The 55,112-nt window shown below is 71.3% G+C and carries 55 protein-coding genes and 1 pseudogene (1 of these 56 cut by a window edge); 32 read left to right on the forward strand and 24 right to left on the reverse strand.

The features are described from left to right. Positions 1-618, reverse strand: partial view of an AMP-binding protein gene (locus ACGFY5_RS34910; protein ID WP_392726986.1) — the 5' portion only. The gene continues 1,023 nt to the left of window position 1, outside the view; the window shows 618 of its 1,641 coding nt (coding positions 1-618); it begins with the start codon at positions 616-618; the stop codon falls past the left edge of the window. A 342-nt stretch (positions 619-960) separates the two neighbouring features. Here ACGFY5_RS34910 and ACGFY5_RS34915 point away from each other — a divergent pair, with 342 nt between their 5' ends. After that, complete coding sequence (locus tag ACGFY5_RS34915; RefSeq protein ID WP_392726989.1) at positions 961-1,638, forward strand: TetR/AcrR family transcriptional regulator; 678 nt, start codon at positions 961-963, stop codon at positions 1,636-1,638. A 141-nt stretch (positions 1,639-1,779) separates the two neighbouring features. Next, positions 1,780-2,643, forward strand: a complete 864-nt coding sequence (locus tag ACGFY5_RS34920; protein ID WP_392726992.1) for a hypothetical protein — start codon at positions 1,780-1,782, stop codon at positions 2,641-2,643. Here the strand turns inward: ACGFY5_RS34920 and ACGFY5_RS34925 are convergent. Continuing rightward, the gene (locus ACGFY5_RS34925) at positions 2,640-3,080 is read right to left on the reverse strand and encodes a MarR family winged helix-turn-helix transcriptional regulator (protein ID WP_392726995.1); all 441 of its coding nucleotides are present in this window, start codon (positions 3,078-3,080) and stop codon (positions 2,640-2,642) included. The genes ACGFY5_RS34920 and ACGFY5_RS34925 overlap by 4 nt on opposite strands. A gap of 62 nt (positions 3,081-3,142) precedes the next feature. On the opposite strand from ACGFY5_RS34925, the gene ACGFY5_RS34930 reads away from it, so the two are divergent. Then, positions 3,143-3,313 carry a hypothetical protein gene (locus tag ACGFY5_RS34930; RefSeq protein WP_392726998.1) on the forward strand — a complete coding sequence of 57 codons (171 nt, stop codon included), beginning with the start codon at positions 3,143-3,145 and terminating at the stop codon, positions 3,311-3,313. Between the two features lie 12 nt (positions 3,314-3,325). On the opposite strand, the gene ACGFY5_RS34935 is transcribed toward ACGFY5_RS34930, so the two are convergent. Continuing rightward, positions 3,326-4,678: an MFS transporter gene (locus ACGFY5_RS34935; RefSeq protein WP_392727841.1), complete on the reverse strand. Its 1,353-nt coding sequence runs from the start codon at positions 4,676-4,678 to the stop codon at positions 3,326-3,328. A gap of 97 nt (positions 4,679-4,775) precedes the next feature. On the opposite strand from ACGFY5_RS34935, the gene ACGFY5_RS34940 reads away from it, so the two are divergent. The 7 genes from ACGFY5_RS34940 (at position 4,776) to ACGFY5_RS34970 (ending at position 11,321) form a co-directional block, all read left to right on the forward strand. Then, positions 4,776-5,300: a winged helix-turn-helix transcriptional regulator gene (locus tag ACGFY5_RS34940; protein ID WP_392727000.1), complete on the forward strand. Its 525-nt coding sequence runs from the start codon at positions 4,776-4,778 to the stop codon at positions 5,298-5,300. 55 nt (positions 5,301-5,355) lie between these two features. Continuing rightward, on the forward strand, positions 5,356-6,153 hold the full coding sequence (locus ACGFY5_RS34945; protein WP_392727003.1) for an HpcH/HpaI aldolase/citrate lyase family protein: 798 nt from the start codon (positions 5,356-5,358) through the stop codon (positions 6,151-6,153). Positions 6,154-6,394: 241 nt separating this feature from the next. Further along, on the forward strand, positions 6,395-7,420 hold the full coding sequence (locus tag ACGFY5_RS34950; RefSeq protein ID WP_392727006.1) for a diguanylate cyclase domain-containing protein: 1,026 nt from the start codon (positions 6,395-6,397) through the stop codon (positions 7,418-7,420). A 39-nt stretch (positions 7,421-7,459) separates the two neighbouring features. Then, positions 7,460-8,182 carry an SDR family oxidoreductase gene (locus ACGFY5_RS34955; protein WP_392727009.1) on the forward strand — a complete coding sequence of 241 codons (723 nt, stop codon included), beginning with the start codon at positions 7,460-7,462 and terminating at the stop codon, positions 8,180-8,182. A 48-nt stretch (positions 8,183-8,230) separates the two neighbouring features. Next, positions 8,231-8,857 (forward strand): TetR/AcrR family transcriptional regulator, encoded by a 627-nt coding sequence (locus tag ACGFY5_RS34960; RefSeq protein ID WP_392727011.1) that lies wholly within the window; start codon positions 8,231-8,233, stop codon positions 8,855-8,857. 11 nt (positions 8,858-8,868) lie between these two features. After that, positions 8,869-9,750, forward strand: a complete 882-nt coding sequence (locus ACGFY5_RS34965; RefSeq protein WP_392727012.1) for an ATP-binding cassette domain-containing protein — start codon at positions 8,869-8,871, stop codon at positions 9,748-9,750. Continuing rightward, positions 9,750-11,321 carry an ABC transporter permease gene (locus ACGFY5_RS34970; RefSeq protein WP_392727015.1) on the forward strand — a complete coding sequence of 524 codons (1,572 nt, stop codon included), beginning with the start codon at positions 9,750-9,752 and terminating at the stop codon, positions 11,319-11,321. The genes ACGFY5_RS34965 and ACGFY5_RS34970 overlap by 1 nt, the downstream gene beginning before the upstream one ends. Positions 11,322-11,391: 70 nt before the next feature. Here the strand turns inward: ACGFY5_RS34970 and ACGFY5_RS34975 are convergent, their stop codons facing one another. Together ACGFY5_RS34975 and ACGFY5_RS34980 are read right to left on the reverse strand one after the other, a co-directional pair. Next, positions 11,392-13,116, reverse strand: a complete 1,725-nt coding sequence (locus ACGFY5_RS34975; RefSeq protein WP_392727016.1) for an ABC transporter substrate-binding protein — start codon at positions 13,114-13,116, stop codon at positions 11,392-11,394. A 118-nt stretch (positions 13,117-13,234) separates the two neighbouring features. Continuing rightward, entirely contained in the window at positions 13,235-13,567 is a 333-nt protein-coding gene (locus ACGFY5_RS34980) for a hypothetical protein (protein WP_392727019.1), read from the reverse strand. A 213-nt stretch (positions 13,568-13,780) separates the two neighbouring features. Between ACGFY5_RS34980 and ACGFY5_RS34985 the strand changes: the two are divergent. The 3 genes and pseudogenes from ACGFY5_RS34985 to ACGFY5_RS34995 form a co-directional block, all read left to right on the forward strand. Beyond that, positions 13,781-13,985 (forward strand): annotated as a pseudogene (locus ACGFY5_RS34985) (methyl-accepting chemotaxis protein); the annotation flags it as partial. A 216-nt stretch (positions 13,986-14,201) separates the two neighbouring features. After that, positions 14,202-15,764 carry a diguanylate cyclase gene (locus ACGFY5_RS34990; protein WP_392727021.1) on the forward strand — a complete coding sequence of 521 codons (1,563 nt, stop codon included), beginning with the start codon at positions 14,202-14,204 and terminating at the stop codon, positions 15,762-15,764. 117 nt (positions 15,765-15,881) lie between these two features. Beyond that, positions 15,882-16,256 (forward strand): hypothetical protein, encoded by a 375-nt coding sequence (locus ACGFY5_RS34995; protein WP_392727024.1) that lies wholly within the window; start codon positions 15,882-15,884, stop codon positions 16,254-16,256. 30 nt (positions 16,257-16,286) lie between these two features. Here ACGFY5_RS34995 and ACGFY5_RS35000 read toward each other — a convergent pair whose 3' ends face one another. Beyond that, a complete protein-coding gene (locus ACGFY5_RS35000) occupies positions 16,287-19,934 on the reverse strand; it encodes a BTAD domain-containing putative transcriptional regulator (protein WP_392727025.1) in 3,648 nt (1,215 codons plus the stop codon). 63 nt (positions 19,935-19,997) lie between these two features. On the opposite strand from ACGFY5_RS35000, the gene ACGFY5_RS35005 reads away from it, so the two are divergent. Then, positions 19,998-20,858 (forward strand): alpha/beta fold hydrolase, encoded by an 861-nt coding sequence (locus ACGFY5_RS35005; protein WP_392727028.1) that lies wholly within the window; start codon positions 19,998-20,000, stop codon positions 20,856-20,858. Here ACGFY5_RS35005 and ACGFY5_RS35010 read toward each other — a convergent pair. Continuing rightward, on the reverse strand, positions 20,827-21,426 hold the full coding sequence (locus tag ACGFY5_RS35010; protein WP_392727030.1) for a TetR/AcrR family transcriptional regulator: 600 nt from the start codon (positions 21,424-21,426) through the stop codon (positions 20,827-20,829). The genes ACGFY5_RS35005 and ACGFY5_RS35010 overlap by 32 nt on opposite strands. Positions 21,427-21,492: 66 nt before the next feature. Here ACGFY5_RS35010 and ACGFY5_RS35015 point away from each other — a divergent pair, with 66 nt between their 5' ends. Beyond that, positions 21,493-22,632 carry an acyl-CoA dehydrogenase family protein gene (locus ACGFY5_RS35015; protein ID WP_392727032.1) on the forward strand — a complete coding sequence of 380 codons (1,140 nt, stop codon included), beginning with the start codon at positions 21,493-21,495 and terminating at the stop codon, positions 22,630-22,632. Here ACGFY5_RS35015 and ACGFY5_RS35020 read toward each other — a convergent pair. The 9 genes from ACGFY5_RS35020 to ACGFY5_RS35060 form a co-directional block, all read right to left on the reverse strand. Then, entirely contained in the window at positions 22,612-22,890 is a 279-nt protein-coding gene (locus ACGFY5_RS35020; protein ID WP_392727034.1) for a DUF2277 domain-containing protein, read from the reverse strand. The two genes, ACGFY5_RS35015 and ACGFY5_RS35020, sit on opposite strands and share 21 nt — an antisense overlap. A gap of 15 nt (positions 22,891-22,905) precedes the next feature. Next, positions 22,906-23,523, reverse strand: a complete 618-nt coding sequence (locus tag ACGFY5_RS35025) for a response regulator (protein ID WP_392727037.1) — start codon at positions 23,521-23,523, stop codon at positions 22,906-22,908. Continuing rightward, positions 23,520-24,842 (reverse strand): sensor histidine kinase, encoded by a 1,323-nt coding sequence (locus tag ACGFY5_RS35030; RefSeq protein ID WP_392727040.1) that lies wholly within the window; start codon positions 24,840-24,842, stop codon positions 23,520-23,522. Before ACGFY5_RS35030 ends, ACGFY5_RS35025 begins: the two co-directional genes overlap by 4 nt. Beyond that, complete coding sequence (locus tag ACGFY5_RS35035) at positions 24,839-25,660, reverse strand: ABC transporter permease (RefSeq protein WP_392727043.1); 822 nt, start codon at positions 25,658-25,660, stop codon at positions 24,839-24,841. The genes ACGFY5_RS35030 and ACGFY5_RS35035 overlap by 4 nt, the downstream gene beginning before the upstream one ends. Then, complete coding sequence (locus ACGFY5_RS35040) at positions 25,657-26,478, reverse strand: ABC transporter ATP-binding protein (protein WP_392727046.1); 822 nt, start codon at positions 26,476-26,478, stop codon at positions 25,657-25,659. The genes ACGFY5_RS35035 and ACGFY5_RS35040 overlap by 4 nt, the downstream gene beginning before the upstream one ends. An 82-nt stretch (positions 26,479-26,560) precedes the next feature. Continuing rightward, the gene (locus tag ACGFY5_RS35045) at positions 26,561-26,818 is read right to left on the reverse strand and encodes a hypothetical protein (protein ID WP_392727049.1); all 258 of its coding nucleotides are present in this window, start codon (positions 26,816-26,818) and stop codon (positions 26,561-26,563) included. A gap of 32 nt (positions 26,819-26,850) precedes the next feature. Then, positions 26,851-27,084 (reverse strand): hypothetical protein, encoded by a 234-nt coding sequence (locus tag ACGFY5_RS35050; RefSeq protein ID WP_392727052.1) that lies wholly within the window; start codon positions 27,082-27,084, stop codon positions 26,851-26,853. A 53-nt stretch (positions 27,085-27,137) separates the two neighbouring features. After that, positions 27,138-28,136 carry a DnaJ C-terminal domain-containing protein gene (locus ACGFY5_RS35055; RefSeq protein ID WP_392727054.1) on the reverse strand — a complete coding sequence of 333 codons (999 nt, stop codon included), beginning with the start codon at positions 28,134-28,136 and terminating at the stop codon, positions 27,138-27,140. An 86-nt stretch (positions 28,137-28,222) separates the two neighbouring features. Continuing rightward, positions 28,223-29,437, reverse strand: coding sequence for an MFS transporter (locus ACGFY5_RS35060; RefSeq protein ID WP_392727057.1), 1,215 nt, complete (start codon positions 29,435-29,437; stop codon positions 28,223-28,225). Between the two features lie 35 nt (positions 29,438-29,472). On the opposite strand from ACGFY5_RS35060, the gene ACGFY5_RS35065 reads away from it, so the two are divergent. The 14 genes from ACGFY5_RS35065 (at position 29,473) to ACGFY5_RS35130 (ending at position 44,466) form a co-directional block, all read left to right on the forward strand. After that, complete coding sequence (locus ACGFY5_RS35065) at positions 29,473-30,120, forward strand: TetR/AcrR family transcriptional regulator (RefSeq protein WP_392727060.1); 648 nt, start codon at positions 29,473-29,475, stop codon at positions 30,118-30,120. A gap of 229 nt (positions 30,121-30,349) precedes the next feature. Continuing rightward, positions 30,350-32,008 carry a carbamoyltransferase gene (locus tag ACGFY5_RS35070; protein WP_392727062.1) on the forward strand — a complete coding sequence of 553 codons (1,659 nt, stop codon included), beginning with the start codon at positions 30,350-30,352 and terminating at the stop codon, positions 32,006-32,008. Next, a complete protein-coding gene (locus tag ACGFY5_RS35075) occupies positions 32,005-33,204 on the forward strand; it encodes a glycosyltransferase family 2 protein (protein WP_392727064.1) in 1,200 nt (399 codons plus the stop codon). The genes ACGFY5_RS35070 and ACGFY5_RS35075 overlap by 4 nt, the downstream gene beginning before the upstream one ends. Further along, on the forward strand, positions 33,201-33,824 hold the full coding sequence (locus ACGFY5_RS35080) for a D-glycero-alpha-D-manno-heptose-1,7-bisphosphate 7-phosphatase (RefSeq protein ID WP_392727065.1): 624 nt from the start codon (positions 33,201-33,203) through the stop codon (positions 33,822-33,824). The genes ACGFY5_RS35075 and ACGFY5_RS35080 overlap by 4 nt, the downstream gene beginning before the upstream one ends. Then, positions 33,821-34,870 carry a glycosyltransferase family 9 protein gene (locus ACGFY5_RS35085; RefSeq protein WP_392727068.1) on the forward strand — a complete coding sequence of 350 codons (1,050 nt, stop codon included), beginning with the start codon at positions 33,821-33,823 and terminating at the stop codon, positions 34,868-34,870. Before ACGFY5_RS35080 ends, ACGFY5_RS35085 begins: the two co-directional genes overlap by 4 nt. Beyond that, entirely contained in the window at positions 34,867-35,814 is a 948-nt protein-coding gene (locus ACGFY5_RS35090; protein ID WP_392727071.1) for a glycosyltransferase, read from the forward strand. The genes ACGFY5_RS35085 and ACGFY5_RS35090 overlap by 4 nt, the downstream gene beginning before the upstream one ends. Beyond that, positions 35,811-37,208, forward strand: a complete 1,398-nt coding sequence (locus ACGFY5_RS35095) for a glycosyltransferase (RefSeq protein WP_392727073.1) — start codon at positions 35,811-35,813, stop codon at positions 37,206-37,208. The genes ACGFY5_RS35090 and ACGFY5_RS35095 overlap by 4 nt, the downstream gene beginning before the upstream one ends. Further along, positions 37,205-37,822, forward strand: coding sequence for an SIS domain-containing protein (locus ACGFY5_RS35100; RefSeq protein ID WP_392727076.1), 618 nt, complete (start codon positions 37,205-37,207; stop codon positions 37,820-37,822). Before ACGFY5_RS35095 ends, ACGFY5_RS35100 begins: the two co-directional genes overlap by 4 nt. Positions 37,823-38,087: 265 nt before the next feature. Then, positions 38,088-39,569: a D-glycero-beta-D-manno-heptose 1-phosphate adenylyltransferase gene (rfaE2, locus tag ACGFY5_RS35105; RefSeq protein WP_392727078.1), complete on the forward strand. Its 1,482-nt coding sequence runs from the start codon at positions 38,088-38,090 to the stop codon at positions 39,567-39,569. Further along, positions 39,566-40,711 carry a glycosyltransferase family 9 protein gene (locus tag ACGFY5_RS35110; RefSeq protein WP_392727080.1) on the forward strand — a complete coding sequence of 382 codons (1,146 nt, stop codon included), beginning with the start codon at positions 39,566-39,568 and terminating at the stop codon, positions 40,709-40,711. The genes rfaE2 and ACGFY5_RS35110 overlap by 4 nt, the downstream gene beginning before the upstream one ends. Beyond that, the gene (locus tag ACGFY5_RS35115; RefSeq protein ID WP_392727081.1) at positions 40,708-41,553 is read left to right on the forward strand and encodes a glycosyltransferase family 2 protein; all 846 of its coding nucleotides are present in this window, start codon (positions 40,708-40,710) and stop codon (positions 41,551-41,553) included. The genes ACGFY5_RS35110 and ACGFY5_RS35115 overlap by 4 nt, the downstream gene beginning before the upstream one ends. A 9-nt stretch (positions 41,554-41,562) precedes the next feature. Continuing rightward, positions 41,563-42,468 (forward strand): glycosyltransferase family 2 protein, encoded by a 906-nt coding sequence (locus ACGFY5_RS35120; protein ID WP_392727083.1) that lies wholly within the window; start codon positions 41,563-41,565, stop codon positions 42,466-42,468. Further along, positions 42,458-43,393: a polysaccharide pyruvyl transferase family protein gene (locus ACGFY5_RS35125; protein ID WP_392727084.1), complete on the forward strand. Its 936-nt coding sequence runs from the start codon at positions 42,458-42,460 to the stop codon at positions 43,391-43,393. The genes ACGFY5_RS35120 and ACGFY5_RS35125 overlap by 11 nt, the downstream gene beginning before the upstream one ends. Continuing rightward, positions 43,390-44,466: an acetate kinase gene (locus ACGFY5_RS35130; RefSeq protein ID WP_392727086.1), complete on the forward strand. Its 1,077-nt coding sequence runs from the start codon at positions 43,390-43,392 to the stop codon at positions 44,464-44,466. Before ACGFY5_RS35125 ends, ACGFY5_RS35130 begins: the two co-directional genes overlap by 4 nt. A 28-nt stretch (positions 44,467-44,494) precedes the next feature. On the opposite strand, the gene ACGFY5_RS35135 is transcribed toward ACGFY5_RS35130, so the two are convergent. Next, positions 44,495-46,588, reverse strand: a complete 2,094-nt coding sequence (locus ACGFY5_RS35135; RefSeq protein ID WP_392727088.1) for a catalase — start codon at positions 46,586-46,588, stop codon at positions 44,495-44,497. Between the two features lie 115 nt (positions 46,589-46,703). Here ACGFY5_RS35135 and ACGFY5_RS35140 point away from each other — a divergent pair, with 115 nt between their 5' ends. Further along, the gene (locus ACGFY5_RS35140) at positions 46,704-47,657 is read left to right on the forward strand and encodes a TIGR03557 family F420-dependent LLM class oxidoreductase (protein WP_392727090.1); all 954 of its coding nucleotides are present in this window, start codon (positions 46,704-46,706) and stop codon (positions 47,655-47,657) included. Here the strand turns inward: ACGFY5_RS35140 and ACGFY5_RS35145 are convergent. Then, on the reverse strand, positions 47,640-47,915 hold the full coding sequence (locus ACGFY5_RS35145) for a GNAT family N-acetyltransferase (protein ID WP_392727092.1): 276 nt from the start codon (positions 47,913-47,915) through the stop codon (positions 47,640-47,642). The two genes, ACGFY5_RS35140 and ACGFY5_RS35145, sit on opposite strands and share 18 nt — an antisense overlap. Positions 47,916-48,066: 151 nt before the next feature. Between ACGFY5_RS35145 and ACGFY5_RS35150 the strand changes: the two genes are divergently transcribed. Continuing rightward, positions 48,067-49,590, forward strand: a complete 1,524-nt coding sequence (locus tag ACGFY5_RS35150) for an acyl-CoA synthetase (RefSeq protein WP_392727094.1) — start codon at positions 48,067-48,069, stop codon at positions 49,588-49,590. Between the two features lie 122 nt (positions 49,591-49,712). Here the strand turns inward: ACGFY5_RS35150 and ACGFY5_RS35155 are convergent, their stop codons facing one another. Genes ACGFY5_RS35155 through ACGFY5_RS35170 form a run of 4 tightly spaced genes read right to left on the reverse strand, consistent with a single transcriptional unit; the run spans position 49,713 to position 53,568 of the window. Continuing rightward, positions 49,713-50,513 (reverse strand): family 1 encapsulin nanocompartment shell protein, encoded by an 801-nt coding sequence (locus tag ACGFY5_RS35155; protein WP_392727096.1) that lies wholly within the window; start codon positions 50,511-50,513, stop codon positions 49,713-49,715. After that, entirely contained in the window at positions 50,510-51,505 is a 996-nt protein-coding gene (locus ACGFY5_RS35160) for a Dyp-type peroxidase (protein WP_392727098.1), read from the reverse strand. The genes ACGFY5_RS35155 and ACGFY5_RS35160 overlap by 4 nt, the downstream gene beginning before the upstream one ends. 45 nt (positions 51,506-51,550) lie before the next feature. Then, positions 51,551-52,387 (reverse strand): RNA polymerase sigma-70 factor, encoded by an 837-nt coding sequence (locus ACGFY5_RS35165; RefSeq protein WP_392727100.1) that lies wholly within the window; start codon positions 52,385-52,387, stop codon positions 51,551-51,553. Beyond that, positions 52,384-53,568, reverse strand: coding sequence for an NAD(P)/FAD-dependent oxidoreductase (locus ACGFY5_RS35170; RefSeq protein WP_392727103.1), 1,185 nt, complete (start codon positions 53,566-53,568; stop codon positions 52,384-52,386). Before ACGFY5_RS35170 ends, ACGFY5_RS35165 begins: the two co-directional genes overlap by 4 nt. A gap of 115 nt (positions 53,569-53,683) precedes the next feature. On the opposite strand from ACGFY5_RS35170, the gene ACGFY5_RS35175 reads away from it, so the two are divergent. Then, on the forward strand, positions 53,684-54,340 hold the full coding sequence (locus tag ACGFY5_RS35175) for a LysE family translocator (RefSeq protein ID WP_392727104.1): 657 nt from the start codon (positions 53,684-53,686) through the stop codon (positions 54,338-54,340). Between the two features lie 80 nt (positions 54,341-54,420). On the opposite strand, the gene ACGFY5_RS35180 is transcribed toward ACGFY5_RS35175, so the two are convergent. Both ACGFY5_RS35180 and ACGFY5_RS35185 read right to left on the reverse strand, forming a co-directional pair. After that, positions 54,421-54,642: a hypothetical protein gene (locus tag ACGFY5_RS35180; protein WP_392727107.1), complete on the reverse strand. Its 222-nt coding sequence runs from the start codon at positions 54,640-54,642 to the stop codon at positions 54,421-54,423. Between the two features lie 5 nt (positions 54,643-54,647). Then, positions 54,648-55,070 (reverse strand): DUF2000 domain-containing protein, encoded by a 423-nt coding sequence (locus tag ACGFY5_RS35185; protein WP_392727109.1) that lies wholly within the window; start codon positions 55,068-55,070, stop codon positions 54,648-54,650. Positions 55,071-55,112: the final 42 nt, after the last annotated feature.

Consider the following 55,112-nt stretch of genomic DNA (forward strand, 5'->3'; position numbering starts at 1 on the left):
GAGCAGGTTGTGGTGGGTGAGTGTCGCGCCCTTCGGGAAGCCCGTGGTGCCGGACGTGTACTGGATGTTGATCTCCTCGTCCGGGTCCAGGTCGTCGGGGAGCGTGCTCGGGTCGCCGGCGCGCCCGGCGTCGAGCAATGCGTCCCACGACGGGTCGCCGAGGAAGATGGTCGTCGTCAGGTCGGGGCAGTCGTCGCGGACCTGGTCGACCATCGCCCGGTAGTCGCTGGTCTTGAACTCCGGCGCCGAGATCAGCACCGAAATGCCCGCCTGCTTCAGCACGTACGCGAGCTCGTGCGTGCGGTACGCCGGGTTGATGTTGACGAGCACCGCGCCGATCTTCGCGGTGCCGTACTGGACGAACACCCACTCGGCACAGTTCGGCGCCCAGATGCCCACCCGGTCGCCTTTCGTGACGCCGAGAGCGGCCAGCCCGAGCGCGCAGGCGTCGACTTCCGCGACCAGTTGCGGGTAGGTGTAGCGACGCCCCGTGGCGCACTCGATCAACGCTTCGTGATCGCCGACACGCGCGGCGGTGCGGTCGAGGTTCGCGCCGATCGTGTCGCCGAGCAGCGGAACGGTTGAGGTTCCGCTGGAGTAGGACGGTAACTTCAGCATCGGTGCCTCCCGGTGACCTGCGCCACAGCCTCTTTCGGAACTCTTTCACGCTCGCGCGCTCCACCGGCACCGATATCAGCAAACCGGGAATTGCAGTCGGAGCGACGTTTACCGTGCGTGAATTCTGTCGATCGGCGGGCAGAAAAGCGGCCGCTTTTCGGGTCGGCTTTCCGTCAATAACTCGCCTTTGGAAAAGCACCTGAATCGGGTAAGGTTTTTGGCGGTCGCGAGCCTCATAAATGCCTGGCCGCCACGGGCGCTCCGATCTATCGTCAGCCGTTGTCCCTGGTAACGGCGGTCACTCCAATGGCTGCCCCGACGAAGTGAAGGTAAGATCTCCACATGGAGACTGTGCCTCCGGTTGTTGCCCACCCTCGACTTCCCGCAGTGCCCCTCGCGTCCGGCGCGCTGGTCCGCCGCACACAGCGCGACGCCGACCGGGACCGCGCCCGCATCATGGAAACCGCGCGCGAAGTGTTCGCCGTCTACGGGCTCGACGTCACGCTGGAGGACATCGCCGGCTTCGGTGGTTTGAGCATCCGCACCGTGCGCCGCGCGTTCCCCACCCGCGACGAGCTGATCGAGGTGCTGTTCGAGCAGGCTCTCGGCGACCTGGCCACGGCCGCCGAAGACGCCGCCGAGCACCCCGACGCGCTACTGGGCTTTCTCGGTTTCCTCAGCCAGTCGGCGCAGATGCAGGAGCGCAACTCCGGGCTCCGGATGCTGCTCCAGGGCGAGTCCACGGGCACGCAGGCCGCCGAGACGGCGCGGACACGGCTCCTCCCCGGCCTCACGCGCCTGGTCGAGCGCGCCCGCGAGTCGGGCGTCGTCCCGCCGGAAATGCAGCCGTCCGACCTGCCCGCACTGCAGTTCGTGCTGAGCAACATGACCGAGTACGCGGAGAACGTCGAGCCCGAGCTCTGGCAGCGCTATCTGGCGATCCTGCTCGACGGGTTGCAGATGCCCGGCGTCGACTGTGGTCCCGACGCGGTGGCCGGCGGTCGACTCGCGCTGGAATGACGTTCCGACTGCGGAATGACCCCCGTACTGCTCTCGCAGTACACAGAGATACGACTCACGGATCACGCGCGGAAGGCCCGGATCCCCGTAACGTCTCCGCCGTCAGCGACGACTAATTCACTGACGACGACGGGGAGCACGGTGAGCAACGTAGTGATCGGCATCGCGCTGGCGCTGCTGTCGTCAGTTGCTTACGCATCGGCGGCCGTCGTGCAGGAGCGGCTCGCGGAGTTACCGGTCAGCGGGCTGGCGAAGAACCCACGGTGGTGGATCGCGACCGCGCTCAACGGGGTGGCGGCGATCCTGCACCTGGCTGCGCTGCGTGCCGGGCCGCTCTCGCTGATCCAGGCGCTCGGGGTGTTGACGCTCCCGATGGCCGTGCCGATGGCGGCGGCCACGTGGCGCCGGCGGGTGTCGCTGCTCGAGTGGAAAGGGATCGTGTTCACGCTGGCCGGCCTCGTCGGGCTGGTGCTGCTGATCGGCTCGGCCGGTACCGGGGGCGTGCTCACGATGACGCAACTCGTCGTGTTGCTGGTGGTGACCGGTGGGGTGCTCGTCGCGCTGGAGGGGCTCAGCCGGATGCCCCGGGCGTCGCTGCTGTGGAGTGCCGCGGCCGCCGGGGTGGCGTTCGGTACGTCGTCGGCGGTGAGCCAGACGATCACCGTGCGCCTCACCGACGCGGGATTATCGGCGGTGCTGACGCCGCTCGTGCTGATCGCCGGGGCGGCGGTGGCCGTGTTGACGGTCGCGGGGCTGCTGCTCACCCAGCGGTCGTACCGCGACGGGCTCGGCGCTCCGCTGGCGGTGAGCACGATCGCGAACCCGATCGCAGCGGCGTTCATCGGAATCCTGCTGCTCGGTGACCAGATCACCGGCGGCTACCCGGGCACCGCGCTCGCCCTGGCCTGCGCCGCCGGCGCCGCCCTGGGCGTCACCCTCCTGGCCGCGTCCCCCCACGACGGCGGCCACCCGGCCGTCTCCGTGAGCGCCTCAGCGCCCGACTAGGCGTTGCGGGCGGCTTCGATCACCCGGGTGAGGGACGCGTGGAGTTGTTCCAGCTCGGTGACGTCCATGCCCAGTTGGGCGACGATCGCCGGGGGGATCAGCTCGGCCTGAGCGCGCAGGGCGGCGCCGGTGTCGGTGAGCGTCACCGCGAGCATCCGCTCGTCGCTCTTGTCGCGTTCACGGCGCACGTAGCCCGCGCTTTCGAGGCGCTTGAGCAGCGGCGAGAGCGTCCCCGGGTCGAGCTGCAGCACGTCGCTCAGCTCGCGCACCGACCGCGGGGCGCGCTCCCAGAGCGCGAGCATCACCAGGTACTGGGGATGCGTCAGCCCCATCGGCTCGAGCAGCGGCCGATAGATCGCGTTCACGGTGCGCGAGGCCACGACGAGGGCGAAACACACCTGTCGGTCCAGCGCGAGCGGATCGTGGGCAACGGTCATGTCGCAACACTACCTGCTGCACAAACCATTGGTGCACCAATGGTTGGCGTACAGTGGGTTGCATGAGCGAAGACCCGAAGCCCAAGAAGGAGCGCCGCCGCGGCGCGTGGCTGTTCCAGATCTTCGGACCGCCGACGGTCAAGGGCGCCATCCAGGGCCACAGCCCCGAAGCGCGCGAGGCCTGGAAGCGGCGCGTCGAAGAAGAACGCGCCGCCCGCCGCCGCAAGGCCTAGGCCGGGACGAGACTAAGCCGGGACAAGGACGCGGGCCCGGGCCGCGAGGGGCGCCAGGGCCAGCGCGGCAACCACGCACAACACGATCCCGACGACGAGCGCCTCACCGGGCCGCGTGGGCGCGAGCGACGCCGTCACCGCCACCCCGAGCGCCGATCCCACGTACCGCGCCGTGTTGTTCGCCCCCGACCCCATCGCGCTCCGCTCCGGCGGCACCGTGCCCACGGCCAACCGGGGCAACGTCGCGTTGATCAACCCGGCGCCGATCCCGGCCACGGCCATCCCGGGCAACATCCACCCCCACGCGTGCCCGACAGCCACCAGCGCCACGACGCTCCCGACCGCCGACAGCACGAACCCGACCCCGAGCTCCAGCCCACCGTGCTCGGTCGACCGCATCCGCCGCGCGGCCATCCCCACGAGGAAACTCGTGAACGCCCAGACGAACGCCAGCACCGCGGTGTGCGCCGCGCTCCACGCGCTCCCCCGCTGCAGCGCGGTGGGCAGGAACGTCATCGGCCCGATCACCGCGACCCCGGCCGCCAGCGCGCCGAGCGTCGCAATGAGGAACGGCGGCCGGCCGAACAGGGTCAGGTCGATCATCGGCTCGCGGGCGCGCGACTCCCGGAGCGCGAACACGCCGAACAGCACCACCGCGAGGACGATCGGCAGCACCGTGGCCGGCCGCAGCCACCCGGTGCGCCCGTTCGTGGCCCCGACCAGCAGCGCGACCAGCGCTGCCCCGAGCAGCACGATCCCCGGCAGGTCGATCCGGCGTGCCCGCGCCGCCCGCGACTCGCTCAGCACCGCCCGGGCCGCCCCCGCCAGCACGAGCCCGACCACCGCGGCGACCCAGTAGAACGTCTGCCAGCCGCCGACGTGCCCACCGGCGATCGCGAGCAACGGACCGACAGCGATCCCCAGCCCGATCATGGATCCCCAGGTAGCGGCTGCGCGTGCCCGGTGCGGCCCGGGCGGGAACGCATCGGCCACCAGCCCGAGGCCCGCCGCGAGAATGGCCGCGCCCGCGATTCCCTGCACGACACGTGCACCGACGAATACCCATGCCGTCGACGAGAGGGCGCTCGCCGCCATCCCGAGCGCCAGCCCCACGACGCCACCGACGAACACCCGGCGCCGCCCGTAGTCGTCGGCGATGCTGCCGGCCGAGAGCAGGAGCACGGCCAGCCCGAACGTGATGCCGTTGAGCACCCAGACCTGGGCCGTCGCGCTCGCGTGCAGTTCCGCGGTCAGCGTCGGCAGCACGACCGCCGGCGCGGTGTAGTCGGCGAGTGTGAGCAGCGTCGCCGCGCTGACCACCGCCAGCACCAGTTGTTCGCGGCGCCCCGTCGGCGCCTCCGTCATCGTCGTCACGGCGATGACCATACCCGAGTGAGTTCAATGAACGAACCGTAATGAGCAGCACGGTTCAGTGAACGAACCGAAGCGCTACGATGACGTCGTGGGACTCGGTAAGGACTACTCGGGCCAGAACTGCACGTTCGCCCGCACGCTCGAAATCCTCGGCGAACGCTGGACGCTGCTCGTGATCCGCGACGCGTTCTACGGCGTCCGCCGGTTCGGCGACTTCCTCGCGCACCTCGACGCACCCCGTGCCGTGCTCGCCGACCGGCTCGAGACGCTCGTCAACGCCGGCGTGCTGACGAAGCAGCGTTACCAGGATTCGCCGCCCCGCGACGAGTACGTGCTCACCGACGCCGGTACCGAGCTCTGGCCGGTGTTGTTCCAGCTGACCTCCTGGGGCAACCGGCACCTGGACTCGCCGCAGTCGCTGCGCATCTTCCGCCACGTCGGCTGCGGCGGCGTCCTGGCCGGATTCGTCGCGTGCGACGTCTGCGGCAGGACCGTGACTCCTGCCGATACGCAGGTCGAACCCGGCCCCGACACGAAGTTCCTCCGCACCGACCGGGTCAGCGTCGCCCTGCGTGAACCGCACCGACTGCTGCAGCCGCTTCAACTCGCGTGAGAAAGCCGCTACGGTCTTTTTCGGTTAGTCACGATTAACTGAGTAGCGGGGTCAGATGAGCGAGTGGGTGCCCTCGGGGCCGGCGTGGTTGTTCTGTCCGGCCGATCGGCCCGACCGGTACGGCAAGGCTGCGGCCGCCGCGGACGTCGTGATCCTCGATCTGGAGGACGCGGTCGCCGCGGACTCCAAGGACGCTGCGCGGCGCGCGCTCGCCGAGACGCCGCTCGATCCGGCGCGCACGGTCGTGCGCATCAACGCGGGCGACCCGACCTCGGACCTGAAGGCGCTCCGCGACACCCCGTACCAGCGGGTGATGCTGCCGAAGGCCGAATCCGCGGCTCAGGTTCACGCGCTTCGCCCGTTCGACGTCATCGCGCTGATCGAATCGCCGCGGGGTGCCCTCGCAGCGGCGGAACTCGCCGCCGCGGAGAACACGATCGGCCTGATGTGGGGGCCGGAGGACCTGACCGCCGCGCTCGGTGGAAGTTCCGCGCGCCATGCCGACGGGCGGTTCCGGGACGTGCACCAGCACGTCCGGTCCACGACGCTGCTGGCCGCGAAGTCGTACGGGCGGCTCGCGCTCGACACCGTGCACCTCGACATCGCCGACGTCGACGGGCAACGCGCGGAGGCCGAGGACGCGGTAGCGGTCGGGTTCGACGGGACGGTCGCGATCCATCCGTCGCAGGTTCCGGTGATCCGCGCGGCCTACACGCCCCCGGCCGGGGAGGTCGACTGGGCCCGGCGCGTCCTCGAAGCCGCCCGCACCGAACGCGGCGTGTTCCGCTTCGAAGGCCGCATGGTCGACTCCCCCGTCCTCCGCCACGCCGAAACCCTCCTCCGCCGCGCATAGCGCCCGGCCGCGGGCATCCGGCCTCGCCGAGGCCCGCCCGGACGCCGGCCGCGCGGCTCCGGCGGGACGCCGGGTGGGAGTTCGGCTCAGGTGGAGGGCTCGGCTGCCGATCGGGCGGCGAAACGTTCCGACGCCTGCGGGGGCATTTCCCGGCGTCGGGAAGGTCGGCGTCGGTGATCAGCTGGAGTCCGTGCGGCCCCGGTCACCGAGGTCTACCCACCGACCGACGTACCGACCGGTGATGCGCGTTCAGCGACCGAAGAGAGCGCTGCGCGACCAGGCCCTGGAGCGCGAGCGGGCGGTCGCGGAGGGTGCGGCCCGGCTCGCCGCGGTCAGTGACCGGGACGTCGTGCAGAGCACAGCGGTCGAGACGGCGGCGGCGATCGCTCGCAGCGGTGGCGCGAAGGGCGTCCGGGTGATGCTCGGCATCGGCCACGACCTGCGCCACGAAATCGTCGCCACGGCCGGCGAGCGCACCGCGAGCGCGATCGGTCGCACGGTGGAGTTCGACGAACTCCCCGAGCACCTGGTCGCCGCGCTCCGCCGGGGCGAGGCGATCTACCTCGAGCGGCAGGAGTCCGACCTCGCGCCGCGCCGGGGTGGAGTCCTGGTCATCCGGCTGCGCGCCGGCGGCCGCGACGTCGGCGCCCTGTCGGTGGCGGCGAACACGCCGCTCAGCCCGCAGGTGCGTGCGGCGATCAGCTCGTGGAGCAGTCAGGTGGCGGCGAGCCTGGCCGGGCTCGCGCTCACCGAGGAATTGCTGCACCGCGCGTACCACGACCCACTCACCGGCCTGGCCAACCGGGACCTGCTGCGTCAGCGCCTCGAATCGGCCCTGCACGAAGGCCACGCCGACGGCTTCACCGCGTTCCTGCTCCTCGACCTCGACCGCTTCGGTCAGATCACCGCGACGCTCGGCCCCCGCGCCGGGGACGACGTGCTGTGCGCGGTGGCCGACCGGCTGCGCAGCATGGTCGGGCCCGGCGACGTCGCCGCGCGGCTCGGCGCGGAGGAGTTCGGGCTGGTGCTCGGCGGGGTCCTGGACGCCGACGCCGCGACCGCGGTCGCAGAACGCCTGATCGGCGTGTTGCGGGCGCCGATCACCGCCGACGGTCACACGGTGACGATCGGCGGCTCGATCGGCGTCGCGCTGCGCGCTCCCGGCACCGGAGCCTCGTTCGACGAGATCGTCGACGACGCCGACGCCGCCATGGGACGCGCCCGCCAAGCCGCCGGCCCCGTGCGACGGCTGTCCGTCGCGTCGTAACTGAGTAGGGTCGCCGCACACCGACGCGAAGGAGCGGCTATGGCGGCGCTGGACTACACCGGACGGACCGTGCTGGTCACCGGCGGCACCAAGGGCATCGGGCGCGTGATCGCCGAGACGTTCGGCAAGGCCGGCGCGGACATCGTGGTGTGCGCCCGCAACGAACCCCCACAGCCCACCCCCGGCCTGTTCGTCCGGACCGACGTCCGCGACCCGGCGTCCTGCCGAGCGCTCGTCGACACCACCCTCGACCACTTCGGCCGCCTCGACGTCCTGATCAACAACGCCGGCGGCTCCCCTGACGCCGACGCCGCCACGGTCTCCCCACGCTTCTTCGAGAAGATCGTCGCGCTCAATCTGCTCGCGCCGTTCTACGTCTCCCAAGCCGCGTACGACGTCATGAAGAACCGTGGCGGGAGCATCGTCAACATCGGCAGTGTCTCGGCAACGGACCCGCAGCCGGGAACGGCGGCGTACTCCGCGGCGAAGGCCGGCTTACTCACCCTCACGAAGGCGCTGGCGCTGGAATGGGGCCCGAGCGTGCGGGTCAACCACATCACCGCGGGTCTGATCCGCACCGAGGCGGACCGCTACACGGAACAGACCGCGAGCCTGATCCCCGCCGGACGTCTCGCTGAACCCGCCGACATCGCGAACGCCTGCCTCTACCTGGGCAGCGACCTGGCTTCCTACGTCAACGGAGCCGACCTCGCCGTGCACGGCGGCGGAGAGATCCCGGCACGGTATGTCATGAATCCCTAGACAGGCGTACAGTCGGCTATCCAAACGTATAGCCGAAGGGACAACGTAGTGCCCGACCCCGACGACCTCACCGCCCGCGCCCGCATCCGGCAGGCCGCGCTGGCACAGTTCGCCGACGTCGGTTTCCAGAAAGCCACGATCCGCAGCATCGCCGCCGAGGCCGGGGTCTCCCCCGGACTGCTCCGGCACCACTTCGGGTCCAAGGAGGCGCTGCGGGACGCCGTGGACGCCTACGTCATGGACGAGATCCGCCGCGCGAACGACGACGCCTCGTCCGCGAGCAAGACCGGCAACTTCGCCTCGTCGGTCGACCGCGACGCGCTCCGGCCGTTCCAGCGCTACTTCGCTCGCGGGCTGCTGGACGGCTCACCGACGATCGCGATCATGTTCGACCAGATCGCCGCGATGACGACGCAGTGGATCGCCGCCGCGGACGAGACCCGCACCGACCAACCCCTCACCGACCACCACACCCGCGGCGCCCTGTACACCGCAATGGTCCTCGGCATCCCGCTGCTCCACGAGCACCTGTCCCGTGTGCTCGGCGTCGACATCCTCTCCGACGACGGCGACCGGCGCGTCGCGATGGCGATGCTCGACATCTACTCGCACGTCCTGATCAGCACCGAACTCGCCGAACAAGCGCGAGCCGCCCTCTACCCCGAAACTCCATAAGGGAGCCCATGATGTCCGACGCCATTTCCGTGTCGGGTCTCACCAAGAACTTCGGCCCTACCCGGGCACTCAACGGCCTCGACCTGTCCGTCCGCACCGGCGAGGTCCACGGATTCCTCGGCCCGAACGGCGCCGGGAAGACCACCACGATCCGCATCCTGCTGGGGCTGGCGCGCTCCGACGGCGGCACCGTACGCCTCCTCGACGGTGACCCGTGGAAGGACGCGACCGAACTGCACCGGCGCCTCGCCTACGTCCCGGGCGACGTCACGCTCTGGCCGAACCTCTCCGGCGGCGAGATCATCGACCTGCTCGGGCGGCTGCGCGGCGGCATCAACCCGAAGCGCCGCACCGAGCTGCTCGAACGCTTCCAGCTCGACCCGCGCAAGAAGGGCCGCGCGTACTCCAAGGGCAACCGGCAGAAAGTCGCGCTGGTCGCCGCGTTCGCGTCCGAGGCGGAACTGCTGCTGCTCGACGAGCCGACGTCCGGTCTGGACCCGCTGATGGAGGAGGTCTTCCGCGAGTCGGTGACCGAGTTCATCGCCGAGGAGGGCCGTACCGTCCTGCTCTCCAGCCACATCCTGTCCGAGGTGGAGGCGCTCGCCGACCGGGTGACGATCATCCGGGACGGGCGCGCGGTGGAGTCCGGCACGCTCACCGAACTGCGTCACCTCAGCCGGACGTCGATCCGCGCGGAGCTGGCGGCGCCGGCGACGGGCCTGGACCGTATCCACGACCTGGTGGTCCGTGGGGACCGCGTGACGTTCACGGTGGACAACGCCGACCTGGACCACGTGATGCGCCAGCTCGCCGGGATAGGGATCCGCAGCCTGGAGAGCCGCCCGCCGACGCTGGAGGAGCTCTTCCTCTCGCACTACGAGGCGGTGGCCTGATGTTTGCCGGGACTCTGACTCTGCTCCGCCTGGGCTTGCGGCTCGACCGGGTGCGCCTCCCGATCTGGGTCCTCGTGCTCGCGGTCCTGCCGGCGGCCACCGCCGCGCAGTACATGGACCTCTACCCCACCGACGCAGACATTCAGGACGTCAGCGGCATCCTCGCCAATCCCGCACTCGAGGCGATCAACGGTTCGCTGTTCTCGGTGACGCTCGGCGGGCTCACCGCGTGGAAGATCGGCGCGACCGAGTTCATCCTGGTCGCGTTGATGAGCCTGCTGACCGTCGTGCGGCACACCCGCACCGAGGAGGAGACCGGCCGCCTGGAGCTGGTCGGGTCGGCGGCGACCGGGCGGTACGCACCGCTCACCGCGGCGCTGCTCGTGGCGTCGATCGCGAATGTCGTTGCTGGTGTCCTGGTGGCCGCCTTCCTCGCCGCGACCGGGTTGGCGGTTGCGGGATCGGTCGCGTTCGGACTGGCCACCGCGGTGACCGGGCTGCTGTTCGCGGGGGTGGCCGCCGTTGCCGCGCAGCTGGTCGGAGCCGGCCGCTCCGCGACCGGAATCGCCGCCGGTGCGCTCGGTGCGGCTTATCTGTTGCGGGCGCTCGGAGATACCGGTTCGACGTGGGTGAGCTGGGTGTCTCCGCTCGGGTGGGCGATGCGGACGCGTGCCTACGCGGACGAGCGCTGGTGGGTGCCGGTGCTCTCGCTGGCCGTGTCCTTCGGGTGCGTGGGCGTGGCGTACGCGCTCGTCGAGCGCCGGGACGTGGGGGCGAGTCTGGTGCCGGAGCGGGCGGCGCCCGAAGCCGGCACGCTCGGCTCGCCGTTCGCGCTGGCGTGGCGGCTGCAGCGCGGGGTGCTGTTCGGGTGGATCGTCGCGATGGTGTTCGCCGGGGCCGTGCTGGGTGGCTCGGCGAACGGGCTGACCGATTCGGTGTCGTCGAACGAGAAACTCAACGACGTGCTGGCGCGGCTCGGTGGGGACGCCGGGATCACCGACGCGTACCTGGCCGCGGTGTTCGGGATCCTGGGGCTGACGATCGCCGCCTACACGGTGCAGGCGACGTTGCGGCTGCACTCCGAGGAGGCGTCGCAGCGCGTCGAGCCGCTGCTCGCGACGCCGGTCGGGCGCGTGCAGTGGGTCCTGAGCCATCTGGCGTTCGCGGTGCTCGGGACGCCGCTGTTGCTCGCAGTGGCCGGGCTGGCCGGTGGGGTGACGTACGGGTTGGCGACGTCGGACGTGGGCGGGCAGGTGCCCCGGCTGCTCGAGGCGGCCCTCGTGCAGACGCCCGCTGCGTGGGTGCTCGCCGGGTTCGGTGCGGCGCTGTTCGGGCTCGTGCCGCGCCTGAGCGTGCTGACCTGGGGTGGCCTCATCGCGTGCTTCGTCGCGCTCGAACTCGGCGCCCTGCTGGGGTTGAGCCAGTGGCTCATCGACGTCTCACCCTTCGCCCACATCCCCAAACTCCCAGGCGACTCCCTCCGCTTCGCACCGCTCGGGTGGCTCACGGTGGTGGCGGCGGCGCTGAGCGCCGCCGGTCTCATAGGCTTCCGCCGCCGAGACGTCGGCTGACCACCGACCAGTGTCGGCGCCCGACCCCGCCGGGGTGGTCGCGCGTCGGCGCGGCCACCCCGGCGGCGGCTCACTTCACGAACAGGTTGTTCAGGCCCGAGTTGCCGTACGGGGCGCTGAGATAGATGCCCCCGATCCTCGAGCCGTACATCGTCGTCTGCTTGTCGTAGATCGCCGGAGCGATCGGCACGATCCGCGTCATCATGTCCTTGTCGAGCGCCGCCCACCGCTTGCTCGCCTCGGTGAGGTCGGGCAGCGCCAGGATCTCGTCCATGTCCTTGTTGACCTTGTCGTCGTTCAGGTACGACAGGTTCTGGTTACCGGTCGGCGTGATCGCCCGCCCGTCGAACAGCGGCGGAATGATCGCGGCACCGCCCGGCCAGTCCGACCCCCAGCCCTGCATGTACACGTCGAACTGGTTGTCCTTCGCTCCGAGCACCGTGTAGTACTGGTCCTCGTCGACCGGCTGGATCGTCAGATCGAACCCGGCTTCCTTCATGCTGCTGCGCAGGAACGCCGCCACCGCCTGGTTGCGCTCGGTGTTCCGGTACGCGTAGGTCAGCGGTACCCGCTTACCGCCGAGCAGTTCCTTCGCCTTGGCCGGATCACCGTTCTTCCCACCGTCGTACGCGTTGTACTCCTCGTACCCGGACGTCGTCGGCGACAGGATCGTCGTCGCCGGGTCACCGGAGTACGAACCCCACACCTTCAGCAGGCCCTCGCGGTCCAGCGCGTAGTTGAACGCCTTCCGGACGTTGATGTCCTTCACCCGCTGCATGTTGAAGTCGAACATCCAGACGAACTGCGTCGTGCCGGTGAGGATCCGCTTCTTCGCGTCCGGGTTCGCGATCACCTTCGGGTAGACACTGGCCGGAACCTGCACGTCCTGGAAGGACAACCCGCTCTGCGAGGCTCCCTGGTCGGCGAGCAGCAGCTCGCTGGCCTGCTCGGCGGTGCGGGTGAAGTCGATGACGTAGCGCTCCGGGAACTGGTGCCGGATCGGGTCCGTCTTCGGGTCCCAGTTCGTGTTGCGGACCAGCGTCATCTTCTGGCCGCGCCGGTACTCCTCGATTTTGTACGGACCGGACGAGAACGGCCGGTTGTCGTACTGGACCTTGGTGTCCTTGCTCGGCGGCACCGGCGTGGTCGTCGGCAGTGCCATCGCGAACGGCGCGTCCGCGTGTGGCGTCGGGAAGTTGAAGATTATTGTTTTTGCATCGGGCACCTCGACGTTCGGCGGGATCTTCGCGCCACCGTCGTACGGACCCTTGTACTTGGCGTTGTAGTCACCGCTGCCGGCGAGCCACTGCTGGATGTAGTGCGGGCCGTTGGGCAGGTCGGGGCTGAACGAGCGGGCGACGCCGTAGGCCACGTCGTTCGCCGTGATCGCCGAGCCGTCCTCGTACTTCAGGCCGTCCTTCAGCGTGAACTTCCACGTCTTACCGCCGTTGGACTCCTCACCGGTGTTGGTGGTGAGGTCACCGACGAGCTCGAGCTTGCCGTCCCCGTTCTCGCGGTACTGCAGGAGGCTGCGGTACAGCAGGTTGGAGCCGGTCGTCTGCGACGGCACGACGTAGTTCTGCTGTGGATCGAGGTGCTCGAAGTCGCCGCTCGTGTAGATCGTGACGGTGCCGCCTGCCTTGGCGCCGGGAACATCCGGCGCGGGGCCATCGGAGTTCTCCGCCAGTACCGCGGTCTGGGTGGCGGCTTCCTGCTTCTCTTCGTCGTCGCTCTGTCCGGTGTTCTTGCTACAGCCCGCTGCCGCGAGCGCTACAGCCAGAACACCTACGGTCAAGAATCTCTCCGGTCGTCGCATCGTCGCGCGTCTCCTCCCGTGTGATCACAGGAGACGTGCGAATCAACACGGACCGCAACCGGAATTCACAGAAATAGATAACAAATAGGTTCCGGGCTCAAACCGTCGTCACGGCGAGGCGGTGGGGCATCGCGGTGCACGCGCAGTCCGGCACCGCGTACCGGGTGCGGACGAGCTCCTCGCCCTGGAGCGTCACCGCCGCCTCGAAGACGTGGAAGCCGCAGAACTCGTCGGTTCCGACGTACCGGGTGGCGAGGTCGGCGTGGGCGAGCGGACGACCGTCACCGGTGCGGACCTGCAGATCACACAGTCCACACTGGTGCAGGGCGGCCAGCGCGGCGGGCAGCTGGTCGGCACACACCACCCAGCGTGGTTGCCGGTCGGCCCGGGTCCCCGGATCGCCGTAGAGCGCGTAGACGACGTCTGGCATGGCTACCTTCTTCGGCTCGTGCGGTGCCCCCATGCCGTACACGCAGCGCGACGGCTCCCTGTTCAGAGCAGTAACGGACTCATTCGTCCCAGATTTCCCACCAGCACCAGAAGGCGTGATCCGGGCTACATCCGCTCAGCCGGGCTCCGCGCCGGCCGACCTGTAGCCATGGGTCGACGACTACAGGGGGTTGCGGTGCAGACGGGCGACGCGATGCAGGAATCCGCCGACGCGATCCGCGCGGTGGTGGAGGCGAGCGCCGACATCGAGGCGTTCGTCACGCTGCTGCACAGCGTCGCCGAACAGACCAAGCTGCTCGCGCTCAACGCCTCCGTCGAAGCCGCTCGCGCCGGTGCGGCCGGACGCGGGTTCGCCGTCGTCGCGTCCGAGGTGAAGGACCTGGCGACGCGTACCGCCGACGGCAGCGACGCGATCCGGCGCAGCGTCGACCTCCTGCGTCAGCGCGGCCAGGACGCCGAGCGCGCGTTGGCCCGGCTCGGCGGAGCGCAGCCCGACGAACGCGAGGAGTATTCGGGAAAGCCCCGTATCTCGCGCAGAGTGCATCCGGCCGTTCGTTGAGTTAGCTAGTGTGGGGCCCTTCGCGGTGGCGGAGCACGAGGGAGGGGCGGGGCCCATGTGGGGTGTGGTCCTCACAGCCGCTTTTTCCGCCAGCGCGGTCATCGGTGCCCTCACGGCCACCCTCGCGTACCGCAACCGCGCCGTCGTTCCGGCCGGCACCCCCCTGGCCGTCGCGACCGCCGGGATCGCCGGCTGGTCGGTGGCTGCCGCGATCAACGCCCACCAGGGCGATCCGGACCTGGCCCTGCCCCTCGCGACCGTCGGGGTCGCCGGGCACGCGCTGATCGTGGTGGGCTACCTGGGGCTCGCCGAGGTCTTCGCCGGTCGTCCGTGGCGTCCACGCCGCCGGGTGTTGTTGCTGCTCGGCGTCGAGCCCGTGCTCGTGGTCGTCGCGCTGGCCACCGGCGTGTTCTTCGACGGCGTCCACCGCGCCGCCGATGGTTCCTGGCAACCGGTCTTCGGCGTGGGCTACTGGCTGCATTACGTCTACTGTTACGCGCTGACCCTGAGCTGCGCGTACCGGTCGTTGCGCTACGCGTACCGGCGATCGGCGTTCACGCGCCGGGCGTCGTGCTGGCTGTTCGTCATCGCGATGCCGCCGATAGTGGTCAACCTGCTCGCGGCCCTGGTCGTGAAGAACAACGACCTGACGCTGATCGGCACCGTGATCAGTTCCGCCCTCGCGTACGGCGCACTGACCCGCAATTCGATCGAACTGCTGCCGATCGCCCGCGCGCAACTCATCGACGCACTGGCGGACGGCGTCGTCGTGATCGACCGGGACGGCTGCGTCGCGGACGCCAACGAGGCCGGCCGGGAGATGATCATCGGCACCGCGCCCTGGATCGCCGATCCGATCGGCGTGCACGTCGACTCGATCGACCCCACGTTTCCCCTGCTCACGCAGGTCGACGCGGACTTCGTGTTCGCGTCCGAGCGGCTCGGCCTGGAGCTGGAGATCCGTACCCGGGTGATCCGGGACCGCACCGGCTCGTTCGCGGGCTGGGTCATGATCGCCCGGGACGTCACCCAGTACCGCGAACAACACCGCGCCCTGGAGGCCGCGAACGACCAGCTCCGGCGACAGATCGCGACGATCGAGAGGCTCCGCGCCGACCTGGCCGAACAGGCGGTGCGCGACGCGCTCACCGGGCTGCACAACCGGCGACACCTGATGAGCGTCCTGTCCGACGCCGAGCGGAACCACACCGGTCCGCTCAGCGTCGCGCTGATCGACGTCGATCACTTCAAGCAGGTGAACGATCGCTACGGACATGCGGCAGGCGACCGGGTTCTGGTCGCGGTGGCGCACCTGCTCGCGTCCGCGGTGCGGCCGTGCGACGTGCTCGCGCGCTACGGCGGGGAGGAGTTCGTGCTGCTCTTACCTGGGTTGACCAGTGACGACGCGCACACGTGCGTCGACCGGCTGCGGTCGATCGTGGCGGGCACGCCACTGCAGGTCGCCGGCGGTTCGGTGCGGGTCAGTTTCAGCGCGGGCGTCGCCTGTGGTGACGGTCCTTTTGCTGCCGACGCCCTGCTGGAGGCGGCGGATCTCGCCCTGTACGCCGCAAAACGCAACGGTCGAGACCGAGTGGAACTGGCGACGTCGGTGTCGTAAGGGGGGCACGTCCCGTTCGACGGCGAAAGTCCACCGAAAGGCCGGTCACAGCAGAATCTTGGTTAGTGCCGGGCATGATCGTAGGGATCGGCGGACTCACGAGGAGCAAGCGGCACGTTGGAAGAGAACCGAGCACGACGGGTGGTCGACGCCCTCCGCGACCGGGGTGTGGACGCGTTTCCGGCCAAGGTCAGCGTGTACCAGTTCGGGGTGGGCGTGAACCTGTCGCAGGGGCGCCAGGCGATCTGGGATTCGGACGGTACCGCCGGCCTCGAGGCCCAGGTGATGCGCAACGGCGTGTTGGTGGGGTTCGTGCCGACGATCGAAGGGTCGGAGTACTTCGACGAGCAGCAGGCGATCGACGCGATCGTCCGCACCGACTACGACCAGCCGATCGCCCGGCGCATGGCCACCGCCCCGCCCCAGGCCGCGCCGCTCCCCCGCTCCGGGGGCGTGTTCCGCCGCTTCTTCGACGGCTTCCGCTACCGCTAGTCCCGCCCGAACGATGTGGCGTTGGGCTCGTCATAGCGAGCCCAACGGCACATCGTTCTGGGCTCGGTGCAGGACGCGTAGGGCTTGACGGTGGTGGGCGGCGGCTTCGGCGGGGCGGTGGAGCGCGCTCGCCAGGTCGCTCAGGTAGTGGGCTACCGGATGCAGCGTGAGCAGGCCGCTGCCCGCGCCGGCGAGTTCGTCCCGGGCGGGCAGGAGCGCGTCGTACAGGCGCTCCATCAGCTCGCGGTCACGGCCCCGGAGCGCGACCAGCGCGTGCAGACACGTGCGCGCCTCGTACAGGAGGTCCCGGGGCGACTCCGGCACCTCCGCAGCCTCCGCGGAGCCGGGTCCCGCCGCGTCAGGTGCGGGAGCGAGGTCGGCGTGAAGGAACGGGCGGGTCCACGGGGTGAACGAGCCGAAGTCTTCACCCGCGAACGGGGCGAGCGGCTCGCCGCGACGCGAAGCCTCGCAGAACCGCGCGAACGGCGCGATCCCCCGATCCATCCCGGACATCTCCGTCCCCCCGAGATGCACCGCGGCCGCGCGATACAAGGCCGCCGCATCCGACCGCCCGACCACCGACGCCCGCATCGCCCGGTACCAGTCGGTGAACACGGTCACCAGTGGGGACTGGTACCGCTCACCGAGCCGGTCCACGGTGTCCGCGTGCTCGTCCGCGGCGACGAAATCGGCGAGAGCGGACCGTGCCTGCATCGCGATGAGGTGCCCGAGGATCTCGAACGTCCGGAGCTCGTCCCGCGCCGAGAGCTCGACCAGCTCCGCACCGATACGAGCCCGCTCGGAAGCAAGCCCAGAGCGTCCGAATGAATGCATGAACCGGGCGTTGAGCGCGAACGCGAGCACACCGGAGTCGCCGAGCCCTCGGGCGAGGCGTTCGGCTTCGTGGGCCGCATCGGCGGCCCGGGCTCCCCCGGCGCTGCGAAGTTCCAGCGCGAGCGTGGCGAGCAGGCGGCTGCGGTCGGCGATCCGGTCGGTGGGGAGCGCCGCGAGCGTGCGCTCGGTGACCTCGGCGACGTGCCGCGCCAGCGCCGGATCGTCGGCGTCGGGCCACAGCGCCGGAGTGTCGAAGGCGGCGATCACGCGGGCGGTGAGGAGGGGGTCGCCGATCGCGTCGGCGAGATCGACCGCCTCGGCGCGGCGGGTTCGCGCGGCGGCGAGTCGGCCGGTCAAGGCCAGTGCGCGGACGGTGCCCATGACGAGGTCCAGCCGGATTCGGACGTCCCCCGCGTCATAGGCGGTGAGGGCCGCGGTCCAGTAGCGGAGGGCGTCGGCGGGGGCCGCGCGACGTTCCGCGCGTTCGGCGGCGGCGCGGGAGTAGTGGACGATGCGATCGGCTGGGTCGCCGGCCAGCAGGTAGTGGTGGGCCAGGGCTTCGACGTCGTCCGGGCGGAGGGTCTCGAGGGCCCGCGCGGCGGCGGCGTGCCAGCTCGCGCGGCGGGCGGCGGACACGTCGGACGCGAGGGCGTCACGCACCAGCGCGTGGGCGAACGCGAAGCGGTGCGGGTCGCGTTCGACGAGGAAGCCCCGGGTGGTGGCGAGGTCCACCGCGTCCAGGACCGAGTTCGCGTCGTCGGAGAGCACGGTCTGGAGTGCGGTGTCCAGGTCCGGACCGAGCACTGCGGCCTGGCGCAGGATCGCCTGTGTCGGTCCGGGCAGGGCCGCGAGCCGGTAGCGGACCACGTCCCGGACGCCCGGTGGCACAGCGGTCAGGTCGCCGTCCGCAGCGACCAGCCGCGCCAGCTCCCGGACGAAGAACGGGTTACCGCCGGTGCGGCGGTGGATCAGTGTTGCGGTGTCGGGGTCGACGCTGCGTCCGATCGTGGCGCGCACCAGCGCCGGTACGTCGCCGGCGGGGAGTCCGCCCAGGTAGACCCGGGTGGGCTCCGCGCGCGCGACCCGGCCGAGAGTCTCCGCGAGCCCCGGCGGCAGGTCCGTCGAGCGGTACGTCGCGATGATCAGTACCGGTCCGGCTGGTGGTTCGGTCACCGCGGCGGCGAGCATCCCCAGCGTCTCGGTTCCTGCCCAATGCACATCATCGACGACAATCAGCAGCGGATTGTGGCGGGCGACCGTCTCGAGCCGGTCGATCACGGCCCGATGCCGTTCGAACCGCGTGGCCGCGGCACCTGGTGCCACTTCCCGCGCTTCCGGGCGGTCCGTACCCGGGCGGGTGGTGGGGAGGGTTTCGAGGATCTGGGTCCAGGCCCAGTTGTCCGGGAGGCCGGGGTCGTCGGGGTTTGTGCCCCAGGCGGTGGTCCAGCCCTCCCTGCTGAGGTGGTCGGCGAAGGCGCTCACCAGGGCGGTCTTACCGGCACCGGCCTCGCCGGACAGGAGCACGAGCCGCGCCACCCGCCGCGCCCGCACGTCAGCGGCCGCCGCTGCCAGCTGCGAGATCTCACCCACCCGCCCCACCAGCCCCAACAGCCCCGCAGTCGCGCCCGCCAGTCCCGCCAACTCCGTCAGCCCCGCGGTCGCGTCAGCCCACCCCGTCAGCTCCGCAGTCGCGCCCATCGGGGCCGCGGTCTCGCCCATCGGGGCCGCGGTCTCGCCCATCGGCGCCGCGGTCTCGCCCATCGGGGCCGCGGTCTCGCCCGACCGCCCCGACAGCGCCGCAGTCGGGCTCGTCGTTGCTGCGGGCGCGTCTGCTTGTTCTGGGAGCGCCGTGGTGGCGCCGTCGTGGGGCGCGCGATCTGCGTTCGGTGTGGCCGCAGGGTTTGGGGTGACCGTTGGTGCGGCGTGGGCGAGGGGGTCCGGTCGCGCCAAGGTTGGCGAGTGGGCCAGGATGTCGGCTTCCAGGCGCTGGAGGTCGGGGCCCGGGTCGAGGCCGGCGCTCTCGGCGAGGACTCGTCGGGCGCGGCGGAGGGCGGCCAGTGCGTCGCTCTGGCGCCCGGAGCGGTAGAGCGCGAGCGCGAACAGTCGCCACGCCCCTTCGCGGCCCGGGCGGGCGTCCACCTGCGCCTCCAGGTCGGGCACCACCTCCGCCGGATGCCCGAGCAGCAGCAGCGCCTCCGCCCGACGCTCGAACGCCAGCAGCCGCAGCTCGTCCAGCCGAGCCGCTTCCCCCCGCGCCCACGCGAGGTCCGCGAACTCCGCATACGCGGGCCCCCGCCACTCCCCCAACGCACGATCCAACCGCTCCAGCGCCTGTTCCGCACTCTCAGTCGCCCCGGCGTCCAGCGGCGGGTCCCCGCCCACACCACCGCCCCGCGGCACGGAGCCGCCCACACCACCGCCGCCCGGCACGGAGCCGCCCACACCACCGCCGCCCGGCGCGTGGGCGGGGGTGGCGCGCGGGGTGGTCAGGAGGGCTCGGGTTGTCGTGAGGGTGGTTTCGAAGCGTAGGGCGTCTACTGCCTCGGGGGCGATCCGGAGGGCGTAGCCCCGGCCCAAGGTCACCAGTACGCTCGCGGGCGCCCGGGGCGCCCGGTCGGGCTCCAAGGACTTCCGCAGCGCCGCGACGAATGTCTGCACTGCGCCGACCGCACCCATCGGTGCAGCGGCGCCCCACATATCGTCGATCAAAGTATCAACGGGAACCATGCGGCCGCGTGCCACCAGCAAGCGGGCCAGTACCGCCCGGTGCCTGGGGCCTTTCAGGTCCAGCGGACCTGAATCGGCGTGTGCCACGAGCGGACCCAGCACACCGAACCGCAGCACGAGGAGAACCCTACTCAGTCGCTGCTGATCGACCGCTGATCAACCCGGCGCACAGTAGGTCCCATGCACATCCAAGGATTCGACTACCAGCAGGTTCCCGTCGCCGACGGGGTCGCACTCAACGTGGCCACGGCGGGCACCGGCACCCCGATCGTGCTGCTGCACGGCTTCCCGCAGACCCACCTGATGTGGCGACACGTGGCCGCCGACCTGGTCGCGGACCACACGGTCATCGTTCCCGACCTGCGGGGGTACGGCGACAGCGACAAGCCCGCCGACGACTACTCCAAGCGGACGATGGCGGCGGACGTCGTGAACCTCGCGAAGGCGCTGGGGCACGAGCGGTTCGCGCTGGTCGGGCACGACCGTGGCGCGCTCGTGGCGATCCGCGCGGGCCTCGACCACCCGGCGACGATCACCCACCTGGCCTCGCTCGACGTGCTCCCGACGCTGGAGAGCTGGAACGTGCTGCACGGGGTGAACGCGGCGGTCGGGTACCACCTGTTCCTGATGGCGCAGCCGCCCGGTCTGCCCGAGAAGATGATCGGCGCGGTGCCGGACGAGTTCTTCGGTTCGTTCCTCGACGCATGGGCGCAGAATCCGGACGCGATTCCGGCTGACGTGCGCGCCGAGTATTTGCGCGCGTCGCGGAACGCGGTGCGCTCGATCGTGGCCGATTACCGCGCTACGGCGAGCATCGACATCGAGCACGATCTGGCGGACCAGACGGCAGGCAACAAACTGCAGATGCCCGTCACCGTGCTCCAGCAGGACTGGGGCGCCGCGCTCGGCTTCGACGCCGCCGGGATCTGGGGCGCGTGGGCGGCCGACCTGGACCACCGCCTGGTGTCCGCCGGGCACTTCATGGCGGAGGAAGCCCCGGCCGAGGTCATCAAGGCGATCCGTGACCTGCTGACTCGGTGATCCGCAGGCCGGTGGTGACGAGCACGGCGAGCTCGGTGTAGGCCTCGGCGTCGGACAACCCCGTGGTCGCGGCCACCTCGCGTCGCTGGATCCGCACCATCGTCGAGGCGACGACGTCCGCGACGAAGCCGGTGTGCACGTCGCGGAACGCCCCGGCGGCGACGCCGTCGTCGACGAACTCGCGGATCCGCGTCGCGGCGGCACGGGTGTTGCGCTCGTAGATCTCCGTGGCCGGTGCGAACGCCGCCACGTCGTCGATGAACGCTGCCGACGCCGGGCGCAGCGCGTCGGCCACGGCCTGCAGGTAAGCGGCGATACGGCCCGCCGGATCGGAGACGCCTGCGGTGGCCTGTTCGACGGTCACCGTGGCGTTCCGGAAGAAGTGCACCACGGCCGCACGCACGAGCTGCTCCTTGCTGCTGGCCAGCGCGTACAGCGTGCGCTTCGAGCAGTGCAGGCGGGCGGCGAGGTCGTCGAGCGTGAACGACGCGAAGCCCTCGGCGAGGAGGAGCTCCACCAGTGCGTCCAGCAGTTCCGTGCGCCGGGCGGCGCCGCGGCGAACAGTCACGTCGCGAGATTGTGCCACGGCTATTGTCACGGGTCCCACAGTACCGTTAGTGGTACCGTAAACGGCATGCCCGTTGACCGTCTGCTCCCCACGTCGGAAGCCGCCGACCTCCTCGACCTGACCCGGGAGATCGCCGACAAGGAACTCGCGCCACGGGTCGACGCGCACGAACGCGCCGAGACCTATCCGGAGGGCCTGTTCGCGACGCTCGGCGAGGCCGGGTTGCTCGGGCTGCCGTATCCCGAGGAGTTCGGTGGCGGGGCGCAGCCGTACGAGGTGTACCTGCAGGTGCTCGAGGAGCTGGCGGCGCGGTGGGCGGCGGTCGCGGTGGCCACGAGCGTGCACGGACTGTCGTGTCATCCGCTGGCGACGTTCGGGACCGCTGCTCAGCAGGAGCGGTGGTTGCCGTCGATGCTGGGGGGTTCGCTGATCGGTGGGTACAGCCTGTCCGAGCCGCAGGCGGGCTCGGATGCGGCCGCACTGATGTGCCGGGCCGAGCCGGCCGCCGGTGGTTACGCGGTGACCGGTCAGAAAGCGTGGATCACCCACGGCGGGAAAGCCGACTATTACGCGCTGTTCGTGCGCGCACCGGGCGGTATCAGCTGCTTCCACGCCCCGGGCGCCGTCGAGGGCCTCACATTCGGTGCGCCGGAGCAGAAGATGGGGCTGCACGCGATCCCGACGACGGCCGCGTACTGGGACGGCGCGTTCCTCTCCGAGGACCGTCTGATCGGCGCCGAGGGCCAGGGGCTGCAGATCGCGTTCAGCGCGCTGGACTCCGGCCGGCTCGGGATCGCCGCGTGCGCGACCGGCCTCGCGCAGGCAGCCCTCGACACCGCCACCGCCTACGCCAACGAGCGCACGGCCTTCGGCCGCAAGATCCTCGACCACCAGGGGCTGGGGTTCCTGCTCGCGGACATGGCCGCCGCCGTCGATTCCGCCCGAGCCACCTATCTCGACGCCGCCCGCCGCCGTGACGCGGGCAGGCCGTACAGCCGCCAGGCGAGCGTCGCGAAGTTGGTCGCTACCGATGCGGCGATGAAGGTGACCACGGACGCCGTGCAGGTGCTGGGTGGTTACGGGTACACGCGTGACTTCCCCGTCGAGCGGTACATGCGTGAGGCGAAGATCATGCAGATCTTCGAGGGCACGAACCAGATCCAGCGCCTGGTGATCAGCCGGACGCTAGCCTTCGAAGGGGCCTAGGCCGAGGCGGGCGCGGACCGCGGGGCGGCGCAGGGGTGGCACGGTGGTGGGCTCGCCGCGGCGCGCGGGGAGCTGGGCGAGCAGTTCGCGGGTGATCTCGGCGATCTGCTGCACCGCCTCGTCCACCGCGGGCGCGACGCTCGGATTCGGCTTGCCGATCCCGGTGATCTTGCGGATGAACTGGGCCGCCGCCGCGGTGATCTCGTCCTCGGTGGCGGGCGGCTGCAGGCCACGGAGCTCGGTGATGTTCCGGCACATGCCTCGACCGTAGAACTAGAGCAACCCGCGCGCCATCGCCGTCGTCACCGCGGCCGTGCGGTCGGAGACGTCGAGCTTGGTGAACGTCCGCAGCAGGTGCGTTTTCACCGTCGCCTCGCTGATGTGCAGGCGCTTGCCGATGTCGGCGTTCGTGAGTCCCTGCGCGACCAGGCCGAGCACCTCGATCTCCCGCGCCGACAGCTGCGGTGCGGCCGGGCTGCGCACCTGGCGCACCAGCCGCCCGGCCACCGACGGCGCGAGCACGGTCTCACCCCGGCTCGCCGCCCGCACGGCCGCGGTGAGCTCCGCCCGCGACGCGTCCTTCAGCAGGTAACCGGCTGCTCCCGCGTCGACGGCGCGCAGGATGTCCGCGTCCGTGTCGTACGTCGTCAGAACCACGACGTGCGTCGTTTGCACTTCCGCCCGGATGCGACCGGTGGCGGTCGCGCCGTCCCCACCCGGCATCCGCAGATCCATCAGGACGACGTCCGGCAGCAGCGTCCTGGCGAGGACCACCGCCTCCGGACCGGACCCGGCCTCCCCCACGACCTCGAGGTCCTCCTCGGCGTCGAGCATGCCGCGCAGCCCGTCCCGGACGACCGGGTGATCGTCCACCAGCAGCACCGTGATCATCGGGGTACCTCGCAGGTCACTGTGGTGCCCGCGCCGGGCGCCGAGCGGAGCGTGAGCGTGCCGCCGAGCTGCTCGACCCGGCTGCGCATGCCGGGCAGGCCGTAGCCGGGCGGGTGGGCCTCGACGTCGAACCCGGCGCCGTCGTCGTCGATCGTGAGCGTGACGACGTCGTCGTGAGCGATCAGGTCGACCGTGACACTCGAGGCACCGGCGTGCTTGCGCACGTTCGTCAGCGCTTCCTGAACGGCCCGCACGAGTACCACGTCCACACGCGTAGGCAGAGTCGACGGGACGTCGACGGCGCACGTGGCGTCGATGCCGGTCTCCTCGGTCAGACGGGTGACCTGCTTCTCGATCACCTCGACGAGCGTGCCCGGCCGCAACTCGGCCGGCGCGAGCACGGTGACCATCGCCCGCGCCTCGGCGAGATTCTCCCGCGCCGTACGGACGGTCAGCGCCAGGCGCCTCCCGGCGGCCGGGCGGTCGGTGTCGAGCTCGGTCTCGGCGGCCTGCACCAGCGTGACGATGCTGGTGAAGCCCTGCGCCAGCGTGTCGTGGATCTCCGCGGCGAGCCGGGCGCGTTCGGCCGCCACCCCCGCCTGGTGGGACAGGGCCTCCACCTCGGCCCGGCTGGCTTCGAGCTCAGCGATCAGCTGCGCACGTTCCGCGCTCTGCTTGCTGATGTTGACGATCGAGACGCCGATCAGCACCGTGAAAGCGAGGCCGAGTACCGCGATGCCGATGGTTCCCTTGGCCTCGTCGAGCGAGCCTTCGCGGATCGCGTTGAGCGGGATCGGGGCGAGGTTGAGGATCGTGACGGCGACGATTCCCGCGCGCAGGCGAAGGCACAGGAACGCGATCGGGCAGCCGACGAACAGCGCGAACGACGCGAGGCCGTCGGCCAGTACCGCGGCGCAGAAGAGGACGATGATCGCGGCGACGTACAGGCGTGCGCCCGGGGAGTCCGGGGCGCGGTCGAGGTCGTCGTCGCGGGCGACACGGCGGCCGGCGACGGCCCAGCTGACCGCCATCAGCGCGAGGCAGCCGATCGCGATCGCGCGCCGGTTGTGCGAGACCTCGCTGTCCGAGCCGACCACGACGATCAGCGCGGTCAGGCACACCCCGAGGTAGGCGTCCCACGGCCACAGCCACCGCCGCGACGTATCGGTGGCGACCGAAAAGGCGCGCGCGACCCGCCGCACGAGCCCCGCCGCGCCGGGTGTGGCCGAGGCGCCACCGCCGGGCGCGGCCGAGGCGGCCGCGGGCGCGGCCGCGGCCGCCGGGGGGTGCCCGGCGGCCGGCGGGTGGGGGGTGGTCACCGGGTTCGCCGGTCGTTCCAGCGGAACGTCGCCAGCGCGAGGATCAGACCGGCCACGCACCAGGCGCCCAGCACCAGGGCGACCCTCCCGAGCTCCCACTGCCCCGCCACCTCCTGCGCCGCCAGTTCGTCCGGCAGGAACACCGACCGGAACCCCTGCCCCATCCACTTCACCGGGAAGACCGATGCGATCTTCACCATCGTCTCCGGAAGCGAGCCGATGTCGACGAAGATCCCCGAGACGAACTGCAGCCCGAGCACCGGCAGGTTCAGCACCGCCGCGGCACCCTTCGCCGACCGCACCATCGCACTGACCGCGATCCCGAACAGCGTGCACGCGATCACCGACAGCGCGAACAGCCAGCCGAGCGTCACCCATCGGCCGATGTCGGACGGCAACTGCAGGTCGAAAACCACGACACCGACGCCGAGCACCAGCGCGATCTCGGCCGCCGTCGTGACCGTGACCAGCATGATCTTGCCGATCAGATACGCGGACGCGGTGACCGGCGTGCCGTGCAACCGCTTGAGCGTGCCGTCCTCGCGGTCGGTGGCGATGCCGGTGCCGATGCTCAGGAACGCCGTCGACAGGATGCCGTATGCGATCATGCTCGCCGCGAAGATCTGCGACACCGTGGTCCCGGGAAACCCGTCCAGCGGCTCGTCGAAAATGAAGCCGAGCATCAGCAGGATGAACGCCGGCAGCGTGAACGTGAAGATCACCGCGTCCTTCTCGCGGAAGAACTGCTTGATCTCGAGGAACCCACGCGAGATCCCGAGGCTGAGCGTCGAGGGCAGCGGGGCAGTGAGAGTGTTCATCGTGCCTCTCCGATCAGGTCGAGGTAGACGTCTTCGAGGCTGCGGCGTTCGACCCGCAGGTCGGTGGGGTGGTCGAGGGTGGCGAGTACGTCGTTCGGGGTGGATGTCGCCACCCGGTGCTCACCGTTCGCATCCCGCCAGCTCACCGTGGACTCACCGTTGCGCCCGCCGACGTCCCGCGGAGTCCCCTCGGCGACGACCCGCCCGCCGACCAGCACCGCCAGGCGACCGGCCAGCGCCTCGACCTCGTCCAGGTAGTGGCTGGTGAGCACGATCGTCGTACCGTCGTCCGCCAACCCGCGGATGAGCGTCCAAAAGCTCCGGCGCGCCTCCGGGTCGAACCCCGTCGTCGGCTCGTCCAGAAAGAGCAACTGCGGATTGCCGACGATCCCGAGCGCCACGTCGACGCGGCGGCGCTGGCCGCCGGAGAGCGTGCGGAGCTTCGCCCCGGCCTTCTCGTCGAGGCCGCACTGGGCGATCACCGCGTCGGGGTCGCGGGGGTCGGGGTAGTAGCCGGCGACGTGCCGGACGATCTCGCGGACCGTGAGTTCGGGAGCGTCGGACCCGCTCTGCAGCACGATGCCCAGCTGCGCACGCCACCGCCGCCCGGCGGTGCCGGGGTCTTCGCCGAGGACACGCACCTCACCGCCGTCCCGGCGGCGGTGGCCCTCCAGGATCTCCACGGTCGTGGTCTTTCCGGCGCCGTTCGGGCCCAGCAGCCCGAACACTTCGCCGCGCTCGACCCGCAGGTCGACGCCGTCGACGGCGGTGTGTCCGCCGTACGCTTTACGGAGCTCGGATACCTCGATGACAGCCATGCATCGAGCGTCCCGTCAGCCGCGCCCACCAGGGACGACCATCAGACTGAACCCGCCTGTCCACCGGTCGGTGGACACGCGGTCACGGCAGCAGCGTCAGCGCCGCGGTGTGCATCGGCCGGACCACACGGAAATGCCGATGGTCCAGAGTGGCCACCCGATCCACGCCGTACCGCTCACCCAGCGCGACGACGCTCGCGTCCGTCCCGCCCAGCGGCAGATCTCGATAGCGGCCGACCAGCTCCCGGACTCGACCCCAGTCCTCCAGCGTCAGGCCCTCGACGAGTAGCCCCTCGTCAAGAATCGACGTGTACAGCGCCATCTCAGCGGCGGGCCCCAACTACCGATCGATCAAATACGCGGCCTCGGCGATCACCATCGGCGAGCTGACCAGCGGACCGGGATCGCTCTCGAGGAGCGCGACGCATGATTTGTGATGTCGGTCGAACCGGACTCCGCGCTGCCCACGCCGATGAACGCGAGCTTCCTGCGCGTGCGCGGTGCCACCGGCGGCAAATGCGCGGCGAGATCGGCGACGACATCGGCCAGCGGCACGCCGCGGCGCTCGGCCTCGGCGGTCAGGCGCCGGAGGACGTTGTCGGGCATGTTTTCCACAGACCCGAGGGCCGGTTCCGCACGGGGAACCGGCCCTGAATGCATCAGGCTGCGGCCTCGTCGGAGGGGGTGTAGAGCGCGGCGAGGGCTTCCCAGGCCGCGCGCTGCTCGGACGTGAGGCGCTGGGGCGTCACGATCTTCACCTCGGCGTAGAGGTCGCCGGCCGCGCCGCGGGGGTTGGGGAGGCCGCGGCCGCGCAGGCGCAGGCGGCGTCCCGACGACGAGCCCGCCGGTACCTTCACCTCGACCCGCCCGCCCGGCGTTTCCACCGGCGCCTTGGCGCCGAGCGTGGCGTCCCAGGGAGTCACCGGGAGTTCGACGGTCACGTCGCGGCCGCTCACCCGGTACCGCGGGTGCGGTGCCAGCCGCACGAGCAGATAGAGGTCACCGCGCGGCTCGCCCTCGCCGCCCTGGCCCGCCAGCCGGATGCGCTGGCCGTCCAGCACGCCGGCCGGGATGTTGACGTCGATCGTCCGCGCGCCGGACGGGGTCTGCATCGTCAGGCTGCGGCGTCCACCGGTGTAGGCGTCCTCCACCGAGAGCTCGAGCTCGGCCTCGATGTCGGCGCCCGCAGCACTGGCCGCGCCACTGAAGCCGCCGAACAGCCCACCGAGCAGATCCTCGAAGCTGGCTTCCGAGCCGTCTCCCGGGGAGCCTCCGCGCGAGAACCCCGGGCCGCCGCCCGAGAAGTACACCCGCTGCCCACCGAAGGCACCGTCCGCGAAGAAGCCGCCGTCGCCACCCGGACCGAAGCCGCTACCACCGCCGAACGGCGTCGCGCCGGGCGAATAGTCCTCCGGCACCTTCCGCCAGTCATCCCCGAACTGCGGCGAGAACTTGTCGTAGCGGGCACGCATCCCCGCGTCCGACAACACCTCGTTCGCCTCGTTGACCCGCTTGAACGTGTCCTCGGCTCCCGGCTCGGAGTTGACGTCCGGGTGGTACTTGCGGGCCAGCTTCCGGTAGGCGCGCTGGATGTCCTCCGGGCTCGCCGATCGCTCGACGCCCAGCACCTCGTAGTAGTCGCTCGTGGTGGTGGCCACCTTCCGCTCCTTCGTCACGCAGCTATGTCCAGCTCGGAAGACGTTCTGTGCGCCTGATTCATTCCCCGAAGTTGAGCCGGATGGACTCAACTTACCCTGCGGATCCGGGTGACGAGCAGCGCGCCGATGATCCCCACGACGGCCCCGGCGAGGAACAGCATCGGATAGCCGCCGATCGCGATGAACACCGGCGCGATCGCCGGCGCCAGGGACTGGGGAAGGGCGTTGGCCATGTTGATCACGCCCAGGTCCTTGCCCGCGTCGTCGGCATTGGGCAGTACTTCGGTGATCAACGCGAGGTCGACAGCGTAGAAGCACCCGGTCCCGAGACCGAGGATGACCTCACCGATCAACAGCTGGGTGAACGACCCGGCGAGCGCGACGACGATCAGACCCACCATCGCGACGATCGCCGCCACGATCACGAACGGCTTGCGCCGGCCGATCCGGTCCGACACGAATCCGCCGCCGACGCTGGTGAGCACCGTGGCCACCATCGCGATCACGGTGGCGACCGCGACCCGCCGGGGAACGTCGTCCGTCGGGATGTCGAGCTGTTCGGACAGAAAGTAGGGCAGGTACGTCAGGCCGGTCGCGGCAGCGAACACGAACGTGAAGCGGGTCAACCAGGCCCAGCCGAAGTCGGGGTAGCGGCGCGGGTCGAAGAAGAAGCTCCGCCAGAGGCTCAGCGGCTGTCGCACCGGCGTGACCCGGTCCCGCAGCACGACGACGAACAGCCCGACGAGAACGAGCGCGATCACCGCGGGGACGAGGAACCTTGCCACGTCGCCGCGCAACACGGCCGTGAGCACCGTTCCCGCCACGACCGACACCAATGTCGTGATACCGACCAACCCACTCACCGCACCGCGTCGCGCGGGCGGGACCTGGTCCGGCAGCGTCGCCGAGTGCGCCGCCAGCGCCCCGTTGTACGCGACCTGCGCGACGCACCACCCGACACCGACGACCAGCACGCTGTTCGCCAGCGCGACGATCGCCAGGCCGAAAGCCCCGAACAGGACGCCGAGCAGCAGCCACGGGCGCCGCATCCCGAACCCCGACGTCGTGCGGTCGGACAACCGCCCGAACACGGGGTTGCTGACCAGCGCGAGGAACGCACCGACGCCGAGCACGAGCCCCAGGTCGCGTTCCTTGGTGTCGGGCGCGATCGCCTCGACCTTCAGCGCGAGCGTCACCACGACCGGCGTCAGCAACGCGAGGTTGAGTCCGAAACCGGCGAGCGGCATGGTCGCGCCGAAGACGGCCAGCGACGTCCGGCGACGCGACGACAGCGCTGTCATGAGCCGCTCCTCTGCGGTGGGACTAACGTGCGGTTGTGACGAAGGATGACGGTCCCGCACCCGAGGCGACAGCACGACGCCGACCCCGAGGCAGCTACTCCAAGGGCCGCGCGAAGCGAGCCGAGATCCTCAGCGAGGCCGTGCGGGTGTTCGCCGAGTCCGGCTACCGGGGCGGATCGCTCAAGGAGATCGCCGAGCGCGTGGGGCTGAGCCAGGCCGGGCTGCTGCACCACTTCACGTCGAAAGAGCAGCTGCTGGCCGAGGTTCTGGCCGAACGCGACGCCGAGGACGGCGCCCGCATGTTCCCGCCCGGCGCGCCGCGGACCGGAAGCGACGCCCTGCTGCGAATGGCCGGACAGGTGCGGCACAACACGACGGTGCCCGGCCTCGTCCAGCTCTATGCCACTTTGTCCGGTGAGGCGGTCGCCGAGGGTCACCCGGCGCGCGAGCCGTTCGTCGAGCGGTACCGGGAACTGCGGAGCCTGATGGCCACTGCCGTCGCCGAAGCGCAGGCCTCCGGTGAGGTCCCGGCCGATCGGGACCCAGTGATGATCGCCACTGCGCTGATCGCGGTGATGGATGGTCTGCAAATCCAATGGCTCCTCGAACCGGACGCGATCGACATGCCCGCGGTGTTCGACACGCTCCTCGCCACGCTCGGCCTTCACGTGAACGCTGGATGAGAGCTACTGAACGCAGCCGAGAGCTACAGGCGTCTCCCACAGGCCTGACAGTTGAATCGCCGCACTCGTTAGGAAGCCGACGTTTATCCCCCACCGGTGGGGTAAGTGCCTCGGTGCGGATGGAGCCGTCGGGTCCCGTGTGAGGCGGTAGTGACTACACACGGTTAAACCGTTTCGGCGACACAGCGCTCCCCGCATTGGCACGACTGCCGCCGAAAGGGACTTTCGCATGCGTGTTCTCGGTATCAACGCGTTGTTCCACGACCCCTCGGCCTGTCTCGTGGTCGACGGCAAGCTGGTGGCAGCGGCCGAGGAGGAGCGTTTCTCCCGGCGCAAGCACGGCAAGCGCCCGCTTCCGTTCTCCGCGTGGGAGCTGCCCGAGCAGGCCGCCACGTGGTGCCTGGCCCAGGCCGGACTGCGCCCGAGCGACGTCGATCTGGTCGGTTACTCCTACGACCCGGCGCTCGCCGAGCCGGCCGACGCGCTCGGCCTGAACGACCCCTGGGACCACCTGCGCCAGATGTACGCGCGCGAGGCCCCTGGCTTCCTGGCCGAGGCGCTCCCCGGCCTCGACCCGGCGAAAGTCCAGTTTGTCCAGCATCACGTGGCACATGCCGCTTCGGCCGCTTATGCCGCGCCGAATTCGGCGACCGGGTCGGTGTTGGTGCTCGACGGGCGCGGTGAGGCTACGTCGCACCTGGCGGGGCAGCGGGTCGGCAACGAGCTGCGGACGCTTGCGTCCCAGCGGCTCCCCCACTCGCTCGGTTTGTTCTACGAAGACCTCACGGCGCACCTGGGCTTCCTCCGCTCGTCGGACGAGTACAAGGTGATGGCGCTGGCCTCCTACGGCTCGCCGCGGATGGCTGCTGAACTGCGGCGGCGCGTGTACTCCACGGAGGACGGCGGGTTCCGGACCAGCGGCATCGACTGGACCGAGTTCTGCCCGCCGCGTGGCGCCGACGAGGCCTGGACGTCCGCTCACGCCGACGTCGCCGCCTCCGCCCAGCTCGTACTCGAGGACACGCTGCTCGACCTGGTCCGCTGGCTGCACGGCCAGACCGGCGACGAGCTGCTCACGATGGCCGGTGGCACCGCGCTCAACTGTGTCGCGAACTCCCGGATCGTCCGGGAAGGACCGTTCTCTCGGGTCTGGGTGCAGCCCGCCGCCGGGGACGCCGGTACCGCGCTGGGTGCCGCGGTTTACCTCTCCGCGATGCACGGCGCCGACCCCGAGCCGATGGCCGGTGCCGACCTCGGGCGCGGCTGGTCGGATGCCGAGCTCGAAGCGTGGCTCAAGACGGCGGCGGTGCCCTACGAGCGGCCCGACGACGTCGCCGACGCGGTGGCCGCCGCGCTCGCGCAGAACCAGATCGTGGCGTGGTTCCAGGGCCGTGCGGAGTTCGGCCCCCGGGCTCTCGGACATCGATCGCTGCTGGCACACCCCGGCCACTCCGGCAACCTCGAACGCCTCAACGACGTCAAAGGCCGTGAGCAGTTCCGCCCGGTAGCCCCGATGGTGCTCGCCGAACGCGCCCCCGACATCTTCACCAGCGGCCCGTTCCCCAGCCCGTACATGCTGTTCGTGCACGACACCAAGCCCGAGTGGCGCGACCGGATCCCCGCTGTCGTGCACGTCGACGGCACCGCGCGGATCCAGACCGTCGACTCGACAGTGGAGCCGGTCGTCGCCGCGATGCTGCGCGGGTTCGAGCGCCGTACCGGGCTGCCCGTCGTGGTCAACACGAGCCTCAACACCGCCGGCCGACCGATGGTCGACGACCCGCGCGACGCGCTCGAATGCTTCGGCTCCGCGCCCGTCGACCTGCTCGCGCTCGGCCCGTTCGTCGTCCGCCGCGAGGCGCTGTTCCGGCGCGGGGACGGCCGATGACCTGGTCAGCCGTCATTCCCACCATCGGGCGTCCGTCGCTGGCCGCATGTCTTGCGGCTCTGGCCGACGGCGTCCGGGCCGGCGGCCCGTCACCGGCTGAGGTCATTGTGATCGACGACAGGCCGCTGACCGAGTGTGGGCGGTTGCCCGTCGACGTGCCGCCCGAGCTCCACGTCCGCGTCGAGTACGGCTGCGGCAACGGCCCAGCAGCCGCCCGCAACCTGGGCTGGCGCTCCGCGACCACCCCCTGGGTCGCCTTCCTGGACGACGACGTCATCCCGACCCCCACCTGGACCACCGACCTGGCGGCGGACCTGTCCCGAGCCGACGCCGCCACCGGGGCGGTGGCGGGGCTGATCGTGGTGCCGTTGCCGGGAGGGCGGCGGCCTACTGATGCGGAGCGGAATACCGCGGGGCTGGCGGAGTCGAAGTGGATCACGGCGGACATCGCGTACCGGAAAGCGGCGCTCGAGGCCGTCGGCGGGTTCGACGAGCGGTTCCGGCGCGCGTTCCGCGAGGACGCTGATCTCGCGCTGCGGGTGCAGGACGCCGGGTGGTCGCTCGTCACCGGGCAACGTGTCACCACGCATCCGGTCCGACCGGAGGGCCCACTCGCCTCCGTCCGCGCCCAGGCGGGCAACGCCGACGACGTCCTCATGACGCGCCTGCACGGCCCCACCTGGTGGGACCGTGCCGAGGCCCCCCGAGGCCGCTTCACCCGCCACACCGTCCTCACAGTCGCCGCCACCACCGCCCTGGGCCTGGCGACTGCCGCAGCCCTGCCGTCTCGCCGCCGACGCCGCGCGACCACCCGGCTCGCGTCCGGCGCGTCGAGGGGGCACGCCGGGCGTGGGGCGGGGTTCCGGTGGGGTGCCGGGATCGCGGCCGCGGTGTGGGCGGCGGGAACCGCGGAGTTCGCGCTCGCGCGGATCGCGCCGGGCCCGCGCACCCGCCGAGAGGTCGCCACGATGGTCGCGACCAGCATCCTCATCCCGCCCACCGCCGTGGCCCACCACGTCCGAGGCAGGTGGCACCACCGCAACCCGACCCCCTGGTCCGGCATCCCCGCGGCCGGCGGGTCACACGACCGCACCGCCACGGACCCCGCGGCCGGCGGGCCGGCTCCCGGCGCCCGCGCGGCTGGTGAGTCAGCGGCCAGCGGGTCAGCCGCCGATGCGGCGGAGGTGGCACGGTGATCGCCGTACCGCGCGCGTCGGCGTCCGCGCCCGAGGCGTGGCTGTACGTGAACCCGGAGCACACCCCGCGCCCGCGCGGCACGGGCAACGCACCACGGCTCGTGCTGTTCGACCGCGACGGCACCCTCACCGTCGACGACCCGCCGTACAACGGCGACCCCGCCAACGTGCAACTACGCCCCACCGCCCGCGAGGCCCTCGACGTCCTCCGCGCGCACGACGTCAGCATCGGCGTGGTCAGCAACCAGTCCGGCGTCGGCCGAGGCAGGTTGAACCGCAACCACGTCGAAGCAGTCGCCGACCGCATCGAGCAACTGCTCGGAACCTTCGACGCCTGGGTCTTCTGCCCCCACCTCCCCACCGCCGGCTGCGCGTGCCGCAAACCCGCCCCCGGCATGGTGCTCGCCGCCACCGACGCCCTCGGGGTCCCCCCGCACGAAACCGCGCTCATCGGCGACATCGGCGCCGACATCGGCGCCGCAACAGCCGCCGGAGCCACGAGCGTCCTCGTGCCGACCCCCGTCACCCGCGCCGAGGAGATCGCGACCGCCCCCACCGTCGCTCCCGACCTCCTCACCGCCGTGAACTCCCTGCTCCGCCGGCACGAGGCGGTCGCATGAGGACGCTGATCGTCCGCCTCGACAGCGCCGGCGACGTGCTCCTGGCCGGTCCGGCCGTCCGAGCCGCCGCCGCGTCCTCGAGTCACGTCACGTTCCTGTGCGGCCCCCAGGGCGCGGCCGCCGCCCGCCTGCTGCCGGGCGTCGATCGGGTGATCGTCTGGGAAGCACCCTGGGTCGGGCTCGAACCACCCCCGGTTCGCCCGGCCGACATCGAAACGCTCGTCGAGGCGCTCGCCGTGGAGTACGTCGACAAGGCGCTGGTCCTCACCAGCTTCCACCAGAGCCCGCTGCCCACGGCGCTCGTCCTCCGGCTGGCCGGTATCGGCTGGATCGGCGCCGACAGCGTCGACTACCCCGGCTCGCTCCTGGACCTGCGCCACCAGCGCGCACCCCACCGTCACGAGGCGGACGCCGCGCTCGACCTGGCGCAGGCCGCGGGGTTCGCGCTCCGCGCCGACGACACCGGTGGCCTGGCAATCCTGCCTCCCCCGGACGTCACGGCGCTCACTGGCTCGACGCCGTACGTCGTCGTGCACCCCGGAGCCGCGGTGCCCGCACGGGCGCCGAGCCTGGACACCGCCGTCGAACTGACCACCGCACTGCAGGAACGCCACCGCGTGCTGCTGACCGGCGGCCCCGACGAGACCGCGCTGACCGCCGCGATCGCCCGCCGCACCGGCGCCGAGGACCTCGGTGGCCGCACCGGTCTGCACGGCCTGGCCGGGATCCTGGCCGGTGCCGACGCAGTGGTGGTCGGCAACACCGGCCCGGCCCACCTGGCGGCCGCGGTCGGAACGCCGGTCGTCTCGCTGTTCGCGCCCGTCGTTCCAGCGGAGCGCTGGGCGCCGTACGGCGTTCCCTCGGTGTTGCTCGGGGACCAGCACGCACTCTGTGCGGAGACGCGTGCGCGGACGTGTCCGGTGCCGGGTCATCCGTGTTTGTCGTCGATACGCGGTACGGACGTGGCAACCGCCGTCGACTCGCTCGTCGCCGGGGTCAAGCAGCGGCCCACCACCCCTCTGACCACCCGGGAGGTGATCGCGTGAACATCCTGCTCTGGCACGTGCACGGATCGTGGACCACCGCGTTCGTCCACGGCCCCCACCGCTACCTGCTGCCCGTGACGCCCGATCGCGGGCCCGACGGCCTCGGCCGCGCCCGCACCTGGGACTGGCCGGAGTCAGCCGTCGAAGTGACCCCCGAACAACTGCGCGAAACCGATGTCGACGTCGTCGTGCTGCAGCGCCCGCACGAGGCGGCACTGGCCCGGGAGTGGCTGGGACGCGACGTTCCCGCGATCTACCTGGAGCACAACGCGCCGGGTACGGACGGCACAGGCACCGGCGGTGTTCCCGAGACCCGGCACCCGATGGCCGACGCCGGCCTGCCGATCGTCCACGTGACGCACTTCAACAGGTTGTTCTGGGACTCGGGCACGAGCCGGACGACAGTGATCGAACACGGCATCGTGGACCCGGGTCACCTGTACACCGGCACGATCGAGCGGGCAGCCGTCGTGGTCAACGACCCGGTCCGGCGGGGGCGCTGGACGGGTACCGACCTGCTCCCGGGGCTGGCCGACGTCGTCCCGCTGGACGTGTTCGGCATGCGTGCCGAACAGCTCTCGCTGGAGAACGTCCGCACGTTCGACCTGCCACAGTCCGAACTGCACGACGCGATGGCCGCGCGCCGCTGCTACGTGCACCCGATCCGCTGGACGTCGCTGGGGCTGTCGCTGCTCGAGGCCATGCACCTCGGGGTGCCGGTGGTCGCGCTGGCCACCACCGAGGTGGTCCGCGCCGTGCCCCCGGGCGCCGGCGTCATCTCCACGGACCCCGCCGAGCTGGCGGTGGCCGCGCGCCGTTACCTCGACGACCCGGACCTGGCCGCCGCCCACGGCGCCGCGGCCCGGCAGGCGGCCCTCGACCGCTACGGACTCAAACGATTCCTCGACGACTGGGACGCGCTGCTGACCGAGGTGGCCGCATGAGGATCTCGCTGGTCTCCGAACACGCCAGTCCGCTCGCGGTGCTCGGTGACGTCGACGCCGGTGGGCAGAACGTGCACGTGGCGAGCCTGGCGACCGGCCTGGCCGCCCGCGGTCACGAGGTGACCGTCCACACGCGCCGCGACGACGCCTCGCTTCCGGCGACAGTGCCGTTCGGCGCCGGTGTGACGGTGCACCACGTCGACGCCGGGCCGCCGACGTCGGTGCCGAAGGACGATCTGCTGCCGTTCATGACGACGTTCGGTGAGGAGCTCGCCGCCTACTGGCGGGCCGAACGCCCGGACGTCGTGCACGCGCACTTCTGGATGTCGGGGCTGGCGTCGCTCGGCGGTGCCCGGCACCTCGACGGGCACCCCGTACCGGTGCTGCAGACGTTCCACGCACTCGGGTCGGTGAAGCAGCGCCACCAGGGCGCCGACGACACCAGCCCGGAGGGCCGGATCTCCGTCGAGCGGACGATCGCGCGCAGCGTCCACCGCATCATCGCGACCTGCACGGACGAAGTGCGGGAGCTGCGGGCGATGGACGTGCCGACGGACCGGATCCGGGTGGTGCCGTGCGGTGTGGACATGGAGATGTTCTCGCCGTCGGGCGCGGTGGAGGCGCGGGGATCCCGGCCGCGACTGCTCCAGGTGGGCCGGTTGGTGCCGCGGAAGGGCGCGGACATCGCGCTGCGCGCGCTGCTGTCGATTCCGGACGCGGAGCTGCTGCTCGCCGGTGGGCCGGACCTGGACGCGGTGGGCGCTGACCCCGAGGCGCAGCGGCTGCTGGCACTCGCCGAGTCGCTGGGGGTCGCGGACCGGTTGGTGCTGCTCGGGGGCGTCGACCGCGACCGGATGCCCGCACTGTTCCGCAGCGCCGACGTCGTGTTGTGCCCGCCGCGGTACGAGCCGTTCGGGATCGTGCCGCTCGAGGCCATGGCGTGTGCCCGGCCGGTCGTGGCGAGTGCGGTGGGTGGGCACCTGGACACGGTCGCCGACGGACGCACCGGGTACCTGGTGCCGCCGGAGAATCCCGAGGCGCTGGCCCGGGCCGTGACGTCGCTGCTGGACTCGCCGTCGACGCGGGAGGCGTTCGGCGCCGCGGGTCGGCGTCGGGTCGAATCCCGGTACGGATGGGACCGCGTCGCCGCGGCCACCGAGGTCGCCTACCGCGACCTGGTCTGGCCGACCCCCCGCCGCATCCCACCCCTCCGCCGCCACAAGCCCCCCACGACCTCTTCCCCCGGCACCGCCTCCCCCACCACCTCCGCGCCACCCCGCACCGGCGCGACCGCCGCCGGAGCCACCGCTTCCGGCGCGAGCGCTTCCGCGGCGTCCCGGAACGGGGCGACGGGCAGCGCGTCGACCGCCACCGCGACAGGAGCAGCACGATGACCTCTCAGCTCGACCGGCCCGCTTACGCCGGTCTCGACCGCGCCGTGGCGCACTGCGTCGCTCTCGAGGAGACGCTCGTCCGGCTCCGCACGACCCAGTTGCCGCTCCTGAACGCGTGGGGCGCGACCCTCGCCGACCAGCTCTCGGCCGGGTCGCGGCTCCTCGCCGCCGGCAACGGCGGCAGCGCGGCCCAGGCCCAGCACCTCACCGCCGAGCTCGTCGGCCGCTACCAGGACGAGCGGCCGGCGTACTCGGCGATCGCCCTGCACGCCGAAACCTCGACCCTCACCGCGATCGGCAACGACTACGGTTTCGAGGAGCTGTTCGCCCGTCAGGTAGCGGCCCACGGCCGCCCCGGGGACGTCCTCGTCACGATGTCGACGTCCGGCAGCAGCCGGAACCTGCTCCGCGCCGCCGAAGTGGCGCAGGAACTCGGCATCACGGTGTGGGCCATGACCGGCCCGCAGCCCAACCCGTTGGCGGCCGCGGCCGACGCGGCACTGTGCGTCGAGGCCGACCGCACCGCGACCGTGCAGGAAGCCCACCTCGTCGCGCTCCACCTCGTCTGCGCGGCCTTCGACGCGGCCCTGACCCGCCAACGGCTCACCGCATGACCCGCCCCCACCCCCGAGCGACCCCGTTCCCCCCGGCCCCAGCCCGCGCGAACGGGACCGGTGGGCGCCCCGGCCAAGCGGGCCCGGAAACGCGGGCTCTAGCTCACGCGAACGGGACCGGTAGGCGCCCCGGCCAAGCGGGCCCCGAAGCGCGGGCTCCGGCACGCGCGAACGGGACCGGTGGGCGCCCCGGCGAAGCGGGCCCGGAAGCGCGGGCTCCGGCACGCGCGAGCGGGACCGGTTCGGGTCGTCGGGAGGTGATCGTGTGACGGGGCCGATCGTCGTGGTCGGGGATGCGTTGCTCGATCGGGATCTCGACGGGGACGCGACCCGACTCGCGCCGGATGCGCCAGTGCCGGTCGTGGACCTGACCGGCGAGCGTGCCCGCCCGGGAGGCGCCGCGCTCGCCGCGTGCCTCGCGGCCGAGCGGACCTCGCGCGAGGTCGTGCTCGTGACCGCGATCGGCTCGGGCCCGGACGCGGACACGTTGCGCGCCCTGCTGGAGGGGCGCGTGCGACTGGTCGAGCTCCCGCTCCGCGGCACCCTGCCGGTGAAGACCCGCGTCCGCGCGGGCGGCCGCCCCCTGCTCCGGGTCGACCGGGGCGACGGCATCCCGCAGCCGTCCGACACCGACCTGGGCGCCCTGTTCCACAGCGCCGCCGCCATCCTCGTAGCCGACTACGGCCGAGGCGTAGCAACCGTCCTCCGCCCCGCCCTCGCAGCGGCCGCCACCGGGCCGGTGGATGGTGCGTCGGGTGGACGCGTGGCTGGTGAGTCGTCGGCGGTGGGGCGGGCGGTGCCCGTGGTGTGGGATCCGCATCCTCGGGGGCAGGAGCCGGTGGCCGGGGCTCGGCTGGTGACGCCGAACTCGGCGGAAGCCGGGGGGGCGAGCGCTGCGGACCTGGCGGTTCGGTGGGGCGCGTCCAATGTGGCGGTCACGATGGGGTCGCGGGGCGCGATGCTGAGTCGTGGCTCGGCGTCGCCGATGCTCGTGCCGGCGCCGTTCGCGGCCTCGGGTGACCCGTGCGGTGCCGGCGACTGCTTCTCCGCGACCGTCACGGTCGCCCTCGCCGACGGCGCGCTCCCCGAAGAAGCCGTGGCCCGCGCCGTAGCCGCCGCCTCCGCCTTCGTCGACGCCGGCGGCGCCGCCGCTTGGCCTCCCATCGCCGCGGGGACCCGCGCCACGGATCCCGACGGGGCGCGGCCCGACGGCGCGGGGCACCACAGCGCGGGGCACCACAGCGCGGGGCCCCACAGCGCGGGGGCGCGTGGAGGGAGCCACGGGGTGGCGGAGGCTCGGGGGCTGGTGGAGCGGGTGCAGGCTCGGGGTGGGACGGTCGTGGCCACCGGAGGGTGCTTCGACCTGCTGCACGCGGGGCACGTCGGGCTGCTCGAAGCGGCCCGGCGCACCGGGGACTGCCTGATCGTGTGCCTCAACTCCGACGCCTCGGTGACCCGCCTCAAAGGGCCCGGCAGGCCACTGAACACCGCCGCCGACCGCGCCCGCGTTCTCGCCGGACTGGCCAGCGTCGACGCGGTCGTCGTGTTCGACGAGGACACCCCCGAGCGTGTCCTCGAACAGCTGCGCCCCGACCGCTGGGTCAAGGGCGGCGACTACACGGTCGAGTCCCTGCCCGAGGCAGCGGTAGTGCGCTCCTGGGGCGGCGAGGCCGTCGTCCTGCCGTACCTCGACGGCCACTCCACCACGAACATCGTCAACCGAGCCACCACCGGAGCCACCCGATGACCGCCCCCGACGCCCAGCCGCCCACGGCCCAGCCGGCCACGGGGGCACGCGCGTCCGGGGCCGCGGGCACGCGGCCGCGGGTGGTGGTGTTGCGGGCGTTGGGACTGGGAGATCTGCTGACCGTGGTGCCGGCGCTGCGGGGGTTGCGGCGGGCTTACCCGGAGCACGAGATCGTGCTCGCAGCGCCCGCGCGGTTCGCGGACGTGGTCGCGGCGATCGACGCGGTCGATCGGCTGTTGCCGACGGTGGCGCCAGCCCGCGAGGTGCCGACCTCGCTCGACTGGGAGGGTCCACCGCCGGAGGTGGCAGTGGACCTGCACGGCAACGGCCCCCTGAGCCACGACCTGCTCGACACCCTGCGCCCGGGACACATCATCAGCTGGGCACACCCCGGCCACGACGGCCCGACCTGGCGCGAAGACGAGCACGAGCGGGTGCGGTGGTGCCGCCTGCTGCGGTGGCACGGGATCACCGCCGATCCCGACGACGTCCGGCTCGACGTGGTGTGCCCACCGGGCCCGGGCGCCGTGCTCCTCCATCCCGGCGCCGACGCGGCCTCCCGCCGCTGGCCGCCTGACCGCTTCGCCGCGGTGGCCCGCGCCCTGTCCGCCGCCGGTCTCCCCGTTCTGATCACCGCCGGCCACGGCGAACGCGCCCTGGCCGAGTCAGTAGCCACCCTGGCCGGCCTACCCCCGGAAACCGTGGTGGGGGGCAGCCCCACCAGAGCCCACCCCACGGCCGACGGCGCCGTCGGTGCCGCCGCGGCCGGCGACGGCAAGGCCGACGACGGGAAGGCGGACGCGAGCGGTGGGGACGTGCCGTTCGGGGTGCTTGCTCGTCGGATCGCCGGAGCGCGAGCGGTGGTCGTGGGCGACACCGGGATCGCGCACCTCGCCAGCGCGGTCGGCACCCCCTCGGTGGTCCTGTTCGGACCGGTCTCCCCCGCCCTCTGGGGACCCCCGGAACACTCACGGCACCGAGTGATCTGGCACCCCGATGACCCGACCGTCCTGCGCCCGGGCGACGCCCACGGCACCACCCCGGACGCCCGCTTGCTCCGCGTCGATGTGAAAGACGTGCTCGAGGAACTGGATGCACTCGGCATCCCGACCGAACCGGCGCTGAGCGGGGCCGCGCAGTGACCGCAACCGGCATCGTGCTGATCACCCGCAATCGGCGGGAACGCACCCTGCAGACGCTCGACCGACTGACCGCCCTGCCGCAGCACCCACCGATCGTCGTGGTCGACAACGCCTCCACCGACGGCACCGCGGACGCCGTGCACCAGCGCCACCCCCACGTGCACACCGTGCGAAGCCAGCGCAACCACGGCGCCACCGCCCGCACGCTCGGCGCACAACTGCTGCGCACCCCGTACGTGGCGTTCAGCGACGACGACTCGTGGTGGGCACCGGAAGCGATACCGACAGCGGAACGCCACTTCAGCCGGAGCCCCCGGCTCGGGCTGATCGCCGCGCGCACCCTGGTGGGCCCCGAGAACGCCGATGACCCGCTCAACGAGGTGCTCGCCACCTCACCGCTCGGCCGGGCCGCAGACCTGCCGGGGCCGTCCGTGCTGGGCTTCCTGGCGTGCGCGAGCATCCTGCGCCGCACCGCGTTCCTCGAGGCCGGCGGCTTCTCGGAGATCCTGCACTTCGGAGCGGAGGAGACCCTGCTCGCGATGGACCTCAACGCGGCCGGCTGGGGCGTGGCGTACTGCGCCGACGTGGTCGCGCACCACCACCCCGACACCGGCGTACGTCCCGGCCGCGAGGTGCGGCTGCGGCGCAACGCCCTGCTCACCACCTGGCTGCGCCGGCCGTGGCCGGTCGTGGCCGCGGACACCGCGGCACTCGCCCGCTCCGCCCGCGACGATCCGGGTGCGCTGCGCGCGCTCGCCGCCGCAGCTGTGAAACTGCCCACCGCCGTACTGGACCGCCGACGCCTTCCGGGCCGCGTCGAGAAGGACCTGACGCTTCTCTGAGGAGACGAAATGTTCGACGACCGCGTCACGGTCGCCGTGATCACCCACAACCGACGCGACGAACTGCTGCACACGCTCGATCAACTGGCGGCGCTGCCGGAGCTGCCGCGGGTGATCGTGGTGGACAACGCGTCCACGGACGGCACCGCCGAGGCCGTTCGACACAACTACCCCGCCGTCCGGCTGATCGAGCCGGGGCGGAACCTCGGAGCGACCGGCCGGAACCTGGCCGCCCGCGAGGTCACCACGCCGTACCTCGCGTTCTGCGACGACGACACCTGGTGGGAGCCGAAGTCGCTGGCCGGTGCCGCCGACCTGCTCGACGCGAACCCGATGGTCGCGGCCGTGACCGCGCGGATCCTCGTCCACGAGGTCGGTCGGGAGCCGTTCGAGGACCCGATCGTGGCGGAGCTGCGCGACTCGCCGGTGCCGCGGCCGGACTGGCTCCCGGGACCGGCGCTCGGGTCGTTCCTGGCGGGGGCGACGGTCGTGCGTCTCGAGCCGTTCCGTGCGGCCGGCGGGTTCTCGACCCGGCTGTGGCTCGGGGGCGAGGAGGAGCTGCTGGCCGTCGACCTGGCCGCCGAGGGCTGGTGGCTGGTGTACGCGGAGGACCTGACGATCCACCACCGTCCCTCGCCCGCGCGGGACGCCACGCTGCGGCGTCGGCACGGGATCCGCAACACGCTGTGGTTCACGTGGCTGCGGCGACCGGTGGGCAGGGCGGTGCGACGCAGTGTGTTCCTCGCGACCACAGTGCCGCGAGACCGGACCTCGTTGCTCGCGTTCGCCGAGGCAGCGGCGGGGTTGCCGTGGGTGCTGAGAGAACGGCGCCCGGCGCCGGACCGGGTGGAACGCGGCCTGCGCGCGTTGGAAGCACCCCAGCGCGAGTCGGGAGCGCGCTCCTATGTCGGCTGAACCGTCGGCGCTCGGCGCGGGCGCTCCCCGCGCCGGCAAGGTGCTCGTCACCGGCTGGTACAGCTTCCTGCACGGCGAAGCGACGTCCGGCGACGTCCTGGCCGGCGACGCCGTGACAGCCACCCTCGACTCACTGGGCCGGACCTACGACGTCGTCTGGTCACCGGGCTTCCGACCGGGCGCGCTGCACTGGGAGGACACGATCCCGCAGGACTACGACACCGTCGTGTTCGCCTGCGGCCCCCTCCACAGCAACCCACCCGCCCCCCTGCTCGACCTGCACGAACGCTTCGCGCACTGTCGCCGGATCGCGGTCGGGGTGTCCGTCCCGGATCCCTCGGACCCTGCCGTGACCGGCTTCGACGTCGTGCTCTCCCGGGATGGGGCCGGGAGCGAGCCGGTGGCCGACCTCGCGTTGGCTGCCCCGGAGCCGGACGCCGTACCCGTAGTCGGTGTGATCCTCACCGACGGTCAGCACGAGTACGGCGTCCGGCGGCGGCACGGCGCGGTCACCGAGGCGCTCACCGGCTGGCTGCACGGCCTCGACGTGGCCCGGCTCCCTCTCGACACCCGCCTGGACACCCGCGACTGGCGTCTGGCCGCCACGCCTGGCCAGCTCCGCTCGGTGCTGAACCGCCTGGACGTGATCGTCACGACCCGTCTGCACGGCCTGGTGCTCGGTCTGCAGGCGGGCGTGCCGGTCCTGGCCGTGGACCCGGTCGACGGTGGCGCCAAGGTGACCGCGCAAGCACAGGCGCTCGACTGGCCCGCCATCCTCCCCGCCGACGGCCTGGACGCCCTACCGACGTGGTGGAACTGGTGCCGCTCCCCCACCGGCCGCGCCCGCGCCCGCCACGGCCACACCCCCGACGAGCTGGTCAAGGGGTTGATCACGGCCCTGCACGGGGTAGCCCCACCGGCATGACACGGGTGCTCGCGATCACTGCCGGCTCGCACAGCGTCGGCATTGCGCTGTTCGACGGCGAAGACGAACTGGCGGCGGAGACCCTCGACGTCGACCCCGGTGACGCCTCGGACGCGCTGCGCGCGTTCCTCGAAAGGCTTCCGGCGCAGCCGGAAGCGGTAGGCCATCGGCTGGTGCACGGTGGCGGCCTGGTGGCCGTTCCCACGGAGATCGACGACACTCTGGCCGACGCGTTGAGCGAGGTGGCCGACCTGGCACCGCAGCACGACCCACCGGCGCTGGCGCTGCTCGCCGCGGCACGGAAGGCGCTGCCCGACGTACCGCACTACGTGTGCCCGGACACCCGGTTCCACGCGGGGCTCCCGCCCGCAGCCGCGATGCTGCCGCTGCCGGCGGAGTGGCGGGAGCGGTGGGGTCTGCACCGGTACGGATTCCACGGGTTGTCGTACGCGTGGGCTACGCGGCGGGCGTCCTCGCTCTTGGGGGTACCGTCACCCAACCTCGTGATCGCGCACCTCGGCGGCGGCGGGTCGGTGTGTGCGGTCGCCGGTGGGCGGAGCGTCGACACGACGATGGGGATGACGCCACTGGACGGCATCCCGATGAGCAAGCGGTCGGGGGCGGTGGATCCGGGGCTGTTGCTGTGGTTGCTCGATGGGCGGTTGTCGCTGGACGAGCTGAGCGAGGGGCTGCAGAAACGTTCTGGGCTGCTGGGGATGTCGGGTGGGCTGTCTGCCGATACGCGTGAGCTGGTGAAAACGGCAGAACCCGCCGCGGCGGCCGCGCTCGACGCGTATGCCCACGCTGTCCGCCGGGCCATCGGGGCCATGGCGATGTCGCTGCCCCACCTGGACGGGCTCGTGTTCACCGGCGAGATCGGCTGGGACCAGCCCGAGGTCCGAGCCGCGGTCTGCGCCGAGTTGGCGATCCTGGGGATCCACCCGGTCGGCGAAGACGCCGTCGATCAGGACGGGTTGATCTCACACGACGGCGTCCCGGTGTTGGTCGTCGAAACAAACGAAGAGCGCCAGATCGGAATCGAGGTGAGCGCTGCACGTTCCGGACCCGGATAGGGGCACAGAACGTGCAGCGCTCGAACCACTACGCCGGCGGGACGTCCGACGCCATCACCGCGTCGGCCCGCTCCCACGCCCGGTGCATGCCCAGCGCGGTCACCAGCCCGGCCGTGAACTCCTTGTCGGGCGAGTCACCCAGGAGCACACCCGGCCCGGGCGCGATTCCTGCCCCGGCCAGCACCTTCGCGCCGTCGCCCCAGGCACCGATCGCCTTGGAGTGACGGAACGCCTCGAGCAGCAGGATCCGCGCCTTGATGTCGCCGGCATCCGGCGTCTCAGCCACGCCGGAGGCCACGACGACCGCGTCGAACTCGATCGAACGGGCGGTCAGGAACGTCCGCTCGACGATCTCGTCCTTCAGGTTGCCGCCGTGCGGAGCGATCACGCGCACCACCGCACCGAGGCCCTCCAGGGCCTTCCGCAGCTTCTTGACCCCGGAGATGTCGGCACCCGGGCCGGCCACGACACCGATGATCCGCCCGGTGATCGGGCCCGGCTCAGCCGGGATCTGCGACAGCGCCGGGGACACGGCACCGTGCGGAACCGGCTCACCCTTGGGCGCGGGCAGCCCGAGCCCGGCCGCGACCGCCTCGCACAGCGCGGTGTCGATCTTGGCCAGTACCTCGAGCTCGCGCTCCTTGATCGCCTGCTCGTAGCACTTGCCCAGCTCGAACGTGAACGCCTCGATGATGTGCACCTGCTCGACCGGCGTCAGCGAGTGGTAGAACAGCGCCGCCTGGCTGAAGTGGTCGTCGAACGACGACGGGTTCTCCCGCACGGCGTTCCCCGAGATGGCGCGGGGCACCTCGACGTACCCGTCGGTGGTGAACGGACCGCCGCCGTCGACCGAGTTCGGCAGGTACGGCGCCAGCCCCCGGTGCACGGCGGTCTGGTGCATGCCGTCCCGCAGGTTGTCGTTGACCGGCGCGTGCGGCCGGTTGATCGGCAGCTGCGGGAAGTTCGGGCCACCCAGCCGGGTCAGCTGCGTGTCCAGGTACGAGAACAACCGGCCCTGCAGCAGCGGGTCGTTCGTCACGTGGATGCCCGGAACCAGGTTGCCGAGGTGGAACGCGACCTGCTCGGTCTCGGCGAAGTAGTTCGTGGGGTTCCGGTTGAGCGTCAGCTTGCCGACGAGCTGCACCGGGGCGAGCTCCTCGGGGACGATCTTCGTCGGGTCGAGCAGGTCGATGCCCTCGAACGTCTCGTCCTCGGTGTCGGGGAACAGCTGCAGACCCAGCTCGTACTCGAAGAACGCTCCGTTCTCGATCGAGTCGGCCATGTCGCGGCGGTGGAAGTCCGGATCGACACCGGCCGCGATCTGCGCCTCCTCCCAGACCAGCGAGTGCACACCGGCGATCGGCTTCCAGTGGAACTTCGCCAGGCACGTCTCGCCGTCGCCGTTCTCCAACCGGAACGTGTGGACGCCGAAGCCCTCCATCGTCCGGTACGAACGCGGGATGCCCCGGTCCGACATGTTCCAGAACACGTGGTGGGTGGCCTCGGTGTGCAGCGACACGAAGTCCCAGAACGTGTCGTGCGCCGACTGGGCCTGCGGGATCTCGCGGTCCGGGTGCGGCTTGCCGGCGTGGATGATGTCCGGGAACTTGATCGCGTCCTGGATGAAGAACACCGGGATGTTGTTGCCGACGAGGTCGAACGTCCCCTCGTCGGTGTAGAACTTCACCGCGAAGCCGCGGGTGTCACGCACGGTGTCAGCGGACCCGCGTGAGCCCAGAACCGTGGAGAACCGCACGAAGACGTCGGTCTCCTTGCCCTTCTCGGCGAGGAACCCGGCCTTCGTGGCGGTCGCCGCGCTGCCGTAGGACACGAACGTGCCGTGGGCCGCCGCGCCGCGGGCGTGCACGACACGCTCCGGGATGCGCTCGTGGTCGAAGTGGGTGATCTTCTCGCGCAGGTGGTGGTCCTCAAGCAGGGACGGGCCCCGCCGACCGGCCTTGAGCGAGTGGTCGGTGTCCGAGAGCCGCAGGCCCTGGGCGGTGGTGAGGTGGTCTCCCGCCTGAGCGCGGGGATCTCCGCCGAGCAGCCCTTCGCGCTCGGTGCGGCCGGTGGGGCTCACTGTCTTCGGCGCGCCTTGGTCAGGTTGGCGTTCGGCAGGCATCCGTGGCTTCTCCTTCGCGTCCCTGTAGTTGACGGCGTCCGGATGCCCCGATTGGTCCCCTTCAAACAGCCAGATTTGAACGTGTCAAGCGCCGGTTCGTGGGCATCCGAGCGACATGGTGAGCATCGGATACTTCCTGTCTTGCGAGGAGTTCGGCCCGCGCGAGCTGGTCGATCAGGCCCGTCGCGCCGAGCAGGCGGGATTCACCCGCCTCTGGATCTCCGACCACTTCCACCCGTGGAACGGCGAGCAGGGCAACAGCCCGTTCGTCTGGTCGGTGATCGGTGCGCTCTCGGAGGCCGTCTCGCTGCCGGTGACCACGGCCGTCACCTGCCCGACCGTGCGGATCCACCCGGCGATCATCGCCCAGGCCGCGGCCACGGCCGCGGTGCAGCTGCAGGGCCGTTTCGTGCTCGGCGTCGGTTCGGGCGAAGCCCTCAACGAACACATCCTGGGCGACGCCTGGCCGCCGGCCCCCGTGCGTCAGGACATGCTCGAAGAGGCGATCGCGCTCATCCGTGAGCTGCACACCGGGAACCTCGTGACGCACCACGGCGAGCACTACGTCGTCGAGAACGCCCGGATCTACACACTCCCCTCGGAATCCGTGCCGATCTACGTCTCGGCATTCGGCGAGAAGGCGGCAAAGTTGGCCGCGGAGATCGGCGACGGGTTCTGCACGACGCAGCCCGACGCCGCACTGGTCGAGGCATACCGGAAGGCCGGCGGCAAGGGCCCGACCCAGGGCGGCATGAAGGTCTGTTACGCGCCGGACCGCGCGTCGGCCGTCACGACCGTGCACCGGCTCTGGCCCAACGAGCAGCTTCCCGGACAGCTCGCTCAGGAACTGGCCACACCCCTCCTCTTCGAGCAGGCGTCCGAGCTGATCACCGAGGACATCATCGACTCCTCGCCCCTGCCCCTCGGCCCCGACCTGGACCAGCACGCCAAGTCCGTGCAGGAGTACGTCGACGCGGGCTTCGACGAGGTGTACGTCCAGCAGATCGGCCCGGATCAGGAGGCGTTCTTCGCCGCCTGGCAGAAAGAGGTCCTACCCCGGTTCTCCTGAACTCCGCTGCCCTGGAAACCGCGCGTAGATCGTCATGACCTTGCGCAGGCCCCGGCGTTCGTAGAAGCGCTCCGCTCCGACGTTGCCCTCGACGACGTCGAGCATCAGATCGCGGACGCCGCGGGCCTCCAGTTCGGCGTCGACCCGGTCGGCGAGCACCGTACCGAGGCCGGAGCCGCGCCAGCCAGGGGCGATCGACAGTGACTGCAGGTGCGCGATGATCCGTTCAGCGCCGCCGAGCAGGATTGTCGGTTCCACCGACGAAGTATGTCCCGGGAGGCACCCCGACCGTGCGGTGCAGTGCGCCAGGAGATCGGGCCCGGAAAAGTTAACGACGACTCTCGACAGAGGGGTGTGGGCCGCGTCACGATGCCTGAGCCACTTCCTCCGAGCGCGTGAGGTGTTGCCCGTGTACCCAGGAGCCTATGTCGCCTCCTCCCCCGACAAGCCGGCCGTCGTCATGGAGGACGACAGCGAGATCCTGACCTACGCCCAGCTGGAAGAACGCTCCGTCCGCCTGGCCAACGCCTTCCGGGACGCCGGTGTGCAGCGCGGCGACGTGGTGGCGCTGCTGACCGAGAACAGCCCCCGTGTCTTCGAGGTGTACTGGGCCTGTTTACGGTCCGGGCTGTACCTGACGGCGGTGAACTGGCATCTCGCCAAGCCCGAGGTCGAGTACATCCTGGCGGACTGCGGCGCGTCGGCGCTGGTCGTTTCCGAGGGGCTGTTGGCGCTGGTCGAGGGCGACTTTCCCGCGTTGCACACCCGGATCCAGATCGGCGGTGCGACGCAGGACGGCTTCCAGGACTACGAGGAGCTCCTCGCAGCTTCGTCGCCGGAACCGCCGGCCGACCAGCCGCGGGGCGGCGACATGCTCTACTCGTCGGGCACCACGGGGCGGCCGAAGGGCATCAAGCCCCACCTGCCCGAACGTCAGGTGCACGAGCCCGGCGACCCCTACGTCGGGGTGTTCGGCCCCCTCTACGGCTTCAACGAGAATTCGACCTACCTCTCCCCCGCGCCGCTCTACCACGCGGCGCCGCTGCGTTTCGGCATGGTCGTGACGTCGCTCGGCGGCACTGTCGTCGTCATGCCGTCCTTCGACGCCGAGCGCGCCGTGCGGGCCATCGCGCACCACCGGGTGACGCACAGCCAGTGGGTGCCGACGCACTTCGTCCGGATGCTGCGCCTGCCGGTGTCGGTGCGCGGCGGCTTCGACCTGAGTTCGCACAAGACCGCGATCCACGCCGCCGCGCCGTGCCCCGTCGAGGTGAAGCGGCAGATGATCGAGTGGTGGGGGCCGATCCTCGAGGAGTACTACGCGTCCACCGAGGGGGCCGGGGGCACGTTCATCGGGTCGGAGGAGTGGCTGAAGCACCCCGGGTCGGTGGGCAAGCCGATGATCGGCATTCCGCGCATCTGTGACGACGCGGGGGCGGAGGTGCCGACCGGCACGCCCGGGCTCATCTTCTTCGAGCGCGACGACCTGCCGTTCGTCTACCACAACGCACCGGAGAAGACCCGCAGCGCACAGCACCCCGAGCATCCGACGTGGACGACGGTCGGCGACGTCGGCTACCTCGATGACCAGGGATATTTGTTCCTGAGCGACCGCAAGGCTTTCACAATCATCTCCGGCGGCGTGAACATCTACCCGCAGGAGATCGAGGACGCGCTGCTCCAGCACCCTGCGGTGCTGGACGTGGCCGTGATCGGGGTGCCTGACCCGGAGTTCGGCGAGTCGGTGCTAGCGGTGGTGCAGCTAGTGGCGTCGGCGTCGCCCGACGACGACACCCGGTCGTCGATCGCGGAGTTCGCCCGCGAACAACTCGCCGGCTTCAAGGTCCCCCGCCGCATCGAGTTCACCGACGCCCTCCCGAGAACCCCCACGGGCAAACTCGTGAAGGGCAAACTCCGCGAGCAATACGCCTAGCTTTGGCATGAACCTGGAGCCCGCCCAGGGCGGCGCTGCCAGTCGAGCGCGGACCCGCCGCGTATAGGTAATACTCAAGGGTCCGCGCTCGCCTGGCAGCGTCGTTCTGGGCGGGCCGCCCCCTAAACGGTGAGGTTGACGGAGGCTTCGGTGGTCTGGACTACGAAGGTGAGGGACTCCTGGAAGTACAGCTCGATGCTGGTGGCGTCGTGTGACAGGTAGCCGATCGAGACGTCTTGGCCGAGGTAGAGCTCGTAGTCGCCACCGCGCGTGGACAGCACCACCGCGCCGTCGATCGCCGGCGCCCAGATGATCTCGCCATCGCGCAGCACACGGGCGATGTGCTCGTGGATCGGGTAGCCGTGGTCGGCGGTCTCGGCGACCGCGGTGTACGCCTCGGCCGAGAGCAACAGGCTGTACGGTCCGTCCACACCGGTCAGGCGTAGCGCCGTGATCGCCTGCGCGACCGCGTTCGGGTACTCGCGGACGTCGTCCGGCAGCACGATCGTGGAGTTCGAGCTGCCCGGCCGCAGCCCGGTGATACCCGCCGCCGCGTACCCGTCGAGAATCGCGCGGTCCTCCGCGAACGCCAGCGCCTTTGCCGCGTCCTTCACCGGCTGCCAGTCCGAGTTCTTCGCGCCGCGTTCGACGTCGTCCACAGCCTGTCGATCCACGACGAACGGAACGCGGAACTCGACGATCGGCTGCACGACCCGGGCGCGAGCCAGCACCCCCTCCGCGGGCGCCGCGAGGTCACTCAGGTGGCCGGTACCGACGGCCGAGAGTTCCTCCCCGGACGGCCCGAGCACGTCGACGACACGGCGGGCGGCGAGGTGGCGGGTGAACGTGCGCTTGGCTTCGGTCTCGATGTCGGCCCAGGCGGCGTCGGAGATCGGGGCGAGCTCGCGGTACAGGTTGTTCACGGTGCGGTGCTCCTCTTGAGACTGCCGATGCGTAGCGAGTGTTCGTCGGTCGAAACCGGTGCGGGCGCCTCCGGCGGGTCGTCCATCATGTCGGCGCTGGGGACGAAGAACAGGCCGCCGGTGACCGCGGTGGAGAACTCGAGAATCCGGTCGGTGACGCCCAGCGGACTGCCGAGGAACATGTTCCGCAGCATCTGCTCGGTGACCGACGGCGTCTTGGCGTAGCCGATGAAGTAGGTGCCGAACTCGTTGTCCGCGACCGAGCCGAACGGCATGTTGTCGCGGACGATCTGCAGCTCGTTGCCGTCCTCGTCCTCGATCGTGGTGAGCGCGACGTGTGAGTTCGCCGGTTTCACGTCGTCGGCGAGCTCCATGTCGTCGAGCTTCGTGCGACCGATGACCTTCTCCTGCGCCTCGACGGTCAGCGCGTTCCAGGCGTCGATGTCGTGCAGGTATTTCTGCACGATCACGTAGCTGCCGCCGGCGAAGTCGGGGTCCTCGTCGCCGATCGCGGCGGCTGTGATCGCGGACGCGCCGGTCGGGTTCTCGGTGCCGTCGACGAAGCCCATCAGGTCGCGCTGGTCGAAGTAGCGGAAGCCGACGGTCTGGTCTTCCACGGTCGCGGCTCCGTCGAGTCGCCGCATCAGGTGGGTGGCGAGCTCGAAGCACAGGTCCATGCGGCGGGCGCGGATGTGGAACAGCAGGTCGCCGGGGGTGGACGGGGCCGTGTGCTTCCCGGACAGCGCACGGAACGGATGCAGCTCCGCTGGGCGCGGGCCCCCGAACAGGCGGTCCCAGGCGTCGGAGCCGATCCCCGTGACGACACTCAGGTCGCCCTCGGGCGCGCGGAACCCCACCGAGCGGCCGATGCCCGCGATGTCGGGGATGAGGTCGCGCACCGTGTCCTCGCCGCCCTCGTGGATCACGACGACGAGGAAGATCGCCGCTTCGGTGAGCGGCGTCAGCACCGGCTGCGACTCCATGCCCCCCATCCTGCCGCTAACGCAAGCAAACGCATCGGTCGGGTGCTGTGATTCCTAGAGACTCGACAGCTTGTCCGGGTTGGCGACGTTGTGGATCGCGGCGATCCGGTCGGTGTCGTCGAGGTCGAGGGTGAGCGTCGCGATCACGCGGTCGGCGGCTCGGAACACGATGCCGGCCGCGCCGTTGAGCTCGACGATCTCCGCGGCCATGTCGGCCGGGTCGACCCCTTCGTACGGGCGGGTCGCGACGCCGGCGAACCAGGCCGCGACCCGCTCCGCGCCCACCACCGGGCGCATCGCCTGGCGTACCTTGCCGCCGCCGTCGGTCCAGAGCGTGACGTCGGGCGCGAGCAGGTCGAGCAGTGCGTTCAGGTCGCCGCCGGTCGCGGCGGCGAAGAAGCGTTCGGTGACCTCGCGGTGGCGGGCGCGGGTTGCCGGGAACCGAGGCCTTCGAGCACTCACGTGTTCGCGGGCGCGGTGGGCGGCCTGGCGCACGGTGTCGGCGGACCGGTCGACGGCCGCGGCGATCTCCGCGTGCGTGAAGCCGAACGCCTCGTGCAACACGAACACCGCCCGCTCGAGCGGGGTGAGGTTCTCCAGCACCATCAACAGCGCGATCGAGACGTCGTCCGCGGTGTCCTCGGTCGTCACGATGGGCTCCGGCAGCCACGGGCCGACGTAGGTCTCGCGCCGTGCGCTCCTCAATCGGTCCATGGCCAGGTTCGTCACGATCCGCACCAGGTAGGCACGAGGATCGGCGACCTTGGATCGGTCGGCCGCCGACCACTTCACCCAGGTGTCCTGCACCGCATCCTCGGCGTCGACGGCGCTGCCGAGGATGCGGTAGGCCACCGAGAAGAGCAGGTTCCGGTGGTCGTCGAAGACCGTCATCGGGTGTGCCGACCTCCCCGGCGCCAGCCGAGCATCGCTATGCCCGGGGACGTGTACGTGCGGCCGAACGTGGGCCAGGGGGCGGCGCTCACGGTTTCCTTGTACCACCGGGCGGCGCGGCCGGTGAGGGCCAGCCGCTTCGGGGTGTCATCCGGGTAGGTGAATTGGACGACCGCGTCGTTGCGGCCGAGGCTGATCGGGGCGTGGAGGTAGCCGAAGCGGAACGGTTTCGGCGTCTTGCCCTCCAGCTCGCGCGCGACGGAGGCCGCCGCGTGCACGCCGGTGGGCATGCCGCTCTGGCAGGTGCCGTGCAGGGTGCCGAAGGTCTGGCGCACGGCCGCCGCGTCTCCCACCGCATAGATCTCGGGGTGCGAGACCGAGCGGAGGGTGTCGTCGGTGACGATGCGGTTCGTGTCGTCGACGTCGAGGCCGGCTTTCGCGGCGAGCGGGGAGACGCGGACGCCGCTGGTCCAGAGCACGAGATCCGCGGCCACCGTCTCGCCGCTCTCGGTTCGCACCCCACCCGGCTGCACGGCAACGGCGCTTCCCGCGTGGACGTCGACACCGAGCCGAGCAAGGGCTTGCGCGACGTGGTTCCGCGCTTTCGCCCCCAGCGTGACGCCCGGCGCGTCCCGCCCGAGCAGCGTGACGCGCAGCGAGGGATACCGCTCAGCAATCTCCGCCGCCGCCTCCACCCCGGTGAGCCCACTCCCACAAACCACAACCCGCCCCGGGGCCCCATCCACCGTGCCGCTGCGGGTGGCGAGGCTGGCCAGGCGGGTGGCGAAGGAGGTGGCGGAGTCGAAGGTGTCCAGGGTGTCGGCGTGGTCGGCAGCGCCGGGAACCGCGTCGGTGTCGGCCACCGCGCCCAGTGCGTACACGAGCGTGTCGTACGACAGTTCGCGCTCATCGTCGATGCGTACGATACGACCGACCGCGTCCAGGCCGGTCACCCAACCCTGCACGAACGCCACGCCCGTGCCGTCGAGCAGGTCGGGGATCCGCAGGTCGGCAACCTGCTGACCGGACGCGACCTGATGCAGCCGCAACCGCTCGGTGAACCGGTCACTCGCGCTGACCACGGTGACGCGCGCGTCGTCCCGCTGGCGCAGCCGACCAGCGAGACTCACCGCCGCCGCCAACCCCGCATACCCCGCCCCGAGCACCACGATCTCGCTCATCGTCTCTCGCCTTCCCGTCGAACGGACTGACGAGCACGAGACGGACCAGCAGACTCCGACCGTGAACTCAGGTGACCGGCGTCACAGGGCGCCGGGCTCCGGGCAGACTGGCGACATGACCGTCACGTCCGCCCTGCTCTCCTTCGCCGCAGTCGCCGCGTTACTGACGATCGTCCCGGGACTGGACACCGCGTACGTCCTGCGCACAGCCGTCGTCGGCGGGCGCCGGCCCGCGTTCGCCGCCGCCCTGGGCATCGGCACGGGTTCCCTGGCCTGGGGCGCGGCAGCAGCCGTCGGAGTCTCGACCCTGCTCACCGCGTCGACCGTCGCATACACCGCACTCCGCATCGCCGGCGCGACCTACCTGATCTGGCTGGGCGCCCACATGCTCCACTCGACGCTGGCCGGCCCCCGCCGCAGGCGAGCCCCCGGCACTCCCGCGGCGCGCGAGTCGGGGGCTGACGAGCGGGTGGGTAGTCGGCGGGCCTGGGCGCGGGGTGCGCTGACGTGTCTGTTGAACCCGAAGGTGGGGGCGTTCTACATCGCGGTGATCCCGCAGTTCCTGCCCGAGCAGGCGCCGCCGCTGCTGATGGGGCTCGCGCTGGCGCTCGTGCACAACGCCGAGGGCATGCTCTGGTTCACCGCGCTGATCCTCGCCGCTCACGGCATGCGCGGCTGGCTCCGTCGCCCCGCCGTTCACCGAGCGATCGACCGCATCGCCGGCACGGCCCTGATCGCCTTCGGCCTCAAACTAGCCGCCTCCCCCCGCTGACCGGTCCCCCACCAGCAACCCGAAGCCCGCCACACCGCGCCCACTCCGGGCGCCTGCGTCTGTGGCGGGGGCCCGACGGGCTAGTGAGGGTGGGTCATCCAGGTGCGCAGGGCGGCCTCCAGATCCGTGGTGGTCGACTCGTCCGAGGGGGCTTGGCGCCAGCGGAACTCGGCGCCCGACGCGAACCGGAGAGCCACCGCGAGGCCGCCCCGCGCGGTGGGCGCTACCGACGATGCGACGAGCTGATCGGGCTCGGTGGCGGCGAGGCGGGTGACCGTGTCGACGCAGGCGCTCACGTCCATGCCCATCAGCGGAGGAGTTGAAGGCCACCGACGACCTTGTCGATCTGGTTCCGTGGTCCGACCAGCCCCACCGCGTAGTACGCGAGCTCCTCGTGCGGTGTCGCCGCCATCGTCGCCTGGTACTCCGTGTAGGCGGTGGCCTGCTGCGCGAGCTGCGGCATGTCGACGACGAGCAGTGTCGGCCGGGTGGCAGCTTTCGTGCGGACGCGGTGCACGGTCTCGGCGTCGGCGCCGAGGATCGAGCAGCCGATGAACGGCAGCGGCTGGTGTTCCACGCCCGACGCGTCAGCGGTCACGGGACCCAGCAGGTCGGGCCGCTGCTGGCCGATCGTCGCGGACAGGCACGCAGCGGCATTCGCGATCAACCCAACCGGCAGGTCACGGTCGACCACGACCACCCACTTCGTGCGCTGCTGCCGCGTAGTCATGGCCAGCACCTCTGCACCGACCCCCGCAACCTCGTGGGGCTC

Source organism: Cryptosporangium sp. NPDC048952 (genome assembly GCF_043197895.1).
GTDB lineage: Bacteria > Actinomycetota > Actinomycetes > Mycobacteriales > Cryptosporangiaceae > Cryptosporangium.

What these genes read in the sequence shown, in the direction of transcription:
- ACGFY5_RS35100 (WP_392727076.1), top strand. Translation starts at nt 37,205, where the DNA reads ATGACCTCTCAGCTCGACCGGCCCGCTTACGCCGGTCTCGACCGCGCC.
- ACGFY5_RS34990 (WP_392727021.1), top strand. Translation starts at nt 14,202, where the DNA reads ATGTGGGGTGTGGTCCTCACAGCCGCTTTTTCCGCCAGCGCGGTCATC.
- ACGFY5_RS34915 (WP_392726989.1), top strand. Translation starts at nt 961, where the DNA reads ATGGAGACTGTGCCTCCGGTTGTTGCCCACCCTCGACTTCCCGCAGTG.
- ACGFY5_RS34980 (WP_392727019.1), bottom strand. Translation starts at nt 13,567, where the DNA reads ATGCCAGACGTCGTCTACGCGCTCTACGGCGATCCGGGGACCCGGGCC.
- ACGFY5_RS35095 (WP_392727073.1), top strand. Translation starts at nt 35,811, where the DNA reads ATGAGGATCTCGCTGGTCTCCGAACACGCCAGTCCGCTCGCGGTGCTC.
- ACGFY5_RS35120 (WP_392727083.1), top strand. Translation starts at nt 41,563, where the DNA reads ATGTTCGACGACCGCGTCACGGTCGCCGTGATCACCCACAACCGACGC.
- ACGFY5_RS35035 (WP_392727043.1), bottom strand. Translation starts at nt 25,660, where the DNA reads ATGAACACTCTCACTGCCCCGCTGCCCTCGACGCTCAGCCTCGGGATC.
- ACGFY5_RS35165 (WP_392727100.1), bottom strand. Translation starts at nt 52,387, where the DNA reads ATGACGGTCTTCGACGACCACCGGAACCTGCTCTTCTCGGTGGCCTAC.
- ACGFY5_RS34945 (WP_392727003.1), top strand. Translation starts at nt 5,356, where the DNA reads ATGAGCGAGTGGGTGCCCTCGGGGCCGGCGTGGTTGTTCTGTCCGGCC.
- ACGFY5_RS35050 (WP_392727052.1), bottom strand. Translation starts at nt 27,084, where the DNA reads ATGCCCGACAACGTCCTCCGGCGCCTGACCGCCGAGGCCGAGCGCCGC.
- ACGFY5_RS35040 (WP_392727046.1), bottom strand. Translation starts at nt 26,478, where the DNA reads ATGGCTGTCATCGAGGTATCCGAGCTCCGTAAAGCGTACGGCGGACAC.
- ACGFY5_RS35175 (WP_392727104.1), top strand. Translation starts at nt 53,684, where the DNA reads ATGACCGTCACGTCCGCCCTGCTCTCCTTCGCCGCAGTCGCCGCGTTA.
- ACGFY5_RS35110 (WP_392727080.1), top strand. Translation starts at nt 39,566, where the DNA reads ATGACCGCCCCCGACGCCCAGCCGCCCACGGCCCAGCCGGCCACGGGG.
- ACGFY5_RS35025 (WP_392727037.1), bottom strand. Translation starts at nt 23,523, where the DNA reads ATGATCACGGTGCTGCTGGTGGACGATCACCCGGTCGTCCGGGACGGG.
- ACGFY5_RS35075 (WP_392727064.1), top strand. Translation starts at nt 32,005, where the DNA reads ATGACCTGGTCAGCCGTCATTCCCACCATCGGGCGTCCGTCGCTGGCC.
- ACGFY5_RS34965 (WP_392727012.1), top strand. Translation starts at nt 8,869, where the DNA reads ATGTCCGACGCCATTTCCGTGTCGGGTCTCACCAAGAACTTCGGCCCT.
- ACGFY5_RS35085 (WP_392727068.1), top strand. Translation starts at nt 33,821, where the DNA reads ATGAGGACGCTGATCGTCCGCCTCGACAGCGCCGGCGACGTGCTCCTG.
- ACGFY5_RS34955 (WP_392727009.1), top strand. Translation starts at nt 7,460, where the DNA reads ATGGCGGCGCTGGACTACACCGGACGGACCGTGCTGGTCACCGGCGGC.
- ACGFY5_RS35070 (WP_392727062.1), top strand. Translation starts at nt 30,350, where the DNA reads ATGCGTGTTCTCGGTATCAACGCGTTGTTCCACGACCCCTCGGCCTGT.
- ACGFY5_RS34925 (WP_392726995.1), bottom strand. Translation starts at nt 3,080, where the DNA reads ATGACCGTTGCCCACGATCCGCTCGCGCTGGACCGACAGGTGTGTTTC.
- ACGFY5_RS35015 (WP_392727032.1), top strand. Translation starts at nt 21,493, where the DNA reads ATGCCCGTTGACCGTCTGCTCCCCACGTCGGAAGCCGCCGACCTCCTC.
- ACGFY5_RS35160 (WP_392727098.1), bottom strand. Translation starts at nt 51,505, where the DNA reads ATGGGGGGCATGGAGTCGCAGCCGGTGCTGACGCCGCTCACCGAAGCG.
- ACGFY5_RS34935 (WP_392727841.1), bottom strand. Translation starts at nt 4,678, where the DNA reads ATGACGGAGGCGCCGACGGGGCGCCGCGAACAACTGGTGCTGGCGGTG.
- ACGFY5_RS35180 (WP_392727107.1), bottom strand. Translation starts at nt 54,642, where the DNA reads ATGGACGTGAGCGCCTGCGTCGACACGGTCACCCGCCTCGCCGCCACC.
- ACGFY5_RS35130 (WP_392727086.1), top strand. Translation starts at nt 43,390, where the DNA reads ATGACACGGGTGCTCGCGATCACTGCCGGCTCGCACAGCGTCGGCATT.
- ACGFY5_RS35185 (WP_392727109.1), bottom strand. Translation starts at nt 55,070, where the DNA reads ATGACTACGCGGCAGCAGCGCACGAAGTGGGTGGTCGTGGTCGACCGT.
- ACGFY5_RS35005 (WP_392727028.1), top strand. Translation starts at nt 19,998, where the DNA reads ATGCACATCCAAGGATTCGACTACCAGCAGGTTCCCGTCGCCGACGGG.
- ACGFY5_RS35135 (WP_392727088.1), bottom strand. Translation starts at nt 46,588, where the DNA reads ATGCCTGCCGAACGCCAACCTGACCAAGGCGCGCCGAAGACAGTGAGC.
- ACGFY5_RS35140 (WP_392727090.1), top strand. Translation starts at nt 46,704, where the DNA reads ATGGTGAGCATCGGATACTTCCTGTCTTGCGAGGAGTTCGGCCCGCGC.
- ACGFY5_RS35060 (WP_392727057.1), bottom strand. Translation starts at nt 29,437, where the DNA reads ATGACAGCGCTGTCGTCGCGTCGCCGGACGTCGCTGGCCGTCTTCGGC.
- ACGFY5_RS35020 (WP_392727034.1), bottom strand. Translation starts at nt 22,890, where the DNA reads ATGTGCCGGAACATCACCGAGCTCCGTGGCCTGCAGCCGCCCGCCACC.
- ACGFY5_RS34970 (WP_392727015.1), top strand. Translation starts at nt 9,750, where the DNA reads ATGTTTGCCGGGACTCTGACTCTGCTCCGCCTGGGCTTGCGGCTCGAC.
- ACGFY5_RS35170 (WP_392727103.1), bottom strand. Translation starts at nt 53,568, where the DNA reads ATGAGCGAGATCGTGGTGCTCGGGGCGGGGTATGCGGGGTTGGCGGCG.
- ACGFY5_RS35125 (WP_392727084.1), top strand. Translation starts at nt 42,458, where the DNA reads ATGTCGGCTGAACCGTCGGCGCTCGGCGCGGGCGCTCCCCGCGCCGGC.
- ACGFY5_RS34930 (WP_392726998.1), top strand. Translation starts at nt 3,143, where the DNA reads ATGAGCGAAGACCCGAAGCCCAAGAAGGAGCGCCGCCGCGGCGCGTGG.
- ACGFY5_RS34950 (WP_392727006.1), top strand. Translation starts at nt 6,395, where the DNA reads ATGCGCGTTCAGCGACCGAAGAGAGCGCTGCGCGACCAGGCCCTGGAG.